Raw genomic sequence first — 55420 nt, 5'->3', positions numbered from 1 at the left:
TAACGCATATAAAGTACAGTGTACGAAATGAAAAAAACAAGAGGAGAGATTGCTATGTATAACTACGATTGTTACGACCCATGCCATCACGGAGGCTATCACCACCTATATGATACTTGCCACTATCCAATTGGCGGTTATCATCATTGCGGAACGGGCCAGTCATTTGCATTAATTGTTGTACTATTTATTTTATTAATCATCATTGGCTGTACTTGTTTTTGCTGATTAGATCTCATTTGCTCGCATGTGCGAGCTTTTTATAAAAGATGGAAAAGGACAAACTTACATATAAATTGTTTAAATAATAAAAAAATTTTGCCAAATCAACATTTACCATATTATACTATAGCTAGTAACTCAATAAGCGAAGGTGAATATATGGAAAAGGAAAAAGTATTTCAACAGCTATTTTCAATGTCATTTACACCAATGCTCGTAATGAATATGGATGGCGATATTCAAATTTTAAATGAAGCTTGCTGCCACCTTTTTAAAACGACGGAGGAACGGCTTCTTTCCTGTAATGTATTTGAAGAGCCAAATCGCTTTTTTATTGAAAAGCATGAAGTGGAACCGTTAAGAAAGCAAGAGGAAGAAGTTGTTTTACTTAAGAAAAAAGTAGATCAGCAGTTTCCGATGCATATCCATATTCAGCGCACGGAAGAAGATATTCCGCTCTTAGTTGTTCAGTGGAAAGAGTTTTCCTCAAGCATTGAAAAGCAAGAGGAAGTCATTCGGAAAATGAAGCAATATAAGCAGTTTGTCCAGCAAAGTCAAGATGCATTTATTGTAACGAGAGAAGGCAGAATTCAATATTTGAATCCCGCTGGTGTTAAACTTCTTGGCGGCGAGAAAAAAGAAGAGTATATCGGGCGTCCTTGGCTTCACTTTATTCACCCCGAACATTTAGAAATTGTAAAAGAACGAATGGTTCAGCTGATGAATGGAATGTCCGTGAGGCCACGTGTTGATGTGAAATTATTGACTAAAAAAGGGGTCGTCATTATTGAATCTTCGGCAACCAAAATTAAGTTTGAAGGACAGGATGCCATTCAGTATATTATTCGCGACGTAACGGATCGAAAAAAATATGATGAAATGGCAAGCAAATCTGAAAAGCTTACAATGGTGAGCAAGCTAGCGGCAGGAGTAGCACATGAAATCCGTAATCCAATGACGGCGATTAAAGGGTTTATTCAGCTGCTAAAAGCATCGAAACAGTATAATGAAGAATACAATGATATTATGCTTGAAGAATTGAATCGCGTCGAATCCATTATTCAAGAATTTTTAACACTGGCCAAGCCTAAAATTGAAAATTCATACCATCCGAAAAGTCTCAATCAAATCATACGTCACGTGACATTATTATTAGATACACACGCCAATTATAAAAATTGTCGTATTATTAATGAGATTAGTGATGAGATTACAATCTTTTGTGAAGAAAATGCGCTTAAACAAGTTTTTATTAATTTAATTCAAAATGCGCTTGAGTCAATGAGCAAAGGTACAGTTAAAGTTACCGTTGAGAAAAGAAATGAATACGGCATGGTCATTATCGAGGATGAAGGATGTGGAATTGATGAGCAATCTTTAGCTCGGCTAGGTGAACCATTTTATTCCACCAAACAAACAGGAACAGGGCTAGGATTAATGATTAGCTACCGAATAATCGAACAGCATCAAGGGCATATTTCATTTGCGAGTAAAGTAGGAGTAGGAACAAAAGTAGAAATTGCTCTTCCGTATATTAAAGAACCAGTGAACATTTCGTAGCGCTTGCTATTCGTTCGCTGGTTTTTATTTGGTTAAAATAAAAACGAATGTTTTTTTATTTTTTTTATTTTAATGTTCGTGTATATTGTTGACTAAAGGGTTTGTTTTTGATATATTATCAAATGGCTAGAAAATAACCGAATGATAATAAAAAAAGAAAATTCGGTCAATAACTTTTATCTTTTACCCAAAGAAAAAAGATGATGGGAGAATGTACAATGAACTCAAATTATGATGTTATTGTGGTAGGGGCAGGACCCGCTGGAATTTTTACTTGCTATGAGCTAACGTTAAAATTACCGGAAGCAACTATTTTATTAATCGATAAAGGACACGATATCTATCGACGTAATTGTCCGATTCTTCAGAAAAAAATTGAAAAATGTCCGCCTGCAGTTGGCAGAAAAGAGTTTGCTGGCTGTTTGCCTGCTTGTTCTATCACAAATGGTTTCGGTGGAGCCGGCGCATATTCAGATGGGAAGTTTAATATCACCAGTGAATTTGGAGGCTGGATGACGGATTATCTGTCTGAATCACAGGTGGTAGATTTAATTAAATACGTGGATGAAATTAATTTAAAACACGGAGCAACCGATACGATTACGGATCCGTTAACTGATAAAGTTCGTGAAATTGAAAAACGCGGATACGCAGCAGGATTAAAGTTATTGCGTGCCCAAGTGCGTCATTTAGGAACAGAGCAAAATTTAGAAATTTTAAAAAGCATTTATGAATACTTAAAAGAAAAAATTGATATGCAGTATAAAACGGAAGTAGCCGATTTAATAACAGAAAAAGAAGATGGTCAGCATATCGTGCGCGGTATTGAATTGAAGAATGGTGACAGAATTACGGCTGATAAAGTCGTGGTTTCACCAGGTCGAGACGGCTCGAAGTGGATGAGCGACTTACTAAAAAAACGCCGTTTAAAAATGATTAACAATCAAGTAGACATCGGTGTTCGAGTAGAAACATCTAACGTTGTTATGGAAGAAATCAACAAGCACTTGTACGAAGGGAAATTTATTTACAATACGTCTGTAGGTACAAGAGTCAGAACGTTCTGCAGCAATCCTTCAGGGCATGTGGTAGTAGAGAATCATTCAGGGATTATGTTAGCAAATGGACACGCATACAAAGATCCGAAGCTTGGAAGTCAAAATACGAACTTTGCGCTGCTTGTTTCTCATAAATTTTCGGATCCATTTGATCAGCCGAACGAATATGCGCACGAAGTATCAAGATTAGCTAATATGCTGTCAAACGGAGGCTTAGTTGTTCAAAAGTATGGAGATATTTTAAAGGGGCGCCGTTCAACAGCGAATCGAATTAAAGAAGGCTTTTTAGAACCAACGTTAAAAGAAGCTGTCCCTGGTGATTTGGGTTTAGTGCTTCCATACAATACAATGAAAAGCTTAATTGAAATGACAGAAGCACTGGATCATGTAACGCCTGGGTTAGCATCTGAACATACGCTGTTTTACGGTGTGGAAGCGAAATTTTACTCCGCCCGTCCGAAGTTAAACGATAAGTTTGAAACTGAAATTTCCGGTTTATACGTGGGAGGAGACGGAGCTGGTATTACGCGAGGACTCGCGCAGGCAAGTGCGTGTGGTGTGTGGGTAGCTCGTGACATTGTTGGAAAATTAAAGAATCGTAAAGCAAGTTCTGAACCTGTTACTGTATAAAAAAAGAGGCCGTCACGGCCTCTTTTTTTTATGGGTTAAATCAACGAGAGGGAATAAGTAAAAAGTAAAGAACTTGCACCGCTCCAACTCCGATAGTTTTATATGATAATTACCCGCTCCTTTTTTAAAAGATAGTAGGAAATCTATACTTCTATCTTGAGCAGAATTAAGTAGAATAAGGGGAATTGATAATGTCGATTTCTTCGCATCAATAAAGTCAGTGAAATTTTAGGGAGTGTATATCAAGCAGTACAAGGATAAAATCAACAGTTGGAAAGAGTTTTTTTTTTTTGGATAAGTAAAATATTTATGGAAGCAGTAAAGTACATGGATATTAGAATAATTATACATATTTATGAATGATATTAACGAGAATAAAGTTCACTTTATAAACTATTTTTTGAATTAATTTTTTATTCATTAGATTGTAAGTCTTGTTAAATAGGTGTTTTTGGTTTATTGAAATATGATGTAAATATTTTAAAATATAACAATTCTCAACTTTTTACGATAAAATCATGCATTATTTTTGAATAAAAACTTGACAGAAACATATAAAATGAATTTTAATTAAAGTAACAATTATTATCATGCAAAAATATTAAAGAAAATTATTTGCTTAATCTCTTTTGCTTTATAAGAGAACGGAGGACCCATATTTGTGCGTAATGTACTTGGGGTGAATCTTGAATGAATCAAGTAGGGTAACTCACATACCTGAATCCGACAGCTAACTCCGTAAGCATTCAGTGAGGGAATAACAGGTCTATGAAACCATGATATTCTCATGGTTTTTTGTATAGCTAAAAATATTCCTAAACTATTAATCTGAAAATTTTTAATATATTGTATATTTTGAGTGTTATCGCCCTCAATGCATGGTAAAATAAGTATGGTAGTTAGAATCATTCTAATATAATTTATTTACGGGAGGTAAATCGATGAAGCTATCGACAAAGATTATTATCGCGCTAATTGCTGGCGCTATTGTAGGAGTGTTAATCAATGCTTTTGCTCCAAGTGCTTTTGCTCCGCTGGACAAGTACTTGTTTACACCGCTTGGCCAAATTTTCTTAAGCTTAATTAAAATGCTTGTTGTACCAATTGTGTTTTTCTCTATCACGTTAGGTGTAGCAGGTTTAGGAGATCCTAAAAAATTAGGAAGAATCGGGGCAAAAACAGTTTCCTACTTCCTAGTGACAACAACCGTTGCAATTATTATCGGTTTAATTTTAGCGTATGCAATTAAACCGGGTACATTTGGATCTTTTGATACACAAAACGCTTCTTTTGAAGCTGAAAAAGCACCACCTGTTGGAGAGACATTCTTAAATATGATTCCAGTCAATCCAATTCAAGCGATGGCTGAAGGGAATATGCTTCAACTTATCGTTTTCTCTATCTTTATCGGTTTTGGTATCACGATGCTTGGAAGTAAAACAAAAGGACTTTACAATTTACTTGAGCAAGGAAATGAATTGATGATGTACCTTGTGAATCTAGTGATGAAGTTTGCTCCGTACGGAACATTTGGGCTTCTTGCAACCGCGGTTGGAAGTCAAGGCTGGCAGGCAATTAAAGCGATGGGGCTATACATGATTGTAGTCGTGCTCGCGCTGTTCATCCATTCAATCGTAACATATGGGGGATCAGTCGCTCTTATGGCCAGACGTAACCCTATTGAATTTTTTAAGGGGTTTGCTCCTGCGATGACAGTTGGATTCAGTACATCAAGCAGTAATGCAACGCTTCCGATTTCAATGAATGTGGCGCAAAAAAATCTTCGTGTCCCCGAGTCTATCAGCAGTTTTGTTCAGCCATTAGGTGCAACTATTAACATGGATGGAACGGCAATTATGCAAGGTGTAGCGACTATTTTTATTGCGCAAGTATACGGGGTTGATCTGTCGTTGGGCGCTCTTGTGACGGTTGTGTTGACAGCGGTGCTTGCTAGTATTGGTACAGCAGGCGTGCCGGGAGTTGGTCTTATTATGCTAGCGATGGTACTGAGTTCGGTTGGCCTGCCTGTAGCAGGTATCGGATTAATTATCGGAATTGATCGCTTGCTTGATATGCTTCGTACGTCTGTAAATATTACAGGAGACGCTGCGTGTGCCGTTATTGTGGCTGAGTCAGAAGCAAAGCGTATCGATAAATCTGTAACGCAATCAGCTTAATATGTGTAAAAGCTCTAGCTATATGCTAGGGCTTTTTTTATTGGCAAGAAACTCTTCTTTTCAGCATACAGTTTAATAAGAGTGTGTGTTTGAAAGGAGAGTGCGGAAATGAATAAAACCCATGTGATAAAGCCGCTGCTCGACGACGACTACCCAGTTATTTCATATGGAAAAGGAATTTATTTGTACGACCAAGATGGAAAAAAGTACATAGATGCTTCGTCAGGGGCAGTTACAGCAAGTATCGGACACGGCGTAAAAGAAATTATTGATGCGATGACGGATCAGGCACAGAAAGTTGCGTTTGTATATCGGTCGCAGTTTACAAGCGATCCGACGGAAGCCTTAGCTAAGAAACTATGTGAATTAAGCAGCAATCATTTCCAGTGGAGCTTTTTTGTTAACAGCGGGACAGAAGCGACTGAAACGGCTATGAAAACAGCCATTCAGCATTTTCAAGAGCAAGGAAAGCCAACCAAAACAAAGGTTTTGTCACGCTGGATGAGCTATCACGGTATTACAATAGGAGCGCTGTCTATGTCAGGGCACGTTGGAAGACGAAAACGTTTCTCGTCTTTGCTTGAAGATTATCCTTCGGTTTCACCTCCTTATTGCTATCGATGTCCGTTTCATCAAACCTATCCATCCTGTAATCTTGCTTGTGCACACGAATTGGAAACAGTTATCAAACGAACCGGCCCTGAACATATTGCTGCTTTTATTACAGAGCCCATTGTAGGAGCTGCCGGAGCAGCTCTCACACCTCCACCCGGTTATTATGAAGTGATAAGAGAAATTTGTGATAAATATGATGTGTTATGGATAGCCGATGAAGTCATGACTGGAGTTGGGCGTACAGGCGTGATGTTTGCATATGAGCACTGGGGAGCTAAACCAGACATCATGACGCTTGGAAAAGGAGTGGGAGCAGGATATACACCGATAGCCGTTACGTTAGCTAGCAGCAAAACGATTGAACCTATCATGAACGGATCCAAATTAATTATGAGCGGCCATACGCTAAGCGCTAATCCGCTGTCAGCCGCTGTAGGGCTAGCTGTCTTAGCCTATATTGAAAAGAACGATCTTGTTCAACAAGTAGCGCTGAAAGGAGCCTATTTAGTAAAAAAATTGAAGGAGCTTCAACTTCTTTACCCTATCATTGGTGATATTCGTGGCAAAGGCTTACTAGTTGGTCTTGAGCTTGTACAAAATCCAAAAACGAAGGAGCCTTTTTCATCCTCCGAAAATATGACGGCGCGCGTAATAAGTAAAGCCCATAAAAATGGTCTTCTCCTTTATCCTTCACAAGCAGGAACAGATGGAGTAGAAGGAGACGGTATTATTATTGCGCCACCATTTACGATTACTCATCGCCAACTTGATGAAGCGGTCGTGTTGCTTTCGAAAACATTGTATGAAGTACAAAATGAAAAACAGGGAGATGAGGTGAAATAAGTGACAAAGGTCGAAAACTCATTTCAAAAGATTACAACTGTGGAACAAGCAATTGAATACGTGGATCATGCTGCTACGCTGATGATAGGAGGGTTTGGAGGCGTAGGCAGTCCGCCTTCTCTCATTGACGGCCTTATTGAAAGCGAAAAATCAAATTTCACACTGATATGCAATGATTCAGGCTTTCCTCATATTGGTGCGGGAAAATTAGTAAGTCAAGGAAGAATTCAAAAACTGATCGCTTCTCACATTGGATCGAATCCTGTGGCTGGAACGCTGATGACAGAAGAAAAGCTGAAAGTTGAGTTTTCTCCTCAAGGAACGCTTGCTGAAAGGATTCGAGCGGGGGGAGTTGGACTTGGAGGAGTACTGATTGATGTAGGAATAGAAAATGACATTATTCAATTTGGAAAAGAAAAAGTGGAAGTAGACGGCAAGACATTTTTAGTTGAAAAACCGCTCACAGCCGACGTGGCTTTTGTATATGCAAAAAAAGCAGATCCATTCGGCAACTTGCTCTATGATAAAAGCGCTCGAAACACTAATCCATTAATGGCTATGGCAGGTCGTATAACTATTGCTGAAGTGGAGGAAATCGTTCCTCTTGGCGACATTGACCCAGAGAATGTGATGACGTCAGGCGTATTTGTGGATTATATTGTGCCTTCAAAAGGAGTGAATTGGAAATGGGTTTGGGAATAGATATTCGTCATCGTATTGCAAGACGTGCTGCGGCTGAAATCAAAAACGGCATGATTGTTAACTTAGGGATTGGCATTCCTTCTCTTATTCCTAATTATGTACCAAGCGCTGTTCATGTGATGTTTCATGCTGAAAACGGAATTTTAGGGTTAGGATCTTCGCCTCCTTTAGGTGAAGAAGATGAGAATGTCTGCAATGCAGCAGGCTATCCAACAACTACTGTTCAAGGGGCTTCATACTGTGATAGTGCTACATCCTTCGCGATGATTCGAAAAGGATACGTCGATATGACCATTCTTGGTGCGTTAGAAGTGAGTGAAAAAGGGGATTTAGCTAATTGGATTGTGCCAGGTAAGCGAGTTCCTGGGATGGGAGGAGCGATGGAATTAGCTCAAAAAGCGAAAAAAGTCATTGTGCTAATGAATCATACGAGCAAGACAGGAGAACCAAAACTGGTCAAGACATGCTCTTTACCTCTTACTGCTTCGGGCTGCGTGGGATTAGTTATTACGGATCGGGCGGTTTTTAAAGTAGAAAAAGATGCGCTTCTTCTAACCGAGTTAATGTCTCCTTATACCGTAGAGGATATTTTGAGTTCAACAGAAGCGACAGTTCGCCTGAGTGATCAATTGATTACGATACCATAAGGAGGACCATTACATGAACATACAGCAATCTATTCATAACTGGATGACAGAGCATCGTCAAAGTGCAGTGCGTTTACTCAAGCGTTTCGTAGAAGAAGCAAGCGTACAGGGTTCTGAAAAGCATGCGCAGGCAATTGTCATTGAACGCCTTCGACAGCTGCAGTTAGATATTGATATATGGGAACCAGACGAAAAAACACTTCGTACCCATGAAGCTTTTGCCTCCAACCGTTCTAGTTTCCGAGATAGCCCGAATGTGGTAGGCGTGTTAAAAGGAAAAGGTGGGGGAAAATCCATCATTTTAAACGGACATATTGATGTTGTGCCTCCCGGCGATCTTTCACAGTGGAAGGAAGACCCTTATACGGCCGTTGTAAAAGATGGAAACTTATATGGGCGCGGTGCAACAGATATGAAAGGAGGGAATGTGTCGTTACTTTTAGCGATTCAAGCATTAAAAGAGCTAGGTATTTCATTAAAAGGAGATGTTATTTTTCAAAGCGTAGTAGAAGAGGAAAGCGGAGGGGCAGGAACACTTTCCTGCGTGCTTAGAGGGTATAAAGCAGATGGTGCCATTATTCCAGAACCAACCAACATGAAGATCTTTCCTAAACAGCAAGGGTCGATGTGGTTTCGCGTGACCGTACATGGAGTAGCAGCACATGGAGGGACTCGGTATGAAGGCGTGAGTGCCATTGAAAAAGCAGCTGTTGTGCTTAAACATATTGAGGGTCTTGAAAAAGAGAGAAACAGCCGAATTACAGACCCGCTCTATAATAAAATTCCCATTCCCGTGCCCATTAATATCGGAAATATACAAGGAGGAACGTGGCCTTCTTCAGTTGCTGATCAAGTAGTATTAGAAGGCAGGATAGGAGTTGCTCCGCATGAAAAAATGAAAAATGTCAGAGCGGAAATGAAATCGTGGCTTGAACTTTTGCCTCAGTGTGATGAGTGGTTTGCTGAGCATCCTGTCGACTTGGAATGGTTTGGGGCCCACTGGCTTCCTGGTGAAATTGAATTAGAGCATCCGCTTATGACCTCTCTTTCGTCCTCTTTTTATCAAGTGAAACAGAAACAGCCGATCATTGAAGCATCTCCTTGGGGAACGGACGGAGGGATATTGTCACAAGTTGGAGATATTCCAACAGTTGTGTTTGGACCAGGAGTAACAGAAGTAGCCCACTTTCCGAATGAGTATATTTGTATTCAAACGATGCTTGATGCAGCAGAAATTATTGCGCTCACCGTAGCAGACTGGTGCAGTATTGCGGACTAAGCTAAAAAGGGAGAGGATACAAACAAATGGCGAAACAAGAAACTATTTGTCAACCAACCTTTGCTATGACTCTTTTTTTAGATGAATGTAACAAGCGTCTGAGAATGGATGATTACCGGGGAAATGTGAACGATATTTGCAGCTATATATATAAAGAAATTGATAAGGCAACGTACGAAAAGTGGATTATAAAAGCACGTGCCGAACATCTGTTGGACTGGATGAGCTTGGGATTTTCTTTAGAAGCAACTGTTCCCTACTATTTTAACGGAAGCGACGCGTATCTTTTATGCTACTATACGTCTCAATCCCGCCGAGACAGCGGGGAGACGTTAAAAGAAACAGAGCTGCTTCAAGATGTTTTGAATTTGCCGACATCTGATTATTCTCCTTTATCGAATCAACTGATCATGCGCCGAGCCATTTCATCTGACGCTAAACAACTTTCTCAGCTCTACCGTCAAATCTTCACAGTGTATCCGACTCCCCTCTATGAAGAAGAGTATCTCTCTAGTTTGCTTCAAGAAGATAGTTTGTTTTATATCATCGTTGACAAGAACGATATCGTTAGCGCTGCTTCTGCTGAAATTGACTATGTCTATCACAATGCTGAACTAACGGATTGTGCGACTCTCCCTGCTTACCGAAAGTATGGATTCATGAAGCATTTATTAAGCGCACTAGAGGCGGAGCTAAAACAGAGGCATATTTTTTGTGCATACACAATAGCGAGAGCGCTTTCATTTGGGATGAATGCCGCTTTTCATCAGCTTGGGTATACCTATACGGGACGGTTAACGAATAATTGTTACATTTATAAATCGTTAGAAGATATGAACGTATGGGTGAAGGATCTATCAAAAAGTAAAGGATGAGAAATAATTAACCAATTTATGGGCTGTAACATATAACAATAGTAAATCTTCATAAAGGAGCGATTGTATGTTATATGATTTATATAAGCCGTCCCGACATTGGAAAGATATCGAATTATGGAAAGATGTGCCCGAGGAAAAGTGGAACGATTGGATTTGGCAATTAACAAACACAATTCGAACGCTAGATGATTTAAAAAAAGTCATTAATTTAACTCCTGAAGAAGAAGAAGGAGTGCGCATTTCAACCAAAACCATTCCGCTTAATATTACGCCTTACTATGCATCTTTAATGAATCCAGATGATCCTCGCTGCCCCGTCCGTATGCAGTCTGTTCCGGTTGGCCAAGAACTTCATAAAACAAAATACGATCTGGAAGATCCGCTAGATGAAGACGAAGATTCTCCAGTGCCAGGATTGACTCATCGCTATCCGGATCGCGTTTTGTTCTTAGTTACCAATCAATGCTCCATGTACTGCAGATACTGCACTCGAAGAAGGTTTTCAGGACAAATTGGAATGGGCGTTCCAAAAAAGCAGTTAGATGCTGCGATTGCTTATATCGCCAAAACACCTGAAGTACGAGATGTACTCATTTCAGGCGGTGATGGCTTGCTGATTAATGACAACATTTTAGAATATATTTTGAAAAATTTAAGAGCTATTCCCCACGTGGAAATTATTCGAATTGGCACCAGAGCACCCGTTGTGTTTCCACAGCGAATAACGGAAAATTTATGTGCCATTTTAAGAAAATATCATCCAGTGTGGTTAAATACTCACTTTAATACATCCATTGAAATTACGGAAGAGACAAAAAAAGCATGTGAAATGCTTGTCGATGCAGGCGTTCCAGTTGGCAATCAAGCGGTTATTTTAGCTGGGATTAATGACAGCGTAGCTATCATGAAAAAGCTTATGCACGATTTAGTAAAAATACGCGTTCGTCCTTACTATATTTATCAATGTGATTTATCAGAAGGAATTGGGCATTTCCGAGCACCTGTTTCCAAAGGGCTTGAAATTATGGAAGGGCTGCGAGGTCATACGTCTGGCTACGCTGTTCCAACGTTTGTTATTGATGCGCCAGGAGGTGGAGGAAAGATTGCCGTTCAACCAAACTATATTATTAGTCAAAGCGCAAGTAAAGTTGTTCTGCGAAACTTTGAAGGCGTGATTACGACGTATCCGGAGCCAGAAAGCTATGTGCCTGGGCGTGCAGATGATTATTTTCGAGCTGTTTATCCAGAATCGGATGATAAAGATTCTTCCATCGGCATCTCGGGTCTTATGAATGATGCTCAATTCAACCTTGTACCGGAAGGATTAGGGAGAGTAAAAAGACGTAAAACATATGAAAGTGACAGTGCTCACGAAAGCCTAAAAGACAAACGTGAAAAAAGAGATGAATTAAAAGATAAAAAGTTTAAAGCTCAATTGAAAAAAGACGGTAAAAGCGACGATGCTCCATCATCTTAAGGAGGTCCTGTAATATGACTGTTCAATGCGCATGGTGCGAAGAAGAAAAAGCGGTAGAAACAACCAATACCGCATACTGGGAATTGCCAGATGGAACGAGAAGTATCGAAATTACTCATATGCCATGTATCAGCTGTTCAGGTTGCGGGATGTCATATCAAGAAGAAGAGATCATAGAAGAAGTGGAAACACAGCTGCTTCTTGTCGATACAAAAAAACTTGATGAATCCATTCGGTATGATGAGCTATTAAAAGTGCCAAGATTATTAAAGCGCAACTACTTTAAATTCTAAAAATCCGCCCCTTATTTTGTAAGGGGCGGATTTTCTTATTGATAAGCCTTTGTTCCAGCAGTACGTAGGCTGTATGCGTGCTTTAAAGCTACTGTAACAGGACGAACAGTTGGAAGTTCGACTTCGTCTATTTTCGAAACGGGCAAAAGACCAACAGACGTGCTCGTAATAAAAACTTCATCAGCGTCTTTTAAAAAGGAAGGAGTCATATTTTGTTCTCGGATTTGAATGGCTTGTTCCTGCGCACATTCCAGTACGTTAGCGCGCGTAATACCGGATAGAATTTTTCTTGTGGCAGGAGTCGTGAACAAGACGTTGTCTTTTATCGCAAATACATTGCTGCTCGACCCTTCGGTTATGTATCCGTCTTTTACTAAAATAGCTTCTTTGCACCCTTTAGAAGCCGCAGCTTGTTTGGCCAGAAGGTTAGGAAGTAGGTTCAATGATTTGATATAGCAATTAGCCCATCGTTCGTCTTCCAATAGAAGAGTGGAGATGCCTTTTTCATAGGCTTCTTCAGGTGTTTGGCGAGGATGGCGTATTGTGAGTGCTAATTGTGCAGGTACATCAGGAAATAAATGATTTCGAGGAGCAATCCCGCGCGTAACTTGAATATAAATATCAGCGTCTTTTAACGTTGATTTTTCCATTCCTTGACGAATGATGTCCTTTAGTTCCTGTCTTGAAACCGGCAGTTCAATAAAGATTGCCTTTGCACTTCTTTCTAAGCGGTCTAAGTGACGTTCAATCGAAAACGGAACTCCTTTGTATACACGAATAAATTCATAAACACCGTCTCCAAACTGGTGACCGCGTTCATCAATTGGAATAACAGCCTCGTTAATATCTCTAAACTCTCCAGCATAATATGCTAATTCCATCTTGAAAAACTCCCTTCCTTTAGATATTAAAACGTTAACATAAAATTCAGCAAAATGAAATTATTTACTTGGTTTCTCTAAAGAAAATGAAAAAAGTCATACTCCTTTAGGAGTATGACTTTTATGAAAACGTACGTTTGAATGCTAATGAAAATTTCTGAATGGCTTTTTTAGGTGTAACAAACTGAACGATGAGCTTGGTACCGGTGATGAACCAATCGACAATACGGCTGCCAAGAAGCATCGTTACTAAAATGGACAGTGCGATTAAGACGATAATACCCCATGATGTTGGCTCTAGACTTTTTGAGAAGTCAGTTGTAAAGAACCATTTTAAAATGAAGCCGTGCAATAAATACACGTATAGTGATCGCTGTCCAATGCTTGTTAAAGCAAAACCGCGCGTTGGAATTAAAGCCATAAAGGCAAAAGATACAAGAAAAGCAATTCCATAGTGAGAAACGCGCATTAAAAATTCGGCCACATTGTCGTACGTGTTCGTTCCATACAGCATATCTGTGTAAGCCGTGTCGTCTAAGAAAGAATAGCTTCCAATTAATGTAACTAGCAATACGATGGATGCAATGATTCGATTTCGCGCTGTCAAAAGATTTGTAAAAGGCTCTTGTCGCTGTGACAAATAGTAGCCTAAAAGGAAAAACGGGAAGAAGACAAACATTCTGCTAATGCTTAGAATTTTATCAAATCCGTCAATATCAATGAAGCCCATTGCAAGTCCAAGCGAAATAGAGACAGTTAAGCTAATCCACATTGGGAATTTTGCAAAGAAAGGAAGCATTAATTTCCAAAAAATTAAGCTCAGTAGAAACCACATTGCCCATCTAGGAACCAAATATTGAAGCGTGTACGTTTCATCTGTATAAAGCACACTATAATAAAGAGTATAGATCGTTTGGAAAGCTAAGTAAGGAAGAGCCACCTTTGTAAATATTTTTTTGTAATATCCTTTTTTATGGAAATTTTTCGAGAAATAACCTGCTAGTAAAATAAAGACAGGCATATGGAAAATAAAGATAAAGTGATAAATGGACAGCATTCCGCTGCTATCTGTTCGGTACGGAGAAATCATGTGCCCAAATACAACTAAAAAAATTAATACGAATTTAGCATTATCAAAGTAAGCATTTCGAGTATTCATAGTATTATTTTTCCTCAACATATGCTGATGTAAACCTCCCACCAACAAGATTTATTTAAATGGCGATTATTGTTAGAATAACCTTTCACTACGGAATTAAAACATGAATTCTTCTTTTTTGCAATTACATAAAGGCTTGAGAAACCTGTCGAATCAACACTTTTGTTATAAAAACGATGTGTTTTTGTTACAAATGTCTTTTTGAAAAAAGAAAAATATTGATATAACAATATTTATTCGTTACGCTAATAGTGAAATTTGTTTTGCAACTGTAACATGAATTTAATATTTTTTGTCCAGTAAAACACTCATATTGCAGTGTTCGACATCTACATATCACAGAAGAAAGTTGTAGATTTCTTGAAAAAATGATAGAAAAGATACACATACCGCTGGAGGGGGAGTACGATGAAATCCTTTTATCACTATATAATGAAATTCCGATCAAATAAAAAACATGATCGAATGGGAGAGTTTGCGCGAAGTGCTTATGATGATCACAGCTTCCCGAAATCTTCAACAGACTATGACGAACTGAGTTCTTATTTAGAGCTAAACGGACATTATTTATCAAGTATGACCGTATTTGATGAAGCATGGGAGCTTTATCAAAATAATGCGTGAGAAAATAAAAAGAGGCTAGAACAACAGTATTTTAGTTGAAGGAAGATCCGAACGATTCATCGTTCGGATCTTTTTATTTTCCTTAGCCTGTACAATAAGCAGAAAAAAATGATAGAGGGCAATAGATAATAAAGGCTTGGTTCTAAAGATGTTATACTTCCCCTTTTTTAGTTACTGCATATAATATTGTAACTTTTCAGTAGGTGTATGTTTACTAAGGAGGTGCGACGATGGCAGGGAAGAAAAAACCTAAATACGGAATTGGTGAAACAGTCGTTGTAACAATATACGGGACCGTTGGCACTATTACCGATATAAAAGTGATGGATGGGATTTTTGTATATGAAATCAACCATAGTGAAGGTCTTTTTTTAGAAGATACAATTGAACTTCTAGAAGAATATGAAGGTCAAATATTAGTACAGGAAAGAGTAGAGCTTGAATATAAATTTTTCTTCGGCGATATCGTCCAGGTTTTTAATTATGGAAAAGAGTTATTTAAAATCATTGGTATTCGAACAGAAATATGGCGTTATAAAGAGGATTCATGGGAAGATATTGTCTATGAATTGTCACGTGTAACAGATGGAGAATGGCTTGAGGCTAGTGAAGAAGAACTCATTCTCGTAACTCCTCATGAGGAAACAGAAAATTACGCTCAAAGTGTTGATATGTTGTATTTAGGTAAAGAAATTAAAAAGACGGAGTTGCTACCAAAGATGAAAAAACAAAACGGTTCTGAAAAAGAAGAAGTGAGGTTAACTAAAGAAAAGCATGAGATTATAAACGGTCTTTTAGATGTGTACAATGATTATAAATTTTTGTATGAGCTTTTTGAAGATGAAGAATACGCTGAAGTCATGAACTTAGTGCTGAAACATTTAAAAAAGATAGCAAAATCCGAACAAGGAAAATAGCAGGTAGATGCCTAATAAATAAAAGATAGCCGAGATAGATCATCACATCTCTCTTAGCTATCTTTTATTGTGTATACGGCGATGGTAATGAAAAAAGAATGGGTATAATTACCTTTCTATTTAAACTGCTGAAATTTTAGACATACTATTGCCAAATTGTTCATAAATGTGTATAAGGTAAAACTTCAAGCAGAAGATGGAGTGAACCTATTTTTAAGAAAAATAAGGTACGCTAATCCGTTCAAACGGGATAAGGAGTGATATTGTGAAAGAAATCGAAGTGGTCATTGATACGGAAGAAATTGCGGAGTTCTTTTACAATGAACTAGTCAAGCGAGGCTATGTTCCCGCTGAAGAAGAGCTAGGCGAATTAGCGGATATAACTTTTGATTATCTCATTGATAAATGTATTATTGATGAGCAAGATGAAGAATAAAAAGATAGATACATCTGTAACGACGGGGAAACTCGTCGTTTTGTTTATGAGACAGGGGTTATGAAAAAGGATTAGCAGCTTTTATAGCGGATTGCACTTTTATATGATGCTGAAGGGGAATTTTTTTAACTGAAGAATCGGGAATAGAGTCAAGAAGAGAAAATATGCTTTCGTCTTCAAACCAATCTTCTTTTCTTAAAAAAAGATGTATGCGGTCTCCCCAGCTCATAGTTAAAGTCGGGCTATAGAGCTTTTTGGAATGAGTTCTGTCATTTGTAAATATATCTGAATTATAATCGCTTCGAGACCCTGTATGAGGGTGTTTAAGGCTAAAGGTATAAATAGCATCATGCAAGTTTGAATAAAAAAGAAGAACGTATAGGGTTTTTCCCACTTCAATCCGTCTTATCACAGACTCAAAATGGTACACTTTCGTTCCACATAAATCAATTTTATTACCTGAATAATAGGGAAAGACGATTTGAGTCATACCGAGAAAATTTTGAGTGTGAAACTGCCAAGAGTGAAGAACATCACGCTGAAACTCCTTTTTAAAGAGAACATTTTTTTCGATATGATACTGTTCGTTCACAATCAGGGCTATTGATAAGAGCGTTTTGTTTCTATGCTGCCAAAAGTCATTCCAAACAGCTTTCATAAAAGAAGATATGTGAAAGGCGGGGAGTAAATGAAACAGATTGCTGTTTTGCTCTTTGCTTTTTTCATAGAGTAACAGCTGAGCGTAAGCATCATGAAATATCGCTGAGTTGGAATGTTCTAAAAACAAGAAGTATGCGTGCTGTTTCTCTGATGAAAGCAGGGATTTTATTAAGGTAGTGGAGAGATCTGTCATATAATAGCCGCCGTTTCGTGAAACTAAGTGTGCTAAAAGAGCCCAGTGAATTTCAGGGTGTTTTTGATAATAGTCCAAATAAGCTTGTGTACGTGTAACATTGTTTTGATTAGCTTTTTTTACTTTTCTTCGAATTTCTTTAATCCATTTTACATCTTCTCCAATAAAAGAGAGCGGGAGAATAGCAGGAGGTTTGTGCTGCATCATCTGCTGCAGACGAAGAACATCCTCCAATCTAATGAGGGGATTTGTGTCAGTAGAAGTCATGTTAAGCCTCCTTTGAAACGTTTAACTATTTTAAAAAAGGGTAAGGGACTTTTTGAAACCTTTATAACATTTCGTACGTATAAAGGGTAACAAATGTTAAGAAAAGAGGTTTTCTTTATGTTCAGAAAAATATTTGAATCATTAACTGGATCTAAACATCGCCGCTACAGCAGCAGTGATCGACACTACCGACGTCCACGCCACTACAGCAGCAGTGATCATCATCACAGACGTCCGCGTCACCATAGCAGCAGTAGCGATTATAAACGAAGCAAATATTATGACAGCCACAGTCATTCAAAATATGGTCATCACCATTACAAGCGTAAACGCAAAAGCGGAAGCTTCTTCTCAAGCTTTTTCTCAAGTTGATTTGGAATGAAAAATCGAATGTTCAAACACTTTCATCGCTGGCTAGTTGACCGTCCTTTTAAAAAAGGAACAGTCATTTGTGAGTGCTATGAAATCATAAATGTACTGGGAATGGGGAGCTATGGTATAACATATGTTGCTAGTGACATTGTGCAACAAAAAGAGGTAGTAATAAAGCAACTCCGCAAAACGAAGCAGCGCACGCCTCAGGGGCTGAAGTCTTTTCATTATGAAGCAAAACTGCTGTCTCAACTAGATCATCCTCAAATTCCTTCGCTGTATGAAGCTGTTGAAATAGATGAAGGGTGTTTTCTAGTGATGGAGTTGATTCAAGGAAAAACGTTTGAAGATTTAATTTTTGAAGAGAAGCGCGTATATACAGAAGAAAAAGCGCTTGACATTTTACTTGATATTCTAAAAGTAGTTTCCGTTATTCATGAGCAAGGAATCGTTCACCGTGATCTTCGTATTCCAAACATTATTGATGTTAACGGGACCATTTATGTTATTGACTTTGGTCTTGCAAGATTTTTGGGAGCTCATGAAGAAACAAGCAGCCTTATAGAAGAACAGCAGTTTATGAGACAAACATCGGTTGCAAGCGATATCTATGCGCTTGGTCATTTTCTTTTATTTTTATTGTATTCTGGTTATGAGCCGACGGATAAACAAGAAAAAAGCTGGGAACAAGAGCTAAGCTTGTCGGCGCCCATTAAAACCATCATTCAAAAAATGCTGAGAGCAGATGAAGCGTATGAAAGTATTAAAAGTTTACAAAAAGACATTTATGACTATATAAATAGTAAGAACTCGGGGAGGGAAAAGCATGGCGCTATTTAATAAAGCGTTAGCCCGCATTGGAATTGGTGCAGCGCGAGTGGATGCTAAGCTTGTCAATGATGAATTTCGTGCTGGTGAAACGATTGAAGGGATTGTTGAAGTGTACGGCGGAAATGTTGAGCAGAAAATTGACAGTATCTATCTGCGTCTATTCACAACCTATGTAAAAGAAAGAGACGATAAAAAATACAAGCAGGACATTGAACTTAATACGTTTAAGATTAACGACCCGTTTACGATCCAACCATCTGAAACCAAGTCTATTCCTTTTACCTTTCAGCTACCTGATGATACGCCTGTTACATTAGGGAGAACCCGAGTGTGGGTGGCGACGAGCCTCGATATTAAAGATGCGGTTGATCCGTCGGATATTGATCATGTAAAAGTGCTCCCTAACCTTATGGTAACAAGCACAATTGAAGCGATGGAACAGCTTGGCTTTCGCTTGCGCCAAGTCGAGTGCGAAGAAGCTCCTCGCAGGATGAGAAAAAGACTTCCTTTTGTTCAAGAATTTGAATTTGTTCCAAGCGGTGGAGTGTACGCTGGGAAAGTAGATGAAATTGAAATCATCGTGCAGCCGAGCGGCTTACATGACTACGATTTATTTATAGAAGTAGATCGACGGGCCAGAGGACTTGGCGGGTTTTTATCTGAAATGCTGGATGCAGATGAGTCGCTCGTTCATGTTCATGTTTCTGAAAAAGAAATTCCTCAGTTAAAAAATAGATTAACCAATATTATTTCACGCTATAGCTAACGTGCATAGCTCTCCTTTATTTTTCGTATATTAAAGACAGTAAAAAGAAAGGAGAGAGGTATATGCCGCAATCAAAACAAACGAAAAAAATAAATGCAAAAGAGGAATTTTCGGCTGAATTTGTCGTTCATCAAGCTCCCAAGCCGGAAGACTATATTCAGCCAAAACGTGTGAATAAGTAAAGCATGTAGCACGCTACATGCTTTTTCTTTTAATAGGTTGGAGGAAATAAAAAATGGTAAATCGCACTACAAAATATTCTCTATTTATTGTATCGCTTTTAGCTTTCTTTTTACTCATTTTATTTACGTTTAATACACCTTGGGTGAAACAGCTTGACTTTAATGTACTTCATACCATTGAAGGATGGAGGACGGATACGTTAACACCCATCATCATATTTATAACAACTGTAGGATCTTGGTATGTCACTGCGCCAATATGGTTTGCCATTATAGTATTTCTTCTTTATAAACGAAAAGGATTGCTCGCTTTATATATCACGCTTGTTTTTTGGGGAGTTCGCGCTTTAAATTGGGGATTGAAGGAGATTTTTGCAAGACCAAGACCTGATTGGAGTCAAGTCGTTCCCGCCTCTCACTATAGTTTTCCGAGCGGACATGCCATGAACTCAATGGCGTTTTACAGCGGAGTGCTTTTGTTAATATGGATGTATACAAGAAGCAGGGCTATTAAAACGGCAGCTGCATGCGTAATTGCTATTATTATTTTATTAATTGGATTTAGCCGTTTGTATTTAGGCGTACACTTTTTAACGGATATACTAGCAGGATATTGTGTAGGACTTGCTTGGTCATTAGGAGTCTACCTCCTTTCTAAGCGCCTATATAACCAAAAATAGGAGCAATGGTTACATTTTTTTCGTTAATATTTCATTTTGTTTAAGTAGGCCTATTGATTCATCCATTCAAAAACAACTAATGATAAAATGGGAAACAAATATTTTATGTACATGTTTAATAAGAAAAAACTAGTAATTTCGACAAAAAACGTTTTGATTCGATAAAGGGTTTTCGGATTTTATCACTAATTATATAAGAATACATGACGTAAAAGAGTAAATACTTGCTTTTGGGTGGAGGGAAGAATGTTGAGTGTGTGGACTACAATAAAAAAACAATTTAATATTAGCACAGAATATGATGTAACCATTATGCAAACAGAAGAAAAAGGCGAAAAGCGCGGATATAAGCCTGTCCATCGTCTAACGATTACAGCATTCGATCATCAAGACGCTGCAACACAAGTATTTCAGATGTTTAATATTGCTGATAATTTGCCAAAAGATTGTGATGCGAGATTTATTAGCACAGGCGATATTTTGTTAATTGATGAAGGTACTCGAGGGAAATATTACTACAAGCTATGGACAGACGGATGGCAAAAAGTGAATCGCCTGCATGTACGTTAAACATAAGGTAAAAGCGACCTATCTGGCCGCTTTTTATTTATATGTTGACTCTTAGTAATCACGAGTATGATGACCAGGGCCATTTTTTCGGTTTGTTGCTGAATATTCATCTCCATGGGCTTCATGTTCTGCTATAATTGCTTCTTTTGGAATGTGATTATTCTTTTTAGGCGAATTAATTCGGTTGCGATGTTTTTTCCCCATACATATCACCTCAGCTAAAGTTAGTAAATCCCTTGCGCTATTAGCGTACCCTTATATAAAAAGACATACTACGCCATTTTTTGGGCAGTATGTCTTTTTATTTTTGACGCATAATGTTAGAAGTAAATAGACATGCAAGGGATACAATATGGTATAGTGAAAGCGTAAGATTTTTTACATATAGGAGGTACGAAATGAGCGTACATATTGGGGCAAAACAAGGTGATATTGCAGAAACGATTTTACTTCCAGGTGATCCACTTCGTGCAAAATACATTGCAGAAACGTTTTTAGAAGACGTAACGTGCTATAACGAAGTGCGCGGTATGCTTGGATTTACAGGAACATATAAAGGAAAGCGCGTTTCTGTTCAAGGAACGGGAATGGGTGTACCATCGATTGCTATTTATGTAAATGAACTAATGAATGAATATGGTGTTCAAAACCTAATTCGCGTGGGTACATGCGGAGCAATCCAAAAAGATGTAAAAGTACGTGACGTTATTTTAGCCATGTCTTCGTCAAGTGATTCACAAATGAACCGCGTTAAATTTGGTCCTATTGACTATGCACCGACAGCTAACTTTGATTTATTAAAGCGCGCTTACGATGCAGGTGTTGAAAAAGGCCTTCAGTTAAAAGTAGGAAGTGTATTTACATCTGATCAATTTTACAATGAAGACGGCCAGCTAGAAAAATTAGCAGCTCACGGCGTATTGGCAGTTGAAATGGAAACGACGGCTCTGTATACGCTAGCCGCTAAATACGGCTGTAATGCTTTGTCGGTTTTAACAGTAAGTGATCACATCTTCACTGGTGAAGAAACAACGTCAGAAGAACGTCAAACGACGTTCAACGATATGATTGTTGTTGCGCTTGAAGCAGCAATTAATGAATGAACATAATTTCATTTATTTGCTGAATGGAAGCGAAATGCTGCCGCGTAACAAATAAAAAGACGAGAAGCAATCAAGCTTCTCGTCTTTTTATTTGCGAAAATTAATTGTTTCCAAATAGGAAATTGTATGGTACGATTTGATACGTTAAAAACGGCCTTGATTTTCGTGAAAGTCGAAAATCGTATAAAAAATTCATAAGAGGTGATAAACCATCATGATGGCAAGTATTAAACAGCAGTGGTTTTCAAATGTTCGAGCAGACATTTTGTCAGGGATGACAGTTGCTCTTGCGCTTATTCCAGAAGCCCTTGCTTTTTCCATTATCGCCGGTGTCGATCCTATGGTTGGTCTGTATGCATCTTTTTGTATGGCAATTGTGATTGCTTTTACAGGTGGAAGACCAGCTATGATTTCAGCTGCAACAGGAGCAATGTCTTTATTGATGATTAACTTAGTCAAAGATCACGGCATTGAGTATTTATTTGCAGCTACTGTTTTAACCGGAATTATTCAAATTTTACTTGGTGTTTTGAAAGTAGGAAGGTTTTTATCGTTTCTTCCTCAAACAGTGATGATTGGCTTTGTAAATGCGCTCGGTATTTTGATTTTTACCGCACAGCTTCCGCATTTTGAAGGAGCAAATTGGATGATGTACGCCATGGTAGCCGGAACGCTGCTCATCGTCTATTTATTTCCGCTCATGACCAAGGCAATACCATCTCCGCTTGTTGCGATTGTCTTGATGACGATTGTAGCGATTGTCTTTCATTTAGATTTAAAAACGGTAGGAGATATGGGGAATATTACGCGTTCATTGCCGGTTCTTCACTTTCCAAAGGTTGATTTATCAGTGGAGACACTGCTCATCATTTTACCTTATTCGCTTCCTTTGGCGATTGTAGGCCTACTTGAATCTATGCTAACGGCAACGGTACTGGACGAAATTACAGATACGCCTTCGAATAAAAATAAAGAAGCGCGCGGTCAAGGCATTGCTAATATTGTAACAGGTTTCTTTGGAGGAATGGCTGGCTGTGCCATGATTGGACAATCTATGATTAATGTAAAATCAGGGGGACGTGGAAGGTTATCTACCTTAGTCGCCGGAGTCTTTTTATTGTTCTTAATTATGGTGCTTGGCGATGTTGTTAAACAAATTCCAATGGCTGCTCTTGTAGGCGTTATGTTTATGGTAGCTGCCGGTACATTTGATTGGCAGTCCCTTAAAGACTTAACGAAATATCCGCTATCGGATGCCATTGTAATGGTTGTTACGGTGGTTATCGTATTGTTTACACATAACTTAGCATTAGGAGTAATGGTAGGTATTGTTTTAAGTACGATTGTATTTGGCTGGAAGATGGCTAAAATCAAAACAACTTCACAAACAGAAGGTAATACGAAGCAATACAGAGTTTCAGGGCAATTATTTTTTGCTACCATCAGTTTCTTTATGGATGAATTTCAGTATGAAACAGACCCAGATACCATCATTATTGATTTTAGTTCTTCTCATATATGGGATCAATCGGCCGTGATTGGCATCTCGAAAATTATCGATAAGTACGAGCGATTGAATAAAAAGGTTATTGTAAAAGGATTAAATGAAGAGAGTAAAAAAATCGTTAGGCAGATTGGCTTAACGTCGCTGTCGAACAAATAAAAGGTGTGCAGTAGCACACCTTTTTTACTTGTTTCGTTTTAGTAGCTGTATGAGCCAGGTGGAAAAAGAAGTTGTAGATGAAGGTGCGGATGTCTGTTTTAACAAAATAGCATAGGCTTTGCGCCGATATTGGTAATCAAGCATGCATATCTACTCCTTTTAAAACAGATTTTGAAAGCGTTTTCTTTATTGTGGCATGCTTAATAGGGAGATAAAAGAAAAAAGAGAGACCATTGTCTCTCTTTAATCATTTCCAAACATATAGCGTTTGTGATGCCATGAGATTCCAAACATCAGACCCATTGCAAACATGTTCCCCATCAGTGAACTACCTCCATATGAAATAAAAGGAAGTGGAATTCCGGTAATAGGCAAGACTTGAATGGTCATACCGATATTTTGAAATACGTGGAACGTAAGCATTGAAATAACGCCTACACATAAGTAAGAATTGAATTCATTTTTTGTTTCAAGCCCTAGCTTGATCAAGTAATAAACGAGTACGAAGAAAAGACTAATAACAATGCTGGCGCCTATAAAGCCAAACTCTTCTCCAATAACCGCAAAAATAAAGTCGGTCTGTCCTTCTGGCAAATAGACAACTCCATTTCCGATCCCTTTACCGTTTACCATTCCTGACCCAATCGCATCTAACGATTTCTTTAAATGATAGCCCTCTCCCGAACTATACGACTCAGGATCAAGCCAAGAATAAATACGTCCAAATTGGTATTGCTTAACCCCTAGATACTTTTCTAATAAGTTAGGTGCATAAACAACAAGTCCCAAAATAACAGAACCAACCGCTGTAATACCTAAAAATGCAGGCGCGATGATTTTCCAGCTTACGCCTGAAACAAATACAAGTCCAACTGTGATTGCTAAGAACACAAGAGCGGTACCTAAGTCAGGCTGCTGCATGATTAACAATAAAGGTAAAGCAAGTACAGCGCCTAGTTTACCAAGCAGTAAAAAGTCTTCTCTTACTGTTCGGATACGATATTTTTCATTGTGTTTAACAATGACCGTACTCAGTGTGATAATCAAAAACACTTTCATAAACTCTGATGGCTGCAACGAGAAGCCGGGAAGTGTGAACCAACTTTTTGCCCCGTTAATTTCTCTGGCAATACTTGAAGGAGCCACTAGTAAAAGAAGCAATAAAAAGTTCCCAAATCCATAAAAAACCCACGTTAGCTTTTGAAGCTGATCGGAGTCAAAACGCATGACAAATCCTATAATCACCATTCCAATAATATAAAAAACAACTTGTTGCGCTACGAAGTTCTTATCATACTGCCCAATTTTTTCAGCACTATGGATTGCCACAACGCTTACGCAAAACAATAGGAAGATTAGGAAAGCCAAGTTCCAGTCAAATCTACTAACATTTCTTTGATTTTCACCCATATTATTCACCTGTCACTATTAAATCTCATTCTTTCTTTATGATAAAAGAAAAATGCTGGTTTTTAATGCAAAGTCGATTAATGAAGAGTCGCACTAACCCCGCTTTGCAGTTTTTGCTTTGAATATAGACTTGCTAAAAGTAAGAAAAGATATGTCGCAAGCTGCGTTACCATACAGCCTTTTATTATACATGAATTATTCTATAACATAAATAGGAGAAATGATAACAATTTCTTTTTTCTAAAAACTCTATTTGTAAGGATTTATTCAATTCATCTTCTTTATCTCCTTAAAGGTTAATATGAAAACATATTATAGGAATTTATCTTTTTTTGCACGTGAAAAGATAAAGAAACATGTATATATATAACGAAAGAAAGGGGCAAATAGTTTCATATGAACGACTGAAAAATTCTAAACTGCAAGGACTAAATCTAGCAAGCTATACATATGAATAATAGTAAAGGTAAGAGAAAGTGTTCTACACTATCTTTTTCTACATGCAGACATTCAACTTCTTAGCTCCCTACAAGTAAACATTCATAGTCTACTTTCTTACTGATGAACGTATGGAAGGCATAGGGTAGATTACCGAATAAGAGACACAGGATATTAGGAAAATAATAGATAGAGATTAATAGAATCATAACGTAGAGAGGTGTGTTTATGATTATAGGGGCAAGTTTGACAGCATTTTTATTATTATGGTGGACAATTTTTTATATCGGGCGCTACCATCATTATGTTTCAGAGCCTGTTGGCAAAAGAATTTCCCTTCACGTAGGAATACATGTTACCTTAGTGGTTGGAGTGAATGCATGTCTTTGGCTTGAGCAGCCGCTGCTTTTTTCTAGCATTTTAGCAGGGTGTGCAGGACTAGGAGCCGGATGGTTTGTGGGGATTCCTTTTTCGGTAAAAAGTATTTTAAGCGGAATAATGGGGGGCATAGGAACCGGTGTTAGTTTTTATATCTCTATGAGTATGTGGATAGATCAATTTAACTCGCTGTCTTTTTTATTGATAGGAACGAGCGTTATTTTTAGCGGAAGCTCGTTATTTCAAGTGTTAAAATCGATTCCGTCATTTGAAAAGGTACTGGTGAAAATGTGGGTTCAACATCCTTTTCTGATAGCGCCTATTTTGATTACCGTATTTTGGCTGTATAATTTTATTGAAAAATATTTTCCGCAAGCAGATCCAACACGCAAGTAGTTTCCGTGTTGGATTTATTATTTCTTCGGGTAAGCCTCCTTTAAGCTCACCAAGTTTGACATCGTTCCATTAGTCTATAGAAGGTAAAAGTAGACATTCACCTATCTTCATTATGATGCATATTGTAACGTAGCAAGCATTATAAAGGGGGAGTGCGTATGTATCCATATCAATACGATCCACGTTTTCAAAATTTGTTTCCACCTGGAGGAGGCCAAGGCTTTCCATCGTTTCCACCTGGAGGAGGAGGTCAGGGCTTTCCGCCGCCACCACCTGGAGGAGGAGGTCAAGGCTTTCCACCGCCACCACCTGGAGGAGGGGGCCAAGGGTTTCCGCCGCAGGGAGGAGCGCAGCCACCTTCAAGTCCGCCGCCAGGTTTTACACCTGCACCAAAGCTAGGTTCAGGAGGTCCATCGCTTTATGCTGTTGATCCAGGCGCTATTTCAGGATGCTTATACCGATACACCTATATATGGCCGAGAAATGGTCGACCTTACTGGTTTTACCCAACCTTTGTGGGCAGACGCTCAGTTGCAGGATATCGCTGGACAGGATCTTTCTGGGTGTATGCTGGGGTAGATGTAAATCAAATTCGAGAATTTCAATGTGTATAAAACTCCGCTTGCGGAGTTTTTTTGTGCGAAAGGGTTGACGCATAAAAAATGGCGTTATATAATAAATCTCGAATTAAAGATAATTTGTTTAGTAATATCTCGAATTGATGATAATAGACACTTTTTAGGAGATGACATTTATGGCAAATGTATTATATGTAAAAGTAAATCCGCAGGTTGATGAAGCATCATTTTCAACTCGTTTAGCACAGGTTTTCTTGGATGAGTATAAAACAGCAAACCCGACTGATACAGTGACAACGCTTGATCTGTATAAAGAAACAGTTCCATTCATTGATGGAGATGTTTTAGCAGCATGGGGAAAAGCTGGAGCTGGTGAAGAATTATCAGCTGTTGAGTTAGAAAAAGTAACGCGTATGGGTGAATTAGTAGAGCAGTTTTTACAAGCTGACAAAGTTATTTTCTCAGCTCCAATGTGGAACTTAAGCTTCCCTCCACTAATGAAAGCATATATTGATAACATTTTAATTGCAGGAAAAACGTTTAAATATACTGAAAATGGTCCAGTAGGATTAGCTTCAGATAAAAAGGTAGTATTACTAGAAGCTCGTGGAGGCGTGTATTCAGAAGGCCCTGCGGCAGAGCTCGAATTTACTCAAAGCTATTTACGTACAGTAATGGGATTCATTGGTGTTCAAGATTTCCAACTGGTTGTTGCAGAAGGCATGGCTTACACGCCAGCAGAAGCAGACAATATTCTAGCAAAAGCATCTGAAAAAGCAAAAGAAGTTGCGTCAACGTTCTAATCTCAAGAGGCTGGGACAAAAGGATTTTAGGCGAAGTGAAAAACGAACCACTGATCAAGATGTTTGATTAGTGGTTCGTTTTTTTTTGTTACGGTGAACGTAGGTTTCATGTTTGTAAGTCTTTCTAGCAGTTGATGGGAGGGCAAGCCGAAGACTCCTGCGGGAAAAGCGGAATAGGTGAGACCCCACAGGAGCGTATGCGACGAGGAGGCTCAGCATCCGCCCGCGGAAAGCGAAGTCTTGCACGGAAATCAACTGCGGTGTCAAAAGCGGTTCGGCTCATGTATACGAGTTATTCGTCTTTAGATTGGATTCATTTGTTTATGTCTTAACCTCTTTTTTAGGGTTGAAATTCAATATCCACCCTTCAGAAGATGTAGAAAGGGTTACATAAAGTGCAGCATAGGGAACGTGCTTCTTATAAAAGCGCTTATACATTTTTATTTACAAGATAAAAAAAGCATGGTTAAATAATGACCATGTTAATGTACCATCAGGATAGGGGAAGTTTTTCTGCAGAATCATTGGGGTATGCTACAAGTACAATCTAAAAAAGGGTGATTGAGATGTTTAAAAAATTATTTGGTAATAAGACAAAATCAAAAGAAACAACCGTTCTAGCTCCGCTTTCAGGTAATATCCTGCCAATCAGCGAAGTGCCAGATCCAGTGTTCGCACAGAAGATGATGGGAGACGGTTTTGCAATCGAACCTTCAGAAGGACAAGTTGTTTCACCCGTTGCTGGGGAAGTCGTTCAGCTTTTTCATACAAAACATGCGGTAGGCTTAAAAACAGAAGCCGGTACAGAAGTATTAATACATATCGGCCTTGAAACAGTGGCAATGGAAGGCGAAGGATTCGAAGCTCACGTAACACAAGGTGACAAAGTAAGTGTAGGAACACCTCTTATTACATTTGATTTAGCGCTTATTCAAGAAAAAGCGAAAAGCATTATCACACCAATTGTTATTACAAATAGTGATGCAAGTGAAAGTTTCGAAATTTTGGCTCAAGGGACGGTTCAAAAAGGCGAAACTGCTTGTGCAAAAGTAACGATGAAGTAATAAGCAAGGCCTTTTCCTTTAAGAAAGGAGAGCGCATTTGAAGATTTTAAAAGTGTTAAATAACAACGCCGTTGTCTTTAAGGAAGGCGGAGTTGAAAAGATTGCGATGGGTCCCGGCATCGCTTTTCAAAAAGGTAAAAATGATCTTATTAATGCTGCAAAAGTGGAGAAAGTCTTTGTCATGAAAGAAGAACAGGAAAAGTTTCAAGAACTATTAAAAAATCTTCCTGAAGAGCATATTCAAGTGGCGGAAGAAATCATTTCGTATGCTGAGCAGCAGCTTTCTGCTACGCTAAGTCATCATGTGCATATTGCTTTGAGCGATCATTTATCCTTTGCTGTCGAAAGGATAGCCCGCGGAATTTCTATCCAAAATAAATTGCTTAATGAAATTAAATCACTCTATCAGCCTGAGTATGAAATAGGAGTGTGGGCTCTTCAGCATATCAAAAAGAGGTTAGACATCACGATGCCGATCGATGAAGCGGGATATATTGCGCTTCATATTCATACGGCGAAACTGAATTCACCAGGAATGCAGCAGCTCATGATGAATACAACGATTATTAATGAAATGGTTACGATTATAAAAAAAGAGCTGAATATGGAGATTGATGAAAACAGCATGTCCTATCAGCGTCTGCTGACTCACTTGCGCTTTGCGTTAAATCGTTTAGCGCAAAATGAACCTTTTCATGAGATGGATGAAGAGATGCTCGACGTATTAAAAGTCAAATATAAAAAATCGTATCAGTGTGCTGAAACGATAAAGCAATTTGTCAAAGAGGAGTACGACATTAATTTTCCAGAAGCGGAGTTAGGCTACATCACGCTTCACATTTGCCGAATAGAGCAAAGAATATAGAAAAAAGCATTGACGAATATTGTTGCATTGAGTACAATGAAAGCGTATTAATTGAATAATCGGGATTGTGACTGGTAAAGCAGGCAAGACCTAGAATGCGCATAAAGGACAAGTGTGTCTTTTATAAGCGTGTTTTAGGTCTTGCTTTTTTTATGACATACAACAAGGAGGAAGTAAGATGGACGTAAAAGAAATTGCTAAAAAGCTTGTTCCGCTTTTGGGAGGAAAAGAAAATATTGCTAGTGCCCAGCACTGTGCTACGCGTTTGCGCCTCGTTATTCGAGATGAAAGCAAAATCGATCAAAAAGGTTTGGATGAAATAGAGGATGTAAAAGGGGCTTTTTCAAATTCAGGACAGTTTCAAATCATTTTTGGAACCGGTCTCGTTAATAAAATCCACGCTGCTTTTGTTAAAGAATTAGGCGCTGAAGAGGCTGCTGCCCCAGTAGATCACCAAGAAGAAATGAAGAAGAAGATGAACCCATTTGCCCGTTTTGCTCGCATGCTTTCCAATATTTTTGTTCCGATTATTCCAGCCATTGTAGCAAGCGGTTTATTAATGGGACTGCTCGGTATGATGAAAGCGTTCCACTGGGTCTCAGAAGATAGTGCGTTATTTGTTTTATTGGACATGTTCTCAGGCGCAGCATTTATCATTTTACCGATTTTAATCGGGTTTTCAGCTGCAAAAGAATTTGGTTCAAACCCTTATCTTGGAGCGGTTATCGGAGGGATTTTGACGCATCCGATGTTATTAAATCCATGGACATTAGCAGATGCTAAGCCAGAATATATGGATTTGTTTGGCTTAAGTATTCCGCTGATTGGCTATCAAGGTACGGTCGTTCCGATTTTATTGGCTATCTACGTCATGAGCAAAATTGAAAAGGGACTCCGGAAAATTGTGCCGAATTCGGTTGATTTACTTGTTACGCCTTTTTTAACTGTTATTATTACAGGCTTTGTGTCACTTGTGTTTATTGGTCCTTTCGGTCGCTATATTGGAGATTTAATTTCCATTAGCCTTCAGTCTCTATACGATGTAGCCGGAGTGTTTGCAGGAATTTTGTTTGGTGGCTTATATTCAACCATTGTATTAACAGGCTTGCAGCATAGTTTTCATGCTATTGAAGCAGGACTGCTTGCTAATCCGAAGATTGGCGTTAACTTCTTACTTCCTATTTGGGCCTGTGCGAATGTGGCGCAAGGAGGAGCAGGGCTGGCTGTTTATTTTAAAACGAAAAATGCCAAAACGAAAAAAATTGCGATTCCAGCTGCTATTTCTTCCTTCTTAGGAATTACAGAACCGATTATTTTTGGGGTCAACTTACGACTTCGCAAGCCATTTATTGCTGCAGCTATAGGCGGAGCAGCGGGGGGAGGCTACGTGGTACTTATGCACGTAGTAGCTAACGCCTACGGACTCACAGGTATTCCAATGATGGCAATCGCCGCACCGCTTGGTATGAGCAATTTAATTCACTATATCATCGGTATGATTATTTCTGTGGGTGTAGCATTCGGCGTTACGTGGTTCATGAAACTAAAAGAAGACTGAGAACCAGCGCTAAGCATACGAGAATAGAGAATGGGATTAGATTTGCTCATCATATTTTATGATGAGCAAATTTTGTGTCGTAAATATGAAACTTTTTAAAAAGTAATACGTAGAACAGTCAAAGAGATAAGTTGATGTTGTGTAACAGGAACGTAAATGCTACACTACATATATTGGATTGTACTATTATAGTCAGAAAGAGAGCTGGCACATGGAATTTTATCACGATCTTTTTCTATATGCGCCGTATTTATCTGCTTTCGTTTTATACATCCTTTGTTATTACATGCTTCGTGAAGCTAGGTTTACGGCTTTTCATGCGGAACCTGTCACTGACCATGTGAATGCAGGGATCGATCCTTCAGTATTAACGATATGGAAAAGACGAAATGTATTTATACATGTGTATAGAAAAACACCAGTTAAAGAGAAGAATAATGATGAAGAAGATCCTTTCCTTCTGAAAAACACTTCATACATTTAGTCATTATTAGGAGGAAAGAATATGAAAAGAAATAAAAAATTATTATTGCTTGGTTTAATGGGAGCGCTTCTTTTAGCTCTAGCCGGCTGTAGCAGTACAAAAACACCGGTTACGGCTACAAGTGGCGGATTCTGGGATCATTATTTTGTTTACCCTTTATCTATGGCATTAACGAAAATTGCCGAGTGGGCAGGCGGAAGCTATGGTCTGTCTATTATTATTGCAACGGTTATCATTCGTTTAGTTCTATTGCCACTTATTTTAAAACAGCAAAAGAGCACGATGGCTATGCAAGCACTTCGTCCAGAGATGGAAAAGATTCAAAAGAAATATGCTGGTAAAAAAGATCCGGAAACACAGCAAAAGCAGCAAAAAGAAATGATGCAGCTTTACCAAACGCATAAAATTAATCCGGTTGGCGGATGTTTGCCAATCTTTATTCAAATGCCTATTATTATCGCATTTTATAATGCCATTGCACGAACGCATGAAATTGCGCAGCATTCATTCTTATGGGTAAGTTTAGGAAAGCCAGATCCTTACTTCGTTTTACCGGTAGTTGCAGCGATTACGACATTCTTACAAATTCGTGTAAGTATGACGGATGAAATTCAACCTCCAATGAAAATCATGATGAACATTATGCCAATCTTCATCTTAGTAGCGGGAATTTCACTTCCATCTGCTCTTGCACTATATTGGGTAATTGGTAACTTATTCGGAATTGGACAAGGTTACTACTTGAAAAAACGTATGAGTTTATTAAAAGAAAAAGATGCGGCTAATAATGCAGCACAAGCTAAAACAAAGCCATCACCAAAATCTAAGTCAAAATCATAATATACAAAAAGCGCAGCTATCCGCTGCGCTTTTTTATTTTTTCAAAAATGTGATGAGATGAGGAGATTTGTGTAACGCTATAAAAAAAGACAGGAGTGAACATGGTGAAAAAAATAGCGTTATGTCTGCTTTTTCTTATGTTGTTCCCTATGCAAATAAATGCTGCCAATACAGTGAAGGTCAGTTTTATACGGCAAGGAAACCTATGGGTATATGATAACGGTACCGAAAGGCAGTTATCCTATGCCCGTCATGCCTCTATGCCTCAATGGTCATCACATGGAGATATAGTTGCGTATGCAGAAAATGATTCTTTAATGATTGCACCGTTAAAAGGAAAACCGCTGCTTGTTGAACATGATGTGACTCATTATCAATGGTCACCGGTTGCCGAGGAGCTTGCGTATATTTCGAATGGAATCTTAGTATATTACAACGTTAAAACGCATGAAAAGAAGCGTGTAGCCATAGGAGTTGATCAGTTTTCATGGTTTCCGGAAGGAGATCGATTTTTAATTACGTCAGCTGCTGCGCTGGCGCCCACGGGATGGGGACCGGTAAAGCTATATACAGTGAGCAAATATGCAGGGTTAGACGTGAAAAAAGTAGAGGCTTTTACGACGCTGCCAGCAGAGAATGATTCATTTTTTGCGTATACAACAAGCAGCTTTAAATGGTCTCCTAACGGTCAATGGATTAGTTTTATCGCTATTCCAACGGCTTCGATGTCTGCAGATGCAAATAAGCTGTGCATCATTACAAAAGAAGGAAAAGCTTTTCAAGTGGTGGGAGATATGCTTAATGTACCCAATTGGTTTAAGTGGAGTAATGAAGAGCAAGTACTGGCATTTATTAATGGAGAAGGAAGATTTGCCACCGAAAATAAAAAGTTCACTTTAAAAGAGATGCCCGTTTTTAAAGAACATGTGTTTACGCCAAAAGGCTTCGCAGATTGGGATTTCACTTGGACAGAAAAAGATAACATCATCATTTCACGTGTGCCCGAAGCAGGGTGGTCGAATGATGAAAAAAAGAGGCCGCTGCCTTTTTTATATAGCATGAATGTAAAGACCAATAAGCAAAGTCAGTTCACATTTCCGCAAAAAGGCTTAGGCGATTACGCGCCTGTTTATCATAAAGCAACGAATCAAACGATGTGGATTCGTACAAATCGAAAACAAGCAAATCTTTTAACACGCGTAAAAGATACGAAAAATGACAAGGTACTCATTTCAGATTTAGACCTGCCTGGAAATTATTATGAGCTGTATCGGTGGAATGAAGTATTTAGCGTGTACAGTCCTTAATAGCTAATTAAAACATAAGAAACTAAGGTGAAAAGATGAATATACGATTGTTGGCAAAAGAAGACGCTGACGTGTACTTTGAACTCCGTCTTCGTGCTTTAAAAGATCATCCCGAAAGTTTTATTTTAAGTTATGAAGAAGAATATGAAAAAGAAATTGCTGATATCAGAAATTATTTTCCAAGCAGCCAATCAGAATTTGTAGTAGGAGCTTTTATGGAAAGCCAGCTTGTAGGGATTGTAGGGTTTCAGCAGCAAAAGCCTTTAAAAGTTCAGCATAAAGGAGATATTTGGGGCATGTACGTAGCCCCTGAAGCAAGGGGGAAAGGTCTTGGGAAGAAGCTGTTAAAAGCCGCTGTTGAACAAGCTTTTTCCAAAACGAATGTTTTGCAAATCTACCTAGCTGTCGCTGCTAAAAATGAAGGGGCAAAAGCCCTATACAAAAGCCTCGGTTTTACTTCTTATGCGTATGAAAAAAGAGCTCTTCAAGTAGATGGTGAATTTATTGATGAAGAGCATATGGTATTGTCTATAAAAAGCCTTTGACCATATCAAAGGCTTTTTTGTACGGGAAAAATTTAGCTGAAACGTATAGAGATGGAAGCACATTCCCCATAAATATGCTATGATTTAACATATAGGATTATGGAGAGGCGAGGCAGCGGATGGAAAAACTGATTGAATTAAAAAATGTTGCAAAAGTATACAAAAAACATACCGTATTAGAAAACATTCATACGACCCTTTATAAAGGAGAGACTGTTGCGATTGTTGGAAAAAACGGGGCGGGAAAAAGTACGTTTTTAAAGCTAATTGGCGGATTATCTAAACCGACTAAAGGAACAATTCACCTTGATAAAGAAACCGGTACGCCTGGATTTGTGGTAGAGCAATTTCCTCAGGAGCTGCGTTTTACCCTAGTAGGTTATTTGCAGCACATGGGACGAATTCAAGGATTGTCTAAGAAAAAGCGCAGCTCTAGAATTGAAGAGCTGCTCGAAACTTTCGAAATGGTAGAGTTTAGACATGAAGAAATCGTTTCTTTTTCAAAAGGAATGAAGCAAAAAGTCAACATGATGCAAGCACTGCTGAGTTCTTCTAAGCTGCTATTGCTTGATGAACCTCTATCAGGATTAGATGCGCGTGCTCAGCTAGAAGTAGAACGAATTTTTACAAAGCTAAAAGAACGAGGGATGACCATTGTATTTACGTGTCATGAAGAAAGGCTCATACATGCTGTAGCAGATCGTGTTATCACCATTGGGTCACAGCGCATTTTAAAAAATGAGCGCGTTCAACTCATTGAGCATTTAACGGTTATTGAGGCAAATGTGATTCTTAATAAGCCACTTCGTTTATTAAAAGAAAAGTGCACGAAAATTGAACAGCACGGAAACTACTGGATTTTTTATATAGATAAAAAATATGTAAACGAGTTTCTTGCAGAATTACTTGCTGTTCAAGGTGAAGTTGTAAAGCTATATCATATGGAAAGGGAAGAAATTTAAGATGGGTGCATTGATTCGCTATCATTTTATTACATATATTAAATCGTATCGATATATTCCGCCGCTTGCACTTTATATTATTTCGCTGTGTATGAACTATACATATAGACCGAACCCGGTGCTTGATAGCTTTTTTAATACGGCGCTTTTCCTCTTTTTTCTAACCACTTGGTTTACAATGTCGCTGTTTCACGCGGAAGATTCCAGTCAAGAAGTTATTACAAAACTTCACGTAGGGAAAAAGAATAAGTACTTTACGAGCAAACTTATTAGCTGTGTTCTGCTGTTTACATTTTTATCAGCGGTTTCAATTGCCTATCCCGTGCTGCTTGATATGTTTGAAGTGGATATATCCACTAAGCAAATGGTGTTTGGGTTTATTATTCACTGGACGTTTAGTTTGCTTGGTATGAGCATAGGTCTTGTTTTTACAAGAGATGTTGTAAGAGAAGGCAGCTTATCATGGTTTGGACCTCTATTTATTTTAATCATTACGCTTGCAGCGGCAGGCGTTTCATTTCCGTATCAAGGAGGCGGACTGCTGCTGTATGTACTGCCGCCCGTATCTGCAATCATTCAATTTATTAACGAAGGATTAAATAAATTTTTGGTGTTTGGCTGGGCTTTGCTTTATGCCATAGCATTAATTAGCCTGTACTTGTGGCGAGCGAATAGAAGAGATGTATAAAGAATAAACACTTGCCGCGGCAAGTGTTTATTTTTTATGAAGCACGTTATAAAGACGATCCGGGTAATTAGTAAACATGCCGGTTACGCCCCACTCGATAAGTGTTCTCATTTGTTTTTCATCATTTACTGTATACGGGTGGACGTCTAAATCATACGAGCGAGCTTTTTGTACATATGGTTTTGTCAGCGTGCTTGCGTTAGGACCGATGCCGTTCGCGTATGTTTTAATTTGTCTGAACTGCTGATCTGTTAACATATTGGTTTGCTTGGAACGAATCAGTTGAATTAGTTTCATAGTAGGTCGGTATCGATGGACGGTTTTTAAGCTTTCAGGACTAAATGATTGTACAATGACGTGACTGGTATGAATGTTGTACTTAGCCATCAGCGTTAACAATTCTTTTTCCATACCTGGATATTCATGAGGAGATTTTGTTTCAATATAATAGTTTGTTCGATTGCCAAACGTACGGAATATTTCTTCTAAAGTTGGAATGACCGCTTTTTTAGGACCTTTTCCTGCGTTCAAACGCTGAAGCTGCTTCACTGTATACTGTTTTACATATCCTGTTCCATTTGTCGTGCGGTCAACTTTGTAGTCATGAATGGCTACAAGCTGCTGATCTTTAGACATGTGAAGATCAAGTTCAATGTAATCCGCTTTTTGCTGGACGGCCGTGAGATAAGATTGCATCGTATGCTCTGGCTCATATCCTGATGCGCCTCGATGAGCAATAATGGCTACTTTTTCTGCTTGAGTAGAAGCTGCCTGCGTATGTATAAACATAAAAATACCGCATAAACAAAAAGTGATTGAGCTTACAAACCACCATTTTCGTCTCATATCAAAACTCCTTTTTATTGAGGGGTCGTGCATTAGTTTACCAGCGAGATGTTGTGTTCATATTAAGGCTGTGTAAATATTTAAATAAAACGAACCAGTGTGTAATTAAAAGTAATAAAGGCCGATGTTTAGTGAGAAACATCGGCTGTTTTTTCCGGGCGGAGGCTTGTATAAATAACGAGTCTGCGCTCATGAGTTTTCTGTCTATGATCAAATGTTCCCGTACAGGTGATTAAATTAAGCTGGTGTTGAAAAGTTGGACCGAAAATCTCTCTGATAGGAGCAGACTCTCGGGGGTAAGAAGCTTTATTGGTAACAACAAAGGCCAGCTGCTGACCTTGCTGATCGGTTACAAAAATTTCATCTCCTTTTGTGAGCTTGTCGAGATGATAGAAGATAGCGGGTCCTTTTTGGTCATCAACATGTCCTGCAATGACCGCATTTCCTTCCTCTCCGGGTCTTGCTCCAAGCTTAAACCATGCTACATCATGACCGTTATCAGGAACGCTCATTTCACCTTGATTAGTAAGGCCCATTCCTTTTATAAAAGCCTTGATATGAAGCTTCGGAATAATAAGCTGAGATGGAAGAGGTGTAGAAGCGGTCCCTGAAGAATTCAAGGATTGAGCCGATTTTGTTTCAGCCATCTTCACAACAAAATCCGTCGAGCTGTTTGCAAATGCTGATTGGGCAAACCAGCTGCTCATGAATAGTATAAAAGAAAAGGTGAAAACCCCTCCTATCCATTTCATTCGCTTTCGTATCCTCTGTGACGACGAACAACAAATATAGCGACCGCTCCAATTCCCAATAAAGTAAGAACCGGCACAATTGAATTATAATTATCCTCTGAAGCACCGCCCATACCTGTTTTTGGCATTTCGGAAGGCATAGCAGTATTATCTTTTAATAACAGTGTTTCAAGGCTGTCGGCTTTGTTAATAGCGAGCACCGTGTAGACCGTGTTGGCTTCTAAATTAAGCTTTGGAATTTCCAGTATTTTTTTATTGTCTTGACTAGTTGCGATGGTTAAATCATAAGTTCCGGCATCTACTTCAGAATAATTTGTCATTTGTTTAAAAGCAGTGTCTTTAAACAAAGTAGGGCCGTGATTAATACCTACATTAACAGCGGGAGCATCTGGAGAAAAGTGAGCAATTCGGATTTTACTCTTTCCTTTAGCTACGTTCATATCATCTTGAGCTACTTTTAATTCTAAGTGTGCAACTTGGTTAATAGCAGCAAGGGTATAGGCTTTGTTTGCTTCGACGGTTACATTAGTGGAAATGACAGGTTTTTCTTTTCCTTTTGTACCTATAGCATATACCTCTACTTTATGAGACCCCGCAGGTACCTTAAGGTAATCTGTCACATCTTTAAACGATGCGCCGACTACGATGCTTTGATTGTCCACATATATATCTACTTCAGGTGCATCAGGTGATGCATGCACAACTCGTATCATTGCCTCCTGCACAGCTGCAGAAGTGAAATTATCTGAAAAAGCTAGCAATAAAACTGCGAGTAAAGAAGCAGCAATAATCTTTACACGGTTCATAACGTTTTACTCTCCTTTTAATCTAAGTTTGTCCTGTTAATCCCGTATGAAAAGTGGTCGGGGTGCATTCACTTTTGAACGTACTCGGGCATTTATTCACTTGTTATCATCTACAATTTTATCCAATATATGCATAATTTATTTCATTAGATGAAATTTTTGTAAAAGAGCAGATAAATAGTTTGAATTTTGTGATAATATTAGAATAGAGCGTTTAGTTAGTAATTGATGTCTCTATCACAAAAAGGAGGGGAAGTTATGTGCTGCAAACGAATCATGAAATAAAAAAGGTTGTTCATCGTTCGCTATCAGCTAAAATGATTGTAAAGCGTATGCTATTTATTTTAGTGGGGGCCCTTTTAATGGCCGTCGGGCTAGAATTTTTTCTTGTCCCTAATGAGGTTATTGACGGTGGAATTGTAGGTATATCTATTATTTTATCCCACTTAACGGATGTTCAAATCGGCTTTTATATCTTCGTATTAAATCTTCCATTCTTTTTTATTGGATACAAGCAAATTGGAAAAACATTTGCGCTATCTACGCTATTAGGTGTTATCATTCTATCCATTGCTACCTCTATTTTTCACGACTTGCCGGTCTTAACAGGCGACCCTCTTTTAGCAACTGTGTTTGGCGGAATTGTTCTTGGTGTGGGAGTAGGAATTGTTATTCGATACGGAGGTTCTTTAGACGGAACCGAGATATTAGCTATTTTATTTAATAAGCGTACGCCGTTCTCCGTAGGTGAGACGATTATGTTTTTTAATTTATTTATTTTGGGAAGTGCCGGTTTTGTATTTGGCTGGGATCGCGCTATGTATTCTTTAATGGCTTACTTCATTGCTTTTAAAACGATTGACATTGTGATTCAAGGTTTAGATGAGTCCAAGTCAGCTTGGATTATTAGCGAACAATATGAACAAATTGGTGAAGCAATCCTTGCTCGTTTAGGGAGAGGCGTCACGTATTTAAACGGGGAAGGTGCGTATACGGGAGATGATAAAAAAGTGATTTTTTGTGTTATTACCAGGCTTGAAGAAGCAAAGTTAAAAGCGATTATCGATGAGATAGATCCATCTGCTTTTTTTGCTGTAGCAGCTATTGCTGAAGTCAGGGGGGGAAGGTTTAAGAAACGAGATATTCATTAATGAAGGTTGTCTGCTAATGAGACTGCCCCTTATTATAGCTTACAGCCGAATTTTTAGCTTTCTCTGCTTGATTGTTTGTAATGGTTTACGTTACTTTTGCTGCTTCATGCATATTGAGCCCCTCTTTTTTCTTGTATGTCTTTGAAACAAACATGTAAAATGTCTAAAAGATATAAAAAGAGTACATAGTAAAAAAACAGAAAGAGGGAGTGACATGAAAAAAACGTTAAAAATACTAGGAGTCAGTCTTGCCGTTCTTGTTGCAGTAACCGCGGCTTTTTTTGTTATATGGTCGGGTTTTGATTATGAACCTTCAAAACAGCTTCACTCACTGGTAGATGAGAAAAAAGTAGTGAAAAAAGACGATTATTACGTATTTAAGCCTCAAACGAACAAAGAGATAAAGGCCGGCTATATTATTTATCAAGGTGCTAAAGTAGAGCCGTTAGCATATGGCTATTATGCTCAGCAAATTGCAAATGAAGGATATCTTGTTGCTGTTGTAGATTCTCCGTTTAATATGAGCTTCTTTAGTCAAAATAAAGCGACGGATATTGTGAAGAGCTACCCGAAGATTGCCGCATGGTTTATCGGAGGGCATTCCCTTGGAGGAGTGAGTGCAGCGTCTTATGCGTATGATCATCAAAACTCAATAAAAGGCTTAGTTCTTTTAGCATCGTATCCGATGAATAAAAATGATTTTTCAACCTCCACTTACCCTATTTTGTCTTTAACCGGTGAGAAAGATGGTTTGTCGACGCCTGAAAAAATTAAAGAAACCAAGCATTTACTTTCAAAAAATACGGAGCTGGTCCAAGTAAAAGGAGCTAATCACGCACAGTTTGGAATGTACGGGAAACAAAAAGGCGACAACAAAGCCAGTATTTCTCCTAAAGAGCAGCAGGATGAGCTAGTAAAAAGAACGGTCAAGTGGTTAAACAGTCAAATGAAAAAGTCCGTCAGTAACTAACTGACGGACTTTTTTTCTTTTTTTGGAAATAATACTTGAAAAAATAACCAGTTAGTTATATAGTTAGTTACATGAGTAATGAACCACTTAAGTGAGGTAGTCAAAATGAAACAATCATTAGATCATCAGCGACCAATTTTTCAACAAATCAAAGAAACCATCGAAGAGAATATTTTGAATGATGCTTTTCCAGAAGAAGAAAGAGTACCGTCTACGAATGAATTTGCCAAAATGTATCGCATTAACCCTGCAACGGCAGCTAAAGGAATTAATCAGCTAGTTGACCACGGAATATTGTATAAAAAGAGAGGGATCGGGATGTTTGTATGTGCGGGTGCCAAAGAAGTGTTGCTTACACAAAGAAAAGAAGAATTTTATAACCGTTTTATCGTTCCGCTGAAAAAAGAAGCACAGCATTTAGGAATTACGGTAACCGAGTTAAAAGAGCTGTTAGACAAGGGGGAAATAGAATGAATATAGAAGCGCAGCTGTTAAATAAATGCTACGGATCTAAGCAAGTGTTAAAGGATATTTCACTTACGCTAGCACAAAATAAAATATACGGACTGCTAGGTAGAAACGGAGCGGGTAAAACGACTCTGATGCAAATTGTAGCCGGACATATTCCAGTTACAACAGGAGAGGTAAAAGTGGGAAATCAATCTCCGTTTGAAAACCGCTCTGTTCTACAAAACATCTGCTTAATTAACGAAAGCGGAAATTTCAAAAAAACATTAAAAGTCAAAGACGTGCTAAAAATTGCCTCCTTTTTTTATCCTTATTGGAGCCAGGAAGCTGCTGAGAGTCTTATGGAAGAGTTCGATTTAGATTGTAATAGGAAAGTGAAAGCATTGTCTAAAGGCATGGAATCAGCGTTAGGAATTATTGTTGGGTTATCTTCTCGCACAAGCATCACAATTTTTGATGAACCTTATATTGGACTTGATGCTGCGATGCGAGCGCGCTTTTATGAGCTTTTATTGGATGAATATGAAGAATATCCACGCACGTTCATTATTTCAACGCACTTAATTGATGAAGTAAGTAATTTGTTTGAAGAAGTACTTATTATGCAAAAAGGAAAGCTGATTCTTCAGGATACAGCAGAAAATTTGCAGCAGCGCTGTGTAAGTGTGAAAGGACCTAAAAGTCAAATTGAAGAGTATGAAAAAGGAAAGCAAGTCATCCATGAACAAGTATTCGGGGGAGAGAAAAAAATAGTGCTGTTTAATGAAGATATTTATGCTGAAGAACTTGTCGACAGTTCGTTTCATGTAGAAGCCGTTCACATACAGGATATTATGATTTATCTTACAGCCAATCGTGGAGGTGTAGCGTAATGAAAGGACAGTTTGCTGCCATCAGCTATTCGCTCTACGTCGAACTGAAGTATTTAATGATTCGGTTTTGGACGATATTGTTAGCGTTTGTTGTCGTCGATATTTTAGTGTTCAGTCAGGTAAACGAACATCTTTTATTAGTAACAAGTATGCCACAGTACATCTTTTCAGGTATTGCGAGTTTTATTATTATTCGAAAAAGCTTCTCTTTTTGCTTAAAGCTAGGTGCTACTCGTAAAGCATATCTTTCAACGATGACCTGTGTTTTTGCTCTATTTGCAATTGTAATGTCTTTTATCAATGTTGTCATCATGAGCATTTCAATGAAGGTGATTAATAGTTTGAATTTAATGAATGTTCAGCTTTATTATGCAAGTGATTTTATCTTCCATGATCCTACTCTCGCTGTTCACTTTTTAACGGACGCTGTCTTTATCTTTTTTATTACAGCAGCCGCGTGTTTGCTTGGCAGCATTGTCTACAAATTCGGGCAAACAGGAGGGATGATCAGCGGTGCTGTTCTGGTGTTACTGTTCACAATTCCAGTAACAAAAGAACCGATTATTCATTTTATAAAAAGCTTTTCGAGCGGGTCGTTATTGCTTACATTCGGAACAATGGTTATCGTAAGCTTCCTACTCTTTCTTATCAACTGGCTGTTTTTAAAAAAAGCGTCTCCTGTCCATCAAGCCTAATAAAAAAGCAATCATTCCTTTACTGAATGATTGCTTTTTTACTGTACTTTTTTTGAACAAGCTGCATCAATATCTAGAATCCAGTCGTGAAACTTTTGCTGAAGAAGTTGAAGAGAAGACTGATTGTTAGATACAATGTCCAGTCCGCGCTCATCGTATAGGTGGAAGATGGTTTCTTTATTCAAATTCACAATGTAACACTCTTCTTCAATAGCCGGATGAATATGAAGATCACGGTTGGCAATTGATTGTAAGAGAAGTTTTTCTTTCACATCATTTGTTTTACAAGCAATAATATACTCAGCGTTATTTAATAATGCTACGGATTGAACTTCTTGTTTCTTCAGGCGAGAGCGGATGAATTTTTTAATAGCTGTTTCTTTTTTCTTTTTTAAAAGTAAATCATCCTGTGCAGCATTCGCTTTGAAAACAAGCAGCAGCTCATCATTTTTTTCATGGAGTGTCTCAAAAATTTCGTAAGCGCGTGCGTACACATTTTTCATGTATTCTCGTTCCCATACGCCTTTTTGATTGGTAAGCGTAAAGCGAATACCCGCGGGCGCGTTATAAAAAAGAGGTCTCTTCATTTGAACATTTGGAAACATTGTTGTTAAGTATGATTGAAGCCGCATTGTGGTCATACGCAACACCTCATTTAGTTTAGTCCTGACTTAATATGTTGAATTTAGTCTATCACGTGATTAGCTAAATTTGTAAAGAAGTAATGTTATTTAATCAAAAGGTAACCAAACTGTTATATTTTGTTGATTTTGCATTATTTCTTTACACAACCTTTGCGGATGAACAGGTTTTTTCATACGGCTGTCGTATTACTTAACGTAGTAACGACGTGAAGAAAGGATGATAGACGGTGAAAAAACAGCTTGTTCTTATTTCAATTGTTACAGCTGCTTTCTTTGTGCTTATTTTTCACAAAACGATCTTTCAAGAAGGTAATCCTCTTCCCATTGCATGGAGTATTGTAAAACTAAAGTCTTCAGGTGAAGATGTTGTTCAAATATCCGATAAGCCTAAGAGGTACCTCATTCATTCAAATGACTATTTAACGTTTATTAAACAAATGAAAAAGAAAAAAGTGAATTTTCAATATCAAGACGATAAAAAGTTTTATTTTAATAACGACGATGAACGCCAGCTGTTCGTCAGCAAAAACTATACCGATAAGTTCACGATTATGGAACTAAAGAAAAAAGAGCTGACTGAAGCTGGCGTTGAGTAATAAGACTAATCTCTGCCCTGTGTCCCAAAATCTTTAATTTGAACATGAACATGATAGTCGATGGTCGACTGGCTAAATATTTCATCCCATTCATGCTGATGTTTTTTCCAAAAACGAGGATAATGAATTCGTACGTAATCATGCAGGTCAATCACATCAGCTTTGTAGTTATTTTGCAGTAAGCCGAGTGTTTTTTTCGCATCTTTTCGAATGATTTTTTCTATTTTTTTTTCGATCTTTTTTACATTAGAGGCGGCAAGAGACTGTTTTGAAGTCTCCCAATCTTCTGATAGTCTGCCTCTTGTTTGGACGTTGATGTCAAAATGAACGGAGTGATTTGAATCAATGCGGGCCTTCACATCTTGCTGAACATCTCCAATTTCATAGGAAAAGGGATATGGACCGTGTTTGCCGTAAATAATTCCGCCTTTAATATTCCCCGTTAACCACGTTAAAGCCTCTACTTGGTGCTGAGTTAAGATGAATTTTGCTTTTTTATCTTTGATGATCGCCGCACCGTCTAGTTCAACGCTGTTTTTTATTTTAGAAAGCCGCTGTATTAAAAAGCTTTGATCGGTTTTTAACTTAGCCGATAGCTCTCCCATGGTTAAGGGATTTAGAATTTTATTTGTCTTGAATTTATTGTAAACAAGCTCATAAATTAAGTTGACTGGAGGCACAGACATTCCTTGAATCGTTAAAACGTTTTTAGCATCGCCTTTTGTAACAAACGCAAGGCTGCTGCGCCGTATTTCATTATCACGGACAAACTGATTGATAAGCGCATCCAGAGGGATCGTCTTGCTTGCTTTTTCTCCTATTAAAAGCGCTCGCTGATGCTGGCTGTATATAGGGTCAGATTTCAGCGAAATATTTCGCGTGATTTCATGAATGGTAGGACCAGCTGTTGTAATGTTCTTGTATGGAATGGAAGAAGACATATTTCCGGATTCCGTTTCGGTCAACGTTTGATGAGTCAGCACAAGCTGATTTTTTCCTGTTTTTGGTTCGATTTTTGGTGTAATATCCATTGCCACTCCTATAACAAGAGCAAGTTGTTCAATATTCCGATGGCTCATACAGCCGCATAATAAAAAAACGGTCATCATGACAGGAAGACATTTTTTCGTCATTTGAACACAACCTTTTTTATTTTCATTAACGTGCTGAAAAAAAGAGGGATAACTAAAAATGTCACTAAAAATGCCCAGCCTAATACCGTTGAAAAATGGGACACGTCGCTTGCTGTTTTGGGGGCTAACGAGCTCATAAATAAAATGGGCACAAGAAAGATAATATTGGTAGTTGATCGGTTTTTGAAAATTTTTTTAAATCCTGAAACAGCCAAAAAGAAATACATTACAAAGGTTAAAAAAAACTGAAGAAGCCAGACAATAAGTAAAAATAATTCAAGCCTCTCAAAGAAAATTCCTTTTACTTCATGCGTCTGAACGAATTCAATCGTAGGCCAGACGGTCGTTTTTACTTCCGGAACGGATAACGCGCCGACAACTAATACGTAAGTGATAATATATAAAAGTAAAGGAATAGAAAATCCGATGATCGAAACTTTTCGTAAGTGATTTTTATTTTTCATATGCTTCGGAAGAAATACAATGGTTTCAATCCCTAAAAAAGAAACAGAGACGGTTGTAAAGGCAGCAAGAAGCGGGCTGAATCCGTCAGCTAATACAGGCTGCAAGTTTTTTAAATCCACCATACCGATGCTAAGAGCGTATAAGGTAAGAAGAATGATGACCGTTACAGGAAAACATAGTGCCATTACTTTTCCAATAGAATCAATACCTCCCGTGATTAAATAAACGCCTGTCAAAATAAACGAAAGAATAATTAATTCAATGGGCATCGTTTCCAGTAAATAAAAATGAATCATTTCTGCCATAGCTCTTACTTCAAAACTTGCTACAGATGTAAAATAAACGACCATAGCAAAGTTGAAGATATTTCCAATTATCTTGCCGGTTACTTCCTGTGTAAAATCAAACATACAGCTGATTGTAAAATACTTAACCATCCAGACTAAAAAAAGAACAATTCCAATAAACAAAAGACCGTCCATAATCAGTACAATCCATCCGTCTGCATTATTTGTCTGGTTTGTAATACTGCTTGGCAGTGTTAATAAACCGACGCCAAGCATAGTTGAAGAAATAATTGAAATGGCGTAAAAATCTGAAAGAAGCTTGCTTGATTGTGATTGTTGCATATGGTCCTCCTTTTGTTAGTTTTGTTTTGATTTATTTTTAGACTGTTTTAGGCTTTTGTTTGGGAGACGAACATAAGAGTCTTTCCACGCTTTTTTATTTAACGCAAAAAACGGTTTAAAGTAGGCTATACCAAAACTTTCGAGTTTGGTTAAATGGATGACGAGCACAAGAAAAAACATGGAAACTCCGTATAATCCAAAAATTGCTGCAATCATCATAGATACGAAACGCAAAATTCGAAACGAAAGGCCAATTCCGTACTGAGGAACGGTAAAGGACGCGATTGCCGACACGGATACAACAATAATCATCACGGAACTAACGATATGTGCTTCTACCGCTGCTTGACCAATCACAACGCCTCCTACAAGTCCAACTGTTTGTCCAACAGGAGTAGGGAGACGCAGCCCGGCTTCGCGCAACAATTCAAGCGTCACTTCCATGACCACTGCTTCGATAAAAGGAGAAAAAGGAACGTTTTCTCGTGTGGCTGCAATAGTAATAGCCAGCTCTGTCGGAAGCAGACCTTGGTTAAACGAAACTAGTGAAATATAAATAGCTGAAAAGAACAACGTAATAAAAATAGACAAGTATCTCAGCAATCTTAGCAATGAACCCGCTATCCATCTTTCGTAATAATCATCGGGTGATTTCATAATCATATCGAAAGTGGTAGGCACTAAAAGAGCAAAAGGAGAACCATCTACTAAAATGGCTACTCGCCCTTCATTCACCGCAGCGAGAACGCGATCCGGTCTTTCTGTATTTTGTACTTGAGGGAACGGTGAGTAGGGTGCTTCTTCTAAAAATTCTTCAATCATTCCTGAGTCTTGAATGTTATCTAAAGGAATATCTAATAATTTCTCTCGGACTTGATTCACGATGTGAGTTTGACAGTGTTTATTATGAAAAACGATACTTGTTCGATGTTCCTTTGCATTTCCAATGTAAATGTCTTCAATAACCATTTCTTCTTCGGTAGAACGCTGCCTTAAAAGACCAAGGTTTTCATCTAAGTTTTCGATAAGCGCAATTTTAGGGCCACGCACTACTTTTTCTGTGGTAGGTTCACTTAAAGAGCGCTGTTTGGTCATAGACATATTCAGCGAATATGCCGTGGTGCTTTCGCTAATAAACAGCAAGGGCTGACCTTTAAAAAAACACGAGATTGCTTGCTTGTATGTATAAACTTCTTTGTCTTTAATGACAGAAATAAATGAATCGATGTCATCGAGTGTTTGCGTTTCACTTTTTGCTTTGGTCTCAACAACATGCTGAGTAAGATTATCAAGCTTTTCTCCGTCTACTAATCCTTGGAGGTAAATAATGCATATATATTTTGTGGGGGACAGCCATAATTTTTTGGAACCAACATCTGTATTTTGACCCACCAAATCTAGAAACGTTTGAACGGTGTAGTCTGCATTGGGCTGAAATTTTGAATCGAGCATAAATAAACTCACCGCCTGTTGTGTTAATGAGATTAGTGTTTGCGATGTAAAAACGAGTTATACGAAAAATGTGGAAGAATAGAAAAGATATGTTATGGTAAAGAAAAGAGGTGATGGTATGCTACATTCATTTACGTTAAAAACGAATAAGCGTGACGAAATGATCGACGTTACGAGTCAGGTACAAGCAGTAATAAGAACAGAAGGATTAAAAGAAGGGGCTGTAGTTGTTTACTGTCCTCATACAACCGCTGGTATAACAATTAATGAAAATGCGGATCCGGATGTAAAAACGGATATGATCCGACGCTTCGATGAAGTATATCCTTGGGAACATCAGTTAGATCTTCATATGGAAGGAAATACGGCGGCGCATCTCAAAGCGAGCACGGTCGGCTCCTCTCAGCATATAATCATTCACGATGGGCAGCTGCTGCTAGGAACGTGGCAAGGAATTTATTTTTGTGAGTTTGATGGACCGAGGAACCGTACGTATTATGTGAAAATTTTATCCCTGCAATAACTTTTTTTCATACTCATTGTCCAACTTTCTTTTTAAAGTTGTTATAAAACAAAGTTTAGTTAATATAAATGTTATATAACAGTTAAAGGGAGAGATTGAACAATGGAAAAGATCGGTGCAGAACAAGAAACAGTAAAAAAAGAAAACGAAAAAACAAACTTTACATGGGTGGAAGAATACCCAACTATTTTAGACATTGTTAATGAGTATTACAGTACGTGTCGATAATGTGAAGAATCTGGGGCAAAATTATTTTAGTTGAAGGAAGATCCGAACGCGTTTGATTCCTGCTGGAGAATCCAACGCATTCGGATTTTTTCATTGATATAGTGAACGTAGATTTTATGTATGTAGACGAGGAGGCTCATCAGCCGCCTGGGGAAAGCGAAGTCTTACAAGGAAATCAACAGCAACGTAGCAAGCAGTTGAGATTATTTATCCCGTTTGTTCGTCTTTTTGGAATAATTTAGTTAGGTCTTAATATCTTTTTTATAAAAAAGATATAATAGTAGCAATTTTTCTAAAAGGTTTAATATAATAAATATTAGGGTACTGAATTGTATGAAATAAAGATAAAACGCATCGTTTCATACTATTTCCTTTTTTACCGCTAGTATAGCCTTGAAGAAAAAGTTTCATTTGATATACTAACTATACGCTTAGTCTTTAAGAGAAAGATGAAGATTCATTGTCATTGTTACACGCAGTGAATGAGCTGCCTTTGCTTGGCGAAAACGTCGTACAAACAAAGACAGATAGCGAATTGTTTTGGGTGCGTTCATTTAGTTCAAAACAGGGAGGCGATTAGTCTATGTTACTTGTACGTATGGCCATGATTGGTTTCTTTTCATTAACAGCCATATCATTGTTTTCTTTTCAGTCCGTTGAAATTATCCATGCCATTATGGACTTTTTTTCATCAGCTGATAAGTACTAAAAAACGATATCTTTTTTAAATAAAAAGCGGATAACCCTTAGGGGGCTATCCGTCAAAAACCGCCCAAAAGGCGGTTTTTTTATGCTTATAGCTGTGCTCACAAACGCACTGCATTCATTCTCTGATGACAAAGTCTACGTGTTTTTTTGATTAACATTCGTTAAAATAAGTATTTACGTACTGTTCAAACTGAAGCCAATCGTCCACGCGAGGGACATTTACTTCTTCGTTATACGGGTAGCTCATGGCAACAGCATGGCGGCCTGTAGCTTGAAAAGCTTTCAAATTATGAGGTGCATCATCAAATAGCAAGTCTCCGTATATTTTATCTTTTTGGTGTGTAAACACGATATTGTACTTTCCGATAAACGGAAGATGTTTTTCAACCCACTGCTCTTTTTCTGTATAAGCATAGGTACGGCTGCTTGTGACAATTAAAATGGAAAACATTTCATAAAGTCGTTTGAGAACCTCAACAGCATGAGGCAGAGGTTGTAAATGTAAAAAAAGCCCCGGCTGATCGAGGTAGTCATAAATCTTTGTGCCGCATTCCGGCTTTACATACTTTTCTGATTCCCAGCATTTTAACTTTTCAACCGATAAGCTGTCGCAATAATCTTTGTTATATTGGTTATGCCAATCCGTCATAAGATCACAAATGACAGAATCCATGTCAATTAAAAGGGTGTGCATTTATTCAACTTCCTTTACAGTATTCATCTACACGCTTGGTTTTGCAATGCGCTGCTTCTACTATACCAAATCTTTTACATGCAGAAAAAGAGCAAGCCGCATCAAAATCGCACAGCTTGCCCTTTTTATCGAAACTACATTCTTTTAGCACCTAAATAGCGTTTGCTCCAATAGCTCTCTTTTAGAGAAGAGATGCTCACACCTTTAGATGAAGAACAGTGAAGAAACTGGTTGTTTCCTAAATAAATTCCTGCATGGGAAGGCCCTTTTGTATAGGTTTGGAAGAACACAATATCTCCAGCTTTTGGACTTGAGACGCGCGTTCCTTTTTGATAAATCTGAGCTACTGTCCGAGGAAGCTGGACCCCGCCGCCATGTTTGAACGCATAGCCAATAAAACCGCTGCAGTCAAAGCCGCTTGGCGTTGTTCCGCCCCAGCGATAGCGAACGCCCATGTACTGTTTTCCTTTGTTAATCACTGCGTTAGGGTTATAGCGCGCTGAGCTAGAAGGCGATTTGCCCTTTGCTGAAACGCCTAGTTTAGCGTACGTTCCTTTTCCGACAATACCATCTGCTGCTAGTCCATTTTTGCGCTGAAATGATTTTACAGCAGAAGTTGTAACAGTCCCAAAGTATGTAGTCGTATTCCCTTTAAAATAACCTTTATTTTTCAACGTTTGTTGTAGTTGTTTAACATCTTGGTGATTCATGCCTTGGCGAAGCGTTTGGTCGCCTAGAGCCGCTTGGCTGACAATCGGGCTAGTAGAAACAATAACGCCAGCAAGCGTAAGAGCTGCTATTACTTTTTTCATAAAACTAGTACCCCCTGAAAATTTTTCCTGATTTGAGTAAATTCATCATATCATCTTTCGACAGTGTTCTACGTTACAATTTCATTACATATATGAAAAAAATGAAATATAAAGGTGAATATAGTCTTATAAAAGCTGTAATTAAAAGGGTTCTTTAGATGTGTAATATTGCTAGAAAAACTTTGAATATTTGACGGTAAATAACTAAAAGATATGAAAAAGTATGTACATTTAAAATTTAACAAAGAAATATGTTGTGAATTACTACACAAAAAGTTCGAACTCGGGTAAAATGTAGAACTATAATATAGTAGTCATATATGTGACTTTGATGAGGTGAAAGTAATGAAAAGAATAGGTGTATTAACAAGCGGCGGAGATTCTCCAGGTATGAATCCTGCGGTTCGTGCTGTTGTGCGTAAAGCAATTCATGAAGGTATGGAAGTTTATGGTATCTTCCAAGGATATCAAGGATTAATAGAAGGAAATATTAAAAAGCTAGAAGTTGGAGATGTTGGTGACATCATTCAACGCGGCGGAACGATGCTTTATTCTGCAAGATGTCCAGAATTCAAAACAGAAGAAGGGCGTTTAAAAGGTATTGAAAACCTTAAGAAGCACGGTATTGAAGGCTTAGTAGTTATTGGTGGAGACGGATCATATATGGGAGCTGTAAAACTAACAGAGCTTGGTTTCCCTTGTATCGGCATCCCAGGAACGATTGATAACGACATTCCAGGAACAGATTTTACATTAGGATTTGATACGGCTCTTCATACGGTTATCGATGCAATTGATAAAATCCGTGATACGGCGACTTCTCATGAGCGTACGTTCATTATTGAAGTTATGGGGCGTAATGCAGGAGACATTGCTCTTTGGTCAGGTCTTGCTGGAGGTGCGGAAACAATCCTTATCCCAGAAGCAAAAGATGAGTTCCAAGAAATGGTTGATCGTTTGAGAAAAGGACAAGAGCGCGGTAAAAAGCACAGCATTATCGTAGTAGCTGAAGGTGTAGCTAATGGTAATGAAGTAGCGAAGCAGCTTCATGAAGCTGCAGGTATTGAAACGCGTGTAACAGTATTAGGACACATTCAGCGCGGTGGTTCTCCAACTGCTCAAGATCGTGTGCTAGGAAGCCGTTTCGGCGGTCGCGCAGTCGAACTTCTACTAGAAGGTAAGGGCGGCCGTGCAATCGGTATCCGTAAAAATGAAATTGTAGATTATGATATTATGGAAATTTTAGGTGAACCTCATCATATCAATGCTGATATGTACCGTTTATCTAAAGAACTTTCAATTTAATCCCAGTGTTTCTGAGGCGAAGCTTCTTATATAGAAGGAGTTTCGTCTTTTTTTGATTGCATGCCCGTCCCTTCACAGTGTTTGCATGTTTTCATGTAACCGATACCAGGAATAACAGCTAGCTTTCCGAGCCCTTTGCAAAAAGTGCAAATTAATTCAAAACCAAACATTGGTTCATCCCCTCTGTACACGTTTTCTTTCAGTTTATCATAAAAGTAGACAAATAATTTTAAAAATTATAGAAATAATCAAAAAAATGATTACATTTGAACAGCGAGTGATATAGTAAAGAGAGAAGACCATTTTATAAAAGAGGAGAGGAAGCGTGATGTTTAAACGAATTTTACTTGCCTCAGATGGCTCAGAGCATGCAGCTAAAGCAACAGAAAAAGCCGTTCAGTTGGCTCAGCTTACGGAAAACAGTTTTATTCAAGTTATTTATGCAGTAGAAGGTGATTCAAGATTAAAATCACTTAGCCGCGACGAGGAACGGGAAAGTCGGATACATACAACGGATGAAATTTTAAAGCAAGGAAACGTGGAGTATGAGATTACCTTTATGCACGGAGACGCGGCTAAAACAGTGATTCAATTTGCTAATCAAAATTCATTTGACCTTGTAGTAATAGGAAGCAGAGGGTTAAATCCTGTAAAAGGCATGCTGCTTGGAAGCGTTAGTTCTAAGATAGCACAGCAAGTAACAATTCCTGTGCTAATTGTTAAATAGGAGAGAAATGCAATGTCAAACCAGTACAAAGAATTAAAACAGCTCATTGATGATGCTAAACACATTTGTTTTTTTACGGGAGCAGGAATGAGCACAGAGTCGGGCATACCTGACTTTCGCTCTCAAAATGGCTTATATCGCCAAAACAAAAGCTTTGTGGACATAGTAGCCGCTGACTTCTATGAACAGTATCCTCATGAATTTTGGCCGCTGTTTAAAGAGATTTTTCATATTAAAATGCTGCATCAGTATAAAGCAAATAAGGGCCATCGCTTTATTGCTGAACTAGAAGACGGCAAAACCGTGCATGTGATTACGCAAAATATCGATGGGCTGCACCAAGATGCAGGAAGCACGAACGTTTTTGAAATTCATGGGTCCATTAAGAGAGCTCATTGTCCGAGGTGTAAAAAAGAGTATGACTTAGCGTATTTAAATCAGTCAGCTCTCCCACAATGTATAGCGTGTGAGCGCCTTTTAAAGCCAAATGTTGTTCTCTTTGGAGATGCCATTCATCAGTTCGATGAAGCAGTTACAGCAGCGCTGTCATCTGATTTATTCATCGTGCTTGGTTCATCGCTTGAAGTAGCACCGATTAATCAGATTCCGCTGCTTGTGAGCCGGTACAATCGTACAAATATGGTGATCATTAATAAAGAACCTACGCATTACGATTATTTGTTTGATTTGGTTATCTATGATTCCATTGGACAAGTGGTTGCAAATTTATAAGCGTCTATGCATGGACATAGCGCTTTTTTAGCATTTAGTGATAAAGTGTAGGGATGTATCATATGGTGTAGTACATCATCCATTCGCTAATGGATAGAAGGGATGTTTTTGCATATGAGTGGAGGCCTGAGAGTTTGTCTTTTCATTGTTGGTATTGCACTCAAAGTGACAGCTGTTTTGACTTTGATTTTTGAAATGAACCTTGTCCCTATTCACGGAAGGAGTCTCACTTATTATGCTGAAGCGATAGGTATGAAACTCCCCATTATCTGTTTTGTCCTTGGTTTTTTTTGTGTAGCAGCAAGCTTTTATTTGCCTGCTAAAAATCGCCGCACCAGTGAATAGCAAGGGCAGGAGACTAACTAAAACGTTTGACTGCAAAGTTTTTAACATTTAAAATAAAGTCAATAAGTTTAAAAAGAAATAGGATAATTATTCCTGAATCTTTTTAGATATACGGAAATAGAGGTGATTGGATGGGGCAGTGTACCACGTTGGCGAAGTAGCATTATATGCACCAGTGTCAAAGCGTACAATACATTATTATATAAACCTACATTTGCTTCACGCATATCGCTCTTTATCACATAATCGCTCTTTTAAGGCGTTAACAGACTTTAACTTTATAAAGATTGGAAACTACTAAATTTTTTATAAATGAATGGAAGAGAGAATCAGCGCTGAAGCAACATCATGAAATGAAGCGATGTGAGCCATTGCTTCACATCTAGAACAGCTGAATAAAGAATGACCTGCTACATTAACGAGTGAAACGTGAGATAAGGAAGAAAGGCTGGCAGTTTTGCTCCATATAAAAATGTTTATACATTTATCATGTGATTCCTCCTTATATGCACTTTTCCATGTGATCAGTACAGGGATAGAGTTCTTTATCCAAATTTTTTATTTTTTAGGAGGTGAGTCCTTACTCGTTTTTAAACGAGCTAAGGAACTTGATTGGACATATTTAACTTGATTTTACTAGCGGTACTGATTGCATTAACTGCTTTTTTCGTTGCTACCGAGTTTGCGATTATTCGCGTGAGGAGTTCCAAAGTGGATCAGCTTATAGCAGAAGGGAGCAGCAATGCAAAAGCTGCGAAGCAAGTTATTTCAAATTTAGATGAATACTTATCTGCGTGTCAGCTTGGTATTACGATTACTGCGCTGGGAATTGGTTGGTTAGGAGAGCCTACAATTTCGCATCTCCTGTCACCATTACTTGATCAACTAGGGATAAGCGGAGCTTTAACAAAAGTACTATCTGTTGCGATTTCTTTTGCGGTTGTTACATTTATAAATGTTGTGGTCGGAGAGCTTGCTCCGAAAACATTTGCAATTCAAAAAGCAGAGAAAGTCACTTTATTATTTGTTCGTCCGCTTATACTTTTTTATAAAGTAACCTATCCTTTCATTTGGCTATTAAACAGTTCTTCTCGTTTAATAACAGGGTTATTTGGTCTAAAGCCTGCTTCAGAAAATGAGCTTGCACACAGTGAAGAAGAGCTTCGCATCTTGTTATCAGAAAGCTATAAAAGCGGTGAAATCAATCAATCGGAGTTTAAATATGTAAGTAAAATTTTTGACTTTGATGATCGCGTTGCCAAGGAGATTATGGTGCCGCGTACGGAAGTCGTTTCAATTGACCAGGAAGATACGGTCGAATACATCCTTGAGATGGTCCAAGAAGAGCGGTTTACCCGCTATCCGGTCATTGATGGAGATAAAGACCATATTATTGGAATGGTCAATATGAAAGAGATTTTAACCGAGATTGTTATGAACAACAGCAAGGAAAAAATAAATTTAAAACAGTATATCCGTCCTGTTATTGAAGTAATTGAATCGATTCCTATTCATGATTTATTGCTTAAGATGCAGCGTGAACGCATCCATATGGCTATTTTAATCGATGAATACGGAGGAACTGCAGGGATTGTAACAGTAGAGGATATTTTAGAGGAAATTGTCGGTGAAATTCGGGATGAATTTGATGCGGATGAACTTCCATTAATTCAGAAAGTCAAACCCGATCATTATATTGTAGATGGAAAGCTATTAGTAAGTGAGCTTAACGAGCTCCTTGGCACAACAATTGATGATACGGATGTTGATACAATTGGAGGCTGGGTCTTGACGGAAAAATATGACGTCAAGCAAGGAGAAAGCCTTAGCTTTGATCAGTATGACTTTACTGTTACGAAAATGGAA

General features: G+C 38.3%; 64 protein-coding genes and 1 riboswitch (1 of these 65 only partly in view). Of the genes, 49 read left to right on the top strand and 15 right to left on the bottom strand.

Translation table 11 applies throughout. From position 1 onward, the window contains the following. The first annotated feature begins 54 nt into the window (after window positions 1-54). The 11 genes from WKH56_RS00900 (at window position 55) to WKH56_RS00850 (ending at window position 12381) form a co-directional block, all read left to right on the top strand. Window positions 55-228 carry a YjcZ family sporulation protein gene (locus WKH56_RS00900; protein ID WP_080518349.1) on the top strand — a complete coding sequence of 58 codons (174 nt, stop codon included), beginning with the start codon at window positions 55-57 and terminating at the stop codon, window positions 226-228. A 153-nt stretch (window positions 229-381) separates the two neighbouring features. Beyond that, window positions 382-1782 carry an ATP-binding protein gene (locus tag WKH56_RS00895; protein WP_028415123.1) on the top strand — a complete coding sequence of 467 codons (1401 nt, stop codon included), beginning with the start codon at window positions 382-384 and terminating at the stop codon, window positions 1780-1782. A 218-nt stretch (window positions 1783-2000) separates the two neighbouring features. After that, window positions 2001-3470 (top strand): NAD(P)/FAD-dependent oxidoreductase, encoded by a 1470-nt coding sequence (locus WKH56_RS00890; RefSeq protein ID WP_114896562.1) that lies wholly within the window; start codon window positions 2001-2003, stop codon window positions 3468-3470. Window positions 3471-4076: 606 nt separating this feature from the next. Then, window positions 4077-4231: riboswitch (cyclic di-AMP (ydaO/yuaA leader) on the top strand. A 180-nt stretch (window positions 4232-4411) separates the two neighbouring features. After that, complete coding sequence (locus WKH56_RS00885) at window positions 4412-5647, top strand: dicarboxylate/amino acid:cation symporter (protein WP_033579852.1); 1236 nt, start codon at window positions 4412-4414, stop codon at window positions 5645-5647. Window positions 5648-5755: 108 nt separating this feature from the next. Further along, entirely contained in the window at window positions 5756-7105 is a 1350-nt protein-coding gene (locus WKH56_RS00880) for an aspartate aminotransferase family protein (protein WP_048019888.1), read from the top strand. Then, window positions 7106-7807: a CoA transferase subunit A gene (locus WKH56_RS00875; RefSeq protein ID WP_028415119.1), complete on the top strand. Its 702-nt coding sequence runs from the start codon at window positions 7106-7108 to the stop codon at window positions 7805-7807. Then, window positions 7792-8454 carry a 3-oxoacid CoA-transferase subunit B gene (locus tag WKH56_RS00870; protein WP_310884069.1) on the top strand — a complete coding sequence of 221 codons (663 nt, stop codon included), beginning with the start codon at window positions 7792-7794 and terminating at the stop codon, window positions 8452-8454. Before WKH56_RS00875 ends, WKH56_RS00870 begins: the two co-directional genes overlap by 16 nt. Window positions 8455-8467: 13 nt before the next feature. Then, window positions 8468-9733, top strand: a complete 1266-nt coding sequence (locus tag WKH56_RS00865; RefSeq protein WP_047749942.1) for a peptidase — start codon at window positions 8468-8470, stop codon at window positions 9731-9733. Between the two features lie 26 nt (window positions 9734-9759). Beyond that, the gene (ablB, locus tag WKH56_RS00860; RefSeq protein WP_310884068.1) at window positions 9760-10608 is read left to right on the top strand and encodes a putative beta-lysine N-acetyltransferase; all 849 of its coding nucleotides are present in this window, start codon (window positions 9760-9762) and stop codon (window positions 10606-10608) included. Between the two features lie 67 nt (window positions 10609-10675). Next, a complete protein-coding gene (kamA, locus tag WKH56_RS00855) occupies window positions 10676-12088 on the top strand; it encodes a lysine 2,3-aminomutase (protein WP_048019890.1) in 1413 nt (470 codons plus the stop codon). Window positions 12089-12102: 14 nt separating this feature from the next. Beyond that, the gene (locus WKH56_RS00850; protein ID WP_013058725.1) at window positions 12103-12381 is read left to right on the top strand and encodes a YokU family protein; all 279 of its coding nucleotides are present in this window, start codon (window positions 12103-12105) and stop codon (window positions 12379-12381) included. Between the two features lie 35 nt (window positions 12382-12416). Here the strand turns inward: WKH56_RS00850 and dat are convergent, their stop codons facing one another. Further along, a complete protein-coding gene (gene dat / locus WKH56_RS00845) occupies window positions 12417-13262 on the bottom strand; it encodes a D-amino-acid transaminase (protein WP_028415114.1) in 846 nt (281 codons plus the stop codon). Between the two features lie 121 nt (window positions 13263-13383). Further along, a complete protein-coding gene (locus WKH56_RS00840) occupies window positions 13384-14421 on the bottom strand; it encodes an acyltransferase family protein (protein WP_013058723.1) in 1038 nt (345 codons plus the stop codon). 408 nt (window positions 14422-14829) lie between these two features. On the opposite strand from WKH56_RS00840, the gene WKH56_RS00835 reads away from it, so the two are divergent. The 3 genes from WKH56_RS00835 (at window position 14830) to WKH56_RS00825 (ending at window position 16398) form a co-directional block, all read left to right on the top strand. After that, window positions 14830-15045, top strand: coding sequence for a YozE family protein (locus tag WKH56_RS00835; RefSeq protein WP_013058722.1), 216 nt, complete (start codon window positions 14830-14832; stop codon window positions 15043-15045). A 230-nt stretch (window positions 15046-15275) separates the two neighbouring features. Next, entirely contained in the window at window positions 15276-15962 is a 687-nt protein-coding gene (locus WKH56_RS00830) for a hypothetical protein (RefSeq protein WP_013058721.1), read from the top strand. A gap of 265 nt (window positions 15963-16227) precedes the next feature. Beyond that, entirely contained in the window at window positions 16228-16398 is a 171-nt protein-coding gene (locus WKH56_RS00825; protein ID WP_013058720.1) for a YozD family protein, read from the top strand. A gap of 58 nt (window positions 16399-16456) precedes the next feature. On the opposite strand, the gene WKH56_RS00820 is transcribed toward WKH56_RS00825, so the two are convergent. After that, complete coding sequence (locus tag WKH56_RS00820; protein WP_048019892.1) at window positions 16457-17518, bottom strand: DUF2515 family protein; 1062 nt, start codon at window positions 17516-17518, stop codon at window positions 16457-16459. 117 nt (window positions 17519-17635) lie between these two features. Here WKH56_RS00820 and WKH56_RS00815 point away from each other — a divergent pair, with 117 nt between their 5' ends. From WKH56_RS00815 to WKH56_RS00795, 5 genes are all read left to right on the top strand, one after another. Further along, window positions 17636-17890 (top strand): hypothetical protein, encoded by a 255-nt coding sequence (locus tag WKH56_RS00815; RefSeq protein ID WP_080754470.1) that lies wholly within the window; start codon window positions 17636-17638, stop codon window positions 17888-17890. A 6-nt stretch (window positions 17891-17896) separates the two neighbouring features. Further along, window positions 17897-18730, top strand: a complete 834-nt coding sequence (locus WKH56_RS00810; protein WP_048019893.1) for a serine/threonine protein kinase — start codon at window positions 17897-17899, stop codon at window positions 18728-18730. Next, on the top strand, window positions 18717-19487 hold the full coding sequence (locus WKH56_RS00805; RefSeq protein WP_168761221.1) for a sporulation protein: 771 nt from the start codon (window positions 18717-18719) through the stop codon (window positions 19485-19487). Before WKH56_RS00810 ends, WKH56_RS00805 begins: the two co-directional genes overlap by 14 nt. A gap of 235 nt (window positions 19488-19722) precedes the next feature. Next, window positions 19723-20349 carry a phosphatase PAP2 family protein gene (locus WKH56_RS00800; protein WP_028415110.1) on the top strand — a complete coding sequence of 209 codons (627 nt, stop codon included), beginning with the start codon at window positions 19723-19725 and terminating at the stop codon, window positions 20347-20349. A 246-nt stretch (window positions 20350-20595) separates the two neighbouring features. Beyond that, complete coding sequence (locus tag WKH56_RS00795) at window positions 20596-20919, top strand: hypothetical protein (protein WP_013058713.1); 324 nt, start codon at window positions 20596-20598, stop codon at window positions 20917-20919. 51 nt (window positions 20920-20970) lie between these two features. Here WKH56_RS00795 and WKH56_RS00790 read toward each other — a convergent pair whose 3' ends face one another. Then, window positions 20971-21123, bottom strand: a complete 153-nt coding sequence (locus WKH56_RS00790; protein WP_013058712.1) for a hypothetical protein — start codon at window positions 21121-21123, stop codon at window positions 20971-20973. 194 nt (window positions 21124-21317) lie between these two features. Between WKH56_RS00790 and deoD the strand changes: the two genes are divergently transcribed. Together deoD and WKH56_RS00780 are read left to right on the top strand one after the other, a co-directional pair. Continuing rightward, window positions 21318-22022 carry a purine-nucleoside phosphorylase gene (gene deoD / locus WKH56_RS00785; RefSeq protein WP_116077329.1) on the top strand — a complete coding sequence of 235 codons (705 nt, stop codon included), beginning with the start codon at window positions 21318-21320 and terminating at the stop codon, window positions 22020-22022. A gap of 214 nt (window positions 22023-22236) precedes the next feature. Beyond that, window positions 22237-23685 carry a SulP family inorganic anion transporter gene (locus WKH56_RS00780; RefSeq protein ID WP_048019896.1) on the top strand — a complete coding sequence of 483 codons (1449 nt, stop codon included), beginning with the start codon at window positions 22237-22239 and terminating at the stop codon, window positions 23683-23685. 243 nt (window positions 23686-23928) lie between these two features. On the opposite strand, the gene WKH56_RS00775 is transcribed toward WKH56_RS00780, so the two are convergent. Then, entirely contained in the window at window positions 23929-25095 is a 1167-nt protein-coding gene (locus tag WKH56_RS00775; protein ID WP_014458560.1) for an FtsW/RodA/SpoVE family cell cycle protein, read from the bottom strand. Between the two features lie 666 nt (window positions 25096-25761). On the opposite strand from WKH56_RS00775, the gene WKH56_RS00770 reads away from it, so the two are divergent. The 13 genes from WKH56_RS00770 (at window position 25762) to WKH56_RS00710 (ending at window position 36001) form a co-directional block, all read left to right on the top strand. After that, the gene (locus WKH56_RS00770; RefSeq protein WP_048019897.1) at window positions 25762-26307 is read left to right on the top strand and encodes a hypothetical protein; all 546 of its coding nucleotides are present in this window, start codon (window positions 25762-25764) and stop codon (window positions 26305-26307) included. Between the two features lie 158 nt (window positions 26308-26465). Continuing rightward, window positions 26466-26921: a hypothetical protein gene (locus WKH56_RS00765; protein WP_014458562.1), complete on the top strand. Its 456-nt coding sequence runs from the start codon at window positions 26466-26468 to the stop codon at window positions 26919-26921. 140 nt (window positions 26922-27061) lie between these two features. Further along, on the top strand, window positions 27062-27688 hold the full coding sequence (locus tag WKH56_RS00760) for an FMN-dependent NADH-azoreductase (protein ID WP_014458563.1): 627 nt from the start codon (window positions 27062-27064) through the stop codon (window positions 27686-27688). 134 nt (window positions 27689-27822) lie between these two features. After that, a complete protein-coding gene (locus tag WKH56_RS00755; RefSeq protein WP_372452798.1) occupies window positions 27823-28020 on the top strand; it encodes a hypothetical protein in 198 nt (65 codons plus the stop codon). Window positions 28021-28254: 234 nt separating this feature from the next. Further along, complete coding sequence (locus WKH56_RS00750; protein WP_028415105.1) at window positions 28255-28752, top strand: PTS sugar transporter subunit IIA; 498 nt, start codon at window positions 28255-28257, stop codon at window positions 28750-28752. Window positions 28753-28789: 37 nt separating this feature from the next. Next, window positions 28790-29617, top strand: a complete 828-nt coding sequence (locus WKH56_RS00745; RefSeq protein ID WP_048019898.1) for a PRD domain-containing protein — start codon at window positions 28790-28792, stop codon at window positions 29615-29617. Window positions 29618-29795: 178 nt separating this feature from the next. Then, window positions 29796-31175: a sucrose-specific PTS transporter subunit IIBC gene (locus WKH56_RS00740; RefSeq protein ID WP_028415103.1), complete on the top strand. Its 1380-nt coding sequence runs from the start codon at window positions 29796-29798 to the stop codon at window positions 31173-31175. Between the two features lie 211 nt (window positions 31176-31386). Continuing rightward, the gene (locus WKH56_RS00735; RefSeq protein ID WP_013058702.1) at window positions 31387-31659 is read left to right on the top strand and encodes a hypothetical protein; all 273 of its coding nucleotides are present in this window, start codon (window positions 31387-31389) and stop codon (window positions 31657-31659) included. A 21-nt stretch (window positions 31660-31680) separates the two neighbouring features. After that, window positions 31681-32499, top strand: coding sequence for a membrane protein insertase YidC (gene yidC / locus WKH56_RS00730; protein WP_342834714.1), 819 nt, complete (start codon window positions 31681-31683; stop codon window positions 32497-32499). Between the two features lie 101 nt (window positions 32500-32600). Continuing rightward, complete coding sequence (locus WKH56_RS00725) at window positions 32601-33806, top strand: TolB family protein (protein ID WP_034328202.1); 1206 nt, start codon at window positions 32601-32603, stop codon at window positions 33804-33806. A 35-nt stretch (window positions 33807-33841) separates the two neighbouring features. After that, entirely contained in the window at window positions 33842-34351 is a 510-nt protein-coding gene (locus WKH56_RS00720) for a GNAT family N-acetyltransferase (RefSeq protein WP_033579864.1), read from the top strand. A 119-nt stretch (window positions 34352-34470) separates the two neighbouring features. Then, window positions 34471-35313: an ATP-binding cassette domain-containing protein gene (locus tag WKH56_RS00715; protein ID WP_028415101.1), complete on the top strand. Its 843-nt coding sequence runs from the start codon at window positions 34471-34473 to the stop codon at window positions 35311-35313. A gap of 1 nt (window position 35314) precedes the next feature. Next, entirely contained in the window at window positions 35315-36001 is a 687-nt protein-coding gene (locus WKH56_RS00710; RefSeq protein WP_028415100.1) for a hypothetical protein, read from the top strand. A gap of 27 nt (window positions 36002-36028) precedes the next feature. Here WKH56_RS00710 and WKH56_RS00705 read toward each other — a convergent pair whose 3' ends face one another. The 3 genes from WKH56_RS00705 to WKH56_RS00695 all read right to left on the bottom strand — a co-directional run bounded on the left by WKH56_RS00705 (window position 36029) and on the right by WKH56_RS00695 (window position 38405). After that, entirely contained in the window at window positions 36029-36847 is an 819-nt protein-coding gene (locus WKH56_RS00705; protein ID WP_048019900.1) for a glycerophosphodiester phosphodiesterase family protein, read from the bottom strand. Between the two features lie 128 nt (window positions 36848-36975). After that, window positions 36976-37554 carry a class F sortase gene (locus WKH56_RS00700; protein WP_342834713.1) on the bottom strand — a complete coding sequence of 193 codons (579 nt, stop codon included), beginning with the start codon at window positions 37552-37554 and terminating at the stop codon, window positions 36976-36978. Between the two features lie 41 nt (window positions 37555-37595). Then, window positions 37596-38405, bottom strand: coding sequence for a DUF4397 domain-containing protein (locus tag WKH56_RS00695; protein WP_048019902.1), 810 nt, complete (start codon window positions 38403-38405; stop codon window positions 37596-37598). Window positions 38406-38665: 260 nt separating this feature from the next. On the opposite strand from WKH56_RS00695, the gene WKH56_RS00690 reads away from it, so the two are divergent. The 5 genes from WKH56_RS00690 to WKH56_RS00670 all read left to right on the top strand — a co-directional run bounded on the left by WKH56_RS00690 (window position 38666) and on the right by WKH56_RS00670 (window position 42561). After that, entirely contained in the window at window positions 38666-39556 is an 891-nt protein-coding gene (locus tag WKH56_RS00690; RefSeq protein WP_013058693.1) for a YitT family protein, read from the top strand. A 214-nt stretch (window positions 39557-39770) separates the two neighbouring features. Then, complete coding sequence (locus tag WKH56_RS00685) at window positions 39771-40526, top strand: alpha/beta family hydrolase (protein WP_033579868.1); 756 nt, start codon at window positions 39771-39773, stop codon at window positions 40524-40526. A gap of 105 nt (window positions 40527-40631) precedes the next feature. After that, window positions 40632-41000, top strand: a complete 369-nt coding sequence (locus WKH56_RS00680) for a GntR family transcriptional regulator (protein ID WP_028415095.1) — start codon at window positions 40632-40634, stop codon at window positions 40998-41000. Further along, complete coding sequence (locus WKH56_RS00675) at window positions 40997-41866, top strand: ABC transporter ATP-binding protein (RefSeq protein WP_063248347.1); 870 nt, start codon at window positions 40997-40999, stop codon at window positions 41864-41866. Before WKH56_RS00680 ends, WKH56_RS00675 begins: the two co-directional genes overlap by 4 nt. Beyond that, complete coding sequence (locus WKH56_RS00670) at window positions 41866-42561, top strand: hypothetical protein (RefSeq protein WP_310884065.1); 696 nt, start codon at window positions 41866-41868, stop codon at window positions 42559-42561. The genes WKH56_RS00675 and WKH56_RS00670 overlap by 1 nt, the downstream gene beginning before the upstream one ends. 38 nt (window positions 42562-42599) lie before the next feature. Here WKH56_RS00670 and WKH56_RS00665 read toward each other — a convergent pair whose 3' ends face one another. Continuing rightward, on the bottom strand, window positions 42600-43202 hold the full coding sequence (locus tag WKH56_RS00665) for a DUF3885 domain-containing protein (protein WP_013058688.1): 603 nt from the start codon (window positions 43200-43202) through the stop codon (window positions 42600-42602). Between the two features lie 230 nt (window positions 43203-43432). Between WKH56_RS00665 and WKH56_RS00660 the strand changes: the two genes are divergently transcribed. Beyond that, a complete protein-coding gene (locus WKH56_RS00660; protein WP_033579870.1) occupies window positions 43433-43801 on the top strand; it encodes a hypothetical protein in 369 nt (122 codons plus the stop codon). 5 nt (window positions 43802-43806) lie between these two features. Here the strand turns inward: WKH56_RS00660 and WKH56_RS00655 are convergent, their stop codons facing one another. Genes WKH56_RS00655 through WKH56_RS00645 form a run of 3 tightly spaced genes read right to left on the bottom strand, consistent with a single transcriptional unit; the run spans window position 43807 to window position 47480 of the window. Continuing rightward, window positions 43807-44934: a Ger(x)C family spore germination protein gene (locus WKH56_RS00655; RefSeq protein WP_048019906.1), complete on the bottom strand. Its 1128-nt coding sequence runs from the start codon at window positions 44932-44934 to the stop codon at window positions 43807-43809. Continuing rightward, the gene (locus WKH56_RS00650; protein WP_098113576.1) at window positions 44931-46028 is read right to left on the bottom strand and encodes a GerAB/ArcD/ProY family transporter; all 1098 of its coding nucleotides are present in this window, start codon (window positions 46026-46028) and stop codon (window positions 44931-44933) included. The genes WKH56_RS00655 and WKH56_RS00650 overlap by 4 nt, the downstream gene beginning before the upstream one ends. A gap of 15 nt (window positions 46029-46043) precedes the next feature. Beyond that, on the bottom strand, window positions 46044-47480 hold the full coding sequence (locus tag WKH56_RS00645) for a spore germination protein (RefSeq protein WP_048019908.1): 1437 nt from the start codon (window positions 47478-47480) through the stop codon (window positions 46044-46046). Between the two features lie 118 nt (window positions 47481-47598). Between WKH56_RS00645 and WKH56_RS00640 the strand changes: the two genes are divergently transcribed. From WKH56_RS00640 to WKH56_RS00625, 4 genes are all read left to right on the top strand, one after another. Next, window positions 47599-48003 carry a secondary thiamine-phosphate synthase enzyme YjbQ gene (locus WKH56_RS00640; protein ID WP_098249144.1) on the top strand — a complete coding sequence of 135 codons (405 nt, stop codon included), beginning with the start codon at window positions 47599-47601 and terminating at the stop codon, window positions 48001-48003. A gap of 102 nt (window positions 48004-48105) precedes the next feature. Continuing rightward, window positions 48106-48231 (top strand): hypothetical protein, encoded by a 126-nt coding sequence (locus WKH56_RS00635; RefSeq protein ID WP_016765283.1) that lies wholly within the window; start codon window positions 48106-48108, stop codon window positions 48229-48231. A gap of 101 nt (window positions 48232-48332) precedes the next feature. Beyond that, window positions 48333-48473 (top strand): hypothetical protein, encoded by a 141-nt coding sequence (locus tag WKH56_RS00630; RefSeq protein WP_342834712.1) that lies wholly within the window; start codon window positions 48333-48335, stop codon window positions 48471-48473. A 341-nt stretch (window positions 48474-48814) separates the two neighbouring features. Next, window positions 48815-48940 carry a hypothetical protein gene (locus WKH56_RS00625; RefSeq protein WP_013058681.1) on the top strand — a complete coding sequence of 42 codons (126 nt, stop codon included), beginning with the start codon at window positions 48815-48817 and terminating at the stop codon, window positions 48938-48940. Window positions 48941-49090: 150 nt separating this feature from the next. On the opposite strand, the gene WKH56_RS00620 is transcribed toward WKH56_RS00625, so the two are convergent. After that, window positions 49091-49633, bottom strand: a complete 543-nt coding sequence (locus WKH56_RS00620) for a 5' nucleotidase, NT5C type (RefSeq protein ID WP_310884064.1) — start codon at window positions 49631-49633, stop codon at window positions 49091-49093. A gap of 134 nt (window positions 49634-49767) precedes the next feature. Next, on the bottom strand, window positions 49768-50445 hold the full coding sequence (locus WKH56_RS00615; protein WP_016765281.1) for a C40 family peptidase: 678 nt from the start codon (window positions 50443-50445) through the stop codon (window positions 49768-49770). A gap of 345 nt (window positions 50446-50790) precedes the next feature. Here WKH56_RS00615 and pfkA point away from each other — a divergent pair, with 345 nt between their 5' ends. Continuing rightward, window positions 50791-51750 carry a 6-phosphofructokinase gene (gene pfkA, locus WKH56_RS00610; RefSeq protein WP_028415086.1) on the top strand — a complete coding sequence of 320 codons (960 nt, stop codon included), beginning with the start codon at window positions 50791-50793 and terminating at the stop codon, window positions 51748-51750. A gap of 26 nt (window positions 51751-51776) precedes the next feature. On the opposite strand, the gene WKH56_RS00605 is transcribed toward pfkA, so the two are convergent. Beyond that, a complete protein-coding gene (locus tag WKH56_RS00605) occupies window positions 51777-51920 on the bottom strand; it encodes a hypothetical protein (protein ID WP_013058677.1) in 144 nt (47 codons plus the stop codon). A gap of 158 nt (window positions 51921-52078) precedes the next feature. Here WKH56_RS00605 and WKH56_RS00600 point away from each other — a divergent pair, with 158 nt between their 5' ends. The 4 genes from WKH56_RS00600 to WKH56_RS00585 form a co-directional block, all read left to right on the top strand. After that, window positions 52079-52477 (top strand): universal stress protein, encoded by a 399-nt coding sequence (locus WKH56_RS00600; RefSeq protein ID WP_013058676.1) that lies wholly within the window; start codon window positions 52079-52081, stop codon window positions 52475-52477. A gap of 12 nt (window positions 52478-52489) precedes the next feature. Then, entirely contained in the window at window positions 52490-53209 is a 720-nt protein-coding gene (locus tag WKH56_RS00595; protein WP_310884063.1) for an NAD-dependent protein deacylase, read from the top strand. Window positions 53210-53323: 114 nt separating this feature from the next. Beyond that, window positions 53324-53554, top strand: coding sequence for a YuzI family membrane protein (locus WKH56_RS00590; protein ID WP_310884062.1), 231 nt, complete (start codon window positions 53324-53326; stop codon window positions 53552-53554). Between the two features lie 612 nt (window positions 53555-54166). Beyond that, a protein-coding gene (locus tag WKH56_RS00585) for a hemolysin family protein (protein WP_048019911.1) crosses the window boundary here: on the top strand, window positions 54167-55420 show its 5' portion. 111 nt of this gene lie beyond the right edge of the window; only the first 1254 of its 1365 coding nucleotides appear in the window; it begins with the start codon at window positions 54167-54169; its stop codon lies off the right edge, out of view.

The sequence above is a fragment of the Priestia sp. SB1 genome (assembly GCF_038898415.1).
The sequence above is the reverse complement of the archived record's forward strand: the minus strand, read 5'-3'. Positions and strand labels throughout refer to the sequence as shown.

What these genes read in the sequence shown, in the direction of transcription:
- WKH56_RS00720 (WP_033579864.1), top strand. Translation starts at nt 33,842, where the DNA reads ATGAATATACGATTGTTGGCAAAAGAAGACGCTGACGTGTACTTTGAA.
- WKH56_RS00755 (WP_372452798.1), top strand. Translation starts at nt 27,823, where the DNA reads ATGGGAGGGCAAGCCGAAGACTCCTGCGGGAAAAGCGGAATAGGTGAG.
- WKH56_RS00840 (WP_013058723.1), bottom strand. Translation starts at nt 14,421, where the DNA reads ATGAATACTCGAAATGCTTACTTTGATAATGCTAAATTCGTATTAATT.
- WKH56_RS00880 (WP_048019888.1), top strand. Translation starts at nt 5,756, where the DNA reads ATGAATAAAACCCATGTGATAAAGCCGCTGCTCGACGACGACTACCCA.
- WKH56_RS00590 (WP_310884062.1), top strand. Translation starts at nt 53,324, where the DNA reads ATGAGTGGAGGCCTGAGAGTTTGTCTTTTCATTGTTGGTATTGCACTC.
- WKH56_RS00805 (WP_168761221.1), top strand. Translation starts at nt 18,717, where the DNA reads ATGGCGCTATTTAATAAAGCGTTAGCCCGCATTGGAATTGGTGCAGCG.
- WKH56_RS00705 (WP_048019900.1), bottom strand. Translation starts at nt 36,847, where the DNA reads ATGAGACGAAAATGGTGGTTTGTAAGCTCAATCACTTTTTGTTTATGC.
- kamA (WP_048019890.1), top strand. Translation starts at nt 10,676, where the DNA reads ATGTTATATGATTTATATAAGCCGTCCCGACATTGGAAAGATATCGAA.
- WKH56_RS00800 (WP_028415110.1), top strand. Translation starts at nt 19,723, where the DNA reads ATGGTAAATCGCACTACAAAATATTCTCTATTTATTGTATCGCTTTTA.
- pfkA (WP_028415086.1), top strand. Translation starts at nt 50,791, where the DNA reads ATGAAAAGAATAGGTGTATTAACAAGCGGCGGAGATTCTCCAGGTATG.
- WKH56_RS00900 (WP_080518349.1), top strand. Translation starts at nt 55, where the DNA reads ATGTATAACTACGATTGTTACGACCCATGCCATCACGGAGGCTATCAC.
- WKH56_RS00670 (WP_310884065.1), top strand. Translation starts at nt 41,866, where the DNA reads ATGAAAGGACAGTTTGCTGCCATCAGCTATTCGCTCTACGTCGAACTG.
- WKH56_RS00595 (WP_310884063.1), top strand. Translation starts at nt 52,490, where the DNA reads ATGTCAAACCAGTACAAAGAATTAAAACAGCTCATTGATGATGCTAAA.
- WKH56_RS00735 (WP_013058702.1), top strand. Translation starts at nt 31,387, where the DNA reads ATGGAATTTTATCACGATCTTTTTCTATATGCGCCGTATTTATCTGCT.
- WKH56_RS00790 (WP_013058712.1), bottom strand. Translation starts at nt 21,123, where the DNA reads ATGGGGAAAAAACATCGCAACCGAATTAATTCGCCTAAAAAGAATAAT.
- WKH56_RS00620 (WP_310884064.1), bottom strand. Translation starts at nt 49,633, where the DNA reads ATGCACACCCTTTTAATTGACATGGATTCTGTCATTTGTGATCTTATG.
- WKH56_RS00640 (WP_098249144.1), top strand. Translation starts at nt 47,599, where the DNA reads ATGCTACATTCATTTACGTTAAAAACGAATAAGCGTGACGAAATGATC.
- WKH56_RS00885 (WP_033579852.1), top strand. Translation starts at nt 4,412, where the DNA reads ATGAAGCTATCGACAAAGATTATTATCGCGCTAATTGCTGGCGCTATT.
- WKH56_RS00600 (WP_013058676.1), top strand. Translation starts at nt 52,079, where the DNA reads ATGTTTAAACGAATTTTACTTGCCTCAGATGGCTCAGAGCATGCAGCT.
- WKH56_RS00890 (WP_114896562.1), top strand. Translation starts at nt 2,001, where the DNA reads ATGAACTCAAATTATGATGTTATTGTGGTAGGGGCAGGACCCGCTGGA.
- WKH56_RS00680 (WP_028415095.1), top strand. Translation starts at nt 40,632, where the DNA reads ATGAAACAATCATTAGATCATCAGCGACCAATTTTTCAACAAATCAAA.
- WKH56_RS00725 (WP_034328202.1), top strand. Translation starts at nt 32,601, where the DNA reads ATGGTGAAAAAAATAGCGTTATGTCTGCTTTTTCTTATGTTGTTCCCT.
- WKH56_RS00740 (WP_028415103.1), top strand. Translation starts at nt 29,796, where the DNA reads ATGGACGTAAAAGAAATTGCTAAAAAGCTTGTTCCGCTTTTGGGAGGA.
- WKH56_RS00795 (WP_013058713.1), top strand. Translation starts at nt 20,596, where the DNA reads ATGTTGAGTGTGTGGACTACAATAAAAAAACAATTTAATATTAGCACA.
- WKH56_RS00635 (WP_016765283.1), top strand. Translation starts at nt 48,106, where the DNA reads ATGGAAAAGATCGGTGCAGAACAAGAAACAGTAAAAAAAGAAAACGAA.
- WKH56_RS00870 (WP_310884069.1), top strand. Translation starts at nt 7,792, where the DNA reads ATGGGTTTGGGAATAGATATTCGTCATCGTATTGCAAGACGTGCTGCG.
- WKH56_RS00625 (WP_013058681.1), top strand. Translation starts at nt 48,815, where the DNA reads ATGTTACTTGTACGTATGGCCATGATTGGTTTCTTTTCATTAACAGCC.
- dat (WP_028415114.1), bottom strand. Translation starts at nt 13,262, where the DNA reads ATGGAATTAGCATATTATGCTGGAGAGTTTAGAGATATTAACGAGGCT.
- WKH56_RS00850 (WP_013058725.1), top strand. Translation starts at nt 12,103, where the DNA reads ATGACTGTTCAATGCGCATGGTGCGAAGAAGAAAAAGCGGTAGAAACA.
- WKH56_RS00820 (WP_048019892.1), bottom strand. Translation starts at nt 17,518, where the DNA reads ATGACTTCTACTGACACAAATCCCCTCATTAGATTGGAGGATGTTCTT.
- WKH56_RS00815 (WP_080754470.1), top strand. Translation starts at nt 17,636, where the DNA reads ATGTTCAGAAAAATATTTGAATCATTAACTGGATCTAAACATCGCCGC.
- ablB (WP_310884068.1), top strand. Translation starts at nt 9,760, where the DNA reads ATGGCGAAACAAGAAACTATTTGTCAACCAACCTTTGCTATGACTCTT.
- WKH56_RS00615 (WP_016765281.1), bottom strand. Translation starts at nt 50,445, where the DNA reads ATGAAAAAAGTAATAGCAGCTCTTACGCTTGCTGGCGTTATTGTTTCT.
- WKH56_RS00775 (WP_014458560.1), bottom strand. Translation starts at nt 25,095, where the DNA reads ATGGGTGAAAATCAAAGAAATGTTAGTAGATTTGACTGGAACTTGGCT.
- WKH56_RS00810 (WP_048019893.1), top strand. Translation starts at nt 17,897, where the DNA reads ATGAAAAATCGAATGTTCAAACACTTTCATCGCTGGCTAGTTGACCGT.
- WKH56_RS00770 (WP_048019897.1), top strand. Translation starts at nt 25,762, where the DNA reads ATGATTATAGGGGCAAGTTTGACAGCATTTTTATTATTATGGTGGACA.
- WKH56_RS00695 (WP_048019902.1), bottom strand. Translation starts at nt 38,405, where the DNA reads ATGAACCGTGTAAAGATTATTGCTGCTTCTTTACTCGCAGTTTTATTG.
- WKH56_RS00650 (WP_098113576.1), bottom strand. Translation starts at nt 46,028, where the DNA reads ATGCAACAATCACAATCAAGCAAGCTTCTTTCAGATTTTTACGCCATT.
- WKH56_RS00765 (WP_014458562.1), top strand. Translation starts at nt 26,466, where the DNA reads ATGTATCCATATCAATACGATCCACGTTTTCAAAATTTGTTTCCACCT.
- WKH56_RS00895 (WP_028415123.1), top strand. Translation starts at nt 382, where the DNA reads ATGGAAAAGGAAAAAGTATTTCAACAGCTATTTTCAATGTCATTTACA.
- WKH56_RS00760 (WP_014458563.1), top strand. Translation starts at nt 27,062, where the DNA reads ATGGCAAATGTATTATATGTAAAAGTAAATCCGCAGGTTGATGAAGCA.
- WKH56_RS00750 (WP_028415105.1), top strand. Translation starts at nt 28,255, where the DNA reads ATGTTTAAAAAATTATTTGGTAATAAGACAAAATCAAAAGAAACAACC.
- WKH56_RS00675 (WP_063248347.1), top strand. Translation starts at nt 40,997, where the DNA reads ATGAATATAGAAGCGCAGCTGTTAAATAAATGCTACGGATCTAAGCAA.
- WKH56_RS00685 (WP_033579868.1), top strand. Translation starts at nt 39,771, where the DNA reads ATGAAAAAAACGTTAAAAATACTAGGAGTCAGTCTTGCCGTTCTTGTT.
- WKH56_RS00865 (WP_047749942.1), top strand. Translation starts at nt 8,468, where the DNA reads ATGAACATACAGCAATCTATTCATAACTGGATGACAGAGCATCGTCAA.
- WKH56_RS00665 (WP_013058688.1), bottom strand. Translation starts at nt 43,202, where the DNA reads ATGACCACAATGCGGCTTCAATCATACTTAACAACAATGTTTCCAAAT.
- WKH56_RS00700 (WP_342834713.1), bottom strand. Translation starts at nt 37,554, where the DNA reads ATGAGCAGCTGGTTTGCCCAATCAGCATTTGCAAACAGCTCGACGGAT.
- WKH56_RS00710 (WP_028415100.1), top strand. Translation starts at nt 35,315, where the DNA reads ATGGGTGCATTGATTCGCTATCATTTTATTACATATATTAAATCGTAT.
- deoD (WP_116077329.1), top strand. Translation starts at nt 21,318, where the DNA reads ATGAGCGTACATATTGGGGCAAAACAAGGTGATATTGCAGAAACGATT.
- WKH56_RS00655 (WP_048019906.1), bottom strand. Translation starts at nt 44,934, where the DNA reads ATGACGAAAAAATGTCTTCCTGTCATGATGACCGTTTTTTTATTATGC.
- WKH56_RS00830 (WP_013058721.1), top strand. Translation starts at nt 15,276, where the DNA reads ATGGCAGGGAAGAAAAAACCTAAATACGGAATTGGTGAAACAGTCGTT.
- WKH56_RS00645 (WP_048019908.1), bottom strand. Translation starts at nt 47,480, where the DNA reads ATGCTCGATTCAAAATTTCAGCCCAATGCAGACTACACCGTTCAAACG.
- WKH56_RS00715 (WP_028415101.1), top strand. Translation starts at nt 34,471, where the DNA reads ATGGAAAAACTGATTGAATTAAAAAATGTTGCAAAAGTATACAAAAAA.
- WKH56_RS00835 (WP_013058722.1), top strand. Translation starts at nt 14,830, where the DNA reads ATGAAATCCTTTTATCACTATATAATGAAATTCCGATCAAATAAAAAA.
- WKH56_RS00605 (WP_013058677.1), bottom strand. Translation starts at nt 51,920, where the DNA reads ATGTTTGGTTTTGAATTAATTTGCACTTTTTGCAAAGGGCTCGGAAAG.
- yidC (WP_342834714.1), top strand. Translation starts at nt 31,681, where the DNA reads ATGAAAAGAAATAAAAAATTATTATTGCTTGGTTTAATGGGAGCGCTT.
- WKH56_RS00780 (WP_048019896.1), top strand. Translation starts at nt 22,237, where the DNA reads ATGATGGCAAGTATTAAACAGCAGTGGTTTTCAAATGTTCGAGCAGAC.